The following is a 57671-nucleotide window of genomic DNA, read 5'->3' on the forward strand; positions in this document are numbered from 1 at the left end:
CGCACGACGGAGACGACCATCGAGAGGTTGCGGCGGAGGCCGTTGCCGACCTCCGACCAGATGAGCCCGAATCTCATTTCGTGGGTCCCACATTCTGTTCGCCGTCACGGTCGGACGCGTCGCGCAGTCCGCTCAGGTCGAGGTTGGCGGTGAAGTTCAGGTGGTCAGGGAGGTTCTCCTCCCCGCCGCTCGCCGGCACGGTTGCCGGAACCGGGGCGGGCACCGCCTGTACCGGAGCCGATACCGGCTGGACCGGCCCGGTCGCACCGCCCACGGTGACCGGCCCCGTGGGGTTCGAAACCGGCGTGTGCGGTCGCGTCATCGGCTCCGCGGCCGACGGTGCGGCCGCGGCGGCCGCGACGGGGACCGCAGGCGCAACCGGCGCCGAAACGACGCCGGTCGACGTCTCCACGGGGATGGCGAGTCCCTCCGCCGTCGGTCGCGGCAGCGGGATCGACGTGGTGACGCCGTAACCGCCGTGACGCTCGTCGCGCACGATCTGGCCGCCGACAAGCTCGATCACACGCTGTTTCATCTGGTCGACGATCGCCGCTTCGTGCGTGGCCATCAGCACCGTGGTGCCTCCGGCGTTGATCTGCGCCAGCACCGACATGATCCCGGCACTGGTGGCCGGGTCCAGGTTTCCGGTGGGCTCGTCGGCGAGGAGGATCTGCGGCTTGTTGACCACGGCGCGCGCGATCGCGACGCGCTGCTGCTCACCGCCGGAGAGCTCGTGCGGGAGGCGCTGGGCCTTTCCATCGAGTCCGACCATCTTCAGCACGTCAGGCACGGCCTCCTGGATGAAGCCGCGGGATTTGCCGATCACCTGCAGCGTGAACGCCACGTTCTGGAAGACGGTCTTGTTCGGCAGCAGCCGGAAGTCCTGGAAGACGACGCCGATGTTACGGCGGAAGTACGGCACCTTGCGGGAGGAGATCGACCCCAGATCCTGCCCGAGGACGTGGATCGCGCCCTTCGTCGGCCGCTCCTCCTTGAGGATCAGCCGGAGGCAGCTCGACTTGCCCGAGCCGGACGCGCCGACGAGGAAGACGAACTCGCCGCGGAGCACTTCCAGGTTGATGCCGTTGAGCGCCGGGCGCGAGGTGCCCGAGTACTGCTTGGATACGTGTTCGAACCGGATCATGACTGTTAGAGACTAAGCAACACTTACACGATCCACAGTAGCGACATGCCCACGCGCCGCAAGCCTGACAGTCGCCGCAACGCGGGCTATGAGCGGGTGACGCCGGGTCGTCGGTGCGCAGCCGTCACTCGTCGTCCTTGGAGCCCGCCCGCCACCGGATGCCCGCGGCGATGAACCCGTCGAGGTCGCCGTCGAACACCGACGCCGGGTTTCCCGACTCGTAGCCGGTGCGCAGGTCTTTGACCAGTTGCTGGCCGTAGAGGAAGTACGAGCGCATCTGGTCGCCCCAGCTCGCCGTGATGGTGCCGGCGAGTTCCTTCTTCTTGGCGGCCTCCTCCTCTTTCTGGAGCAGGAGCAGTCGCGTCTGCAGCACGCGCATCGCAGCCGCTCGGTTCTGGATCTGCGACTTCTCGTTCTGCATGGAGACGACGATGCCCGTGGGAAGGTGGGTGATGCGCACGGCGGAGTCGGTCGTGTTGACCGACTGGCCACCGGGGCCGGAGGAGCGGAACACGTCGACGCGGATGTCGCCTTCGGGCACCTCGACCGCCGTCGCCTCCTCCATCAGCGGGATGACCTCGACCGCGGCGAACGACGTCTGGCGCTTGTCGGCGGAACCGAACGGGCTGATGCGGGCGAGCCGGTGCGTGCCGGCCTCCACCGAGAGCGTGCCGAACGCGTAGGGGGCGTCGACCTCGAAGGTCGCGGACTTGATGCCCGCACCCTCCGCGTAGGAGGTGTCCATGACCTTGACCGGGTACTTGTGCTGCTCCGCCCAGCGCAGGTACATGCGCATCAGCATCTCGGCGAAGTCGGTGGCGTCGTCGCCGCCCGCGCCGGAGCGGATGGTGACGATCGCGGCGCGCTCGTCGTACTCGCCACTCAGCAGGGTCTGCACCTCTAGGTCGCCCAGCGTCTTCTGCAGTGCCTCCAGCTCGGTGCGCGCCTCGGCGGCGGACTCCTCGTCGTCGCCCTCGTTGGCGAGCTCGACGAGCACCTCGAGGTCGTCGAGACGACGCTCGACCGAGGTGATGCGGCCGAGCTCCGCCTGCCGGTGGCTCAGAGCGCTGGTCACCTTCTGCGCGTTCGCCGTGTCGTCCCAGAGGTCGGGCGCTCCGGCCCGCTCGCTGAGGTCGGCGATGTCGGCGCGGAGCTTCTCCACGTTCACGACGGCGACGATGTCGGCGAGAGTCGAGCGGAGGTCCGCGATCTGCGGGGAGAGGTCAAGTTCGATCATGGCGTCCTCCAGCCTACCGGCCGGGGCGCACCGGCCCGACAGTTGTACTGTGTTAAGCAAATGACTTCCGACGAGCGCCCGTTCTCCTTCCGCTCCGTCGCACTCGCGGCTTTCCTCCCCACCCTGCTGTTCTCGATCGGCGAGGGCGCGATCATTCCGATCATTCCTATCGCCGCGGGCAATCTCGGAGCCTCCCTGGCGATGGCCGGCTTCATCGCTTCGATGCTGATGCTGGGCGAGGTCGCCGGCGACATCCCGAGCGGCTGGGTGGTCTCGCGCGTCGGCGAGCGCGCCGCGATGATCGGCGCCGCGGCGGTCGCGGTCGCCGGCGTCGTCGTCTGCCTGCTCGCGCCGAACTACTGGGTGCTCATGGTCGGCATCTTCGTGGTCGGCCTCGCCACGGCCGTGTTCGCCCTCGCCCGGCACGCGTTCATGACCACCTACGTCCCTGCCCGGTACCGGGCGCGGGCGCTGTCGACGCTCGGCGGTATCTTCCGCGCCGGCTGGTTCGTCGGCCCGCTCGTCGCGTCCGGCGTGATCGCGCTGACCGGATCGACCCAGTCGGTCTTCTGGATCTTCATCATCAGCTGCCTCGGGTCGGTCGTGGTTCTGCTGGTGCTTCCCGATCCCGAACGCATGTTCGGCCCGGCGCCGACCTCCCCCGGCCACGACGGCGAACCGCTGACGGCTGGCGAGGAGGACGCGGACGAGCGGACCCGCGGACTGTTCTCGACGATCTGGGCGTTCCGCGGCGTACTGGCCCGGATGGGCTCCGGCATCTCCCTCGTGGCGGCCGTCCGTTCCGCGCGGACCGTCCTGCTTCCGCTGTGGGCGGTCTCGATCGGGCTCAGCGAGTCGAACACCGCCCTGATCATCGGCATCGCCGGCGCCGTCGATTTCGCGCTGTTCTACGCGAGCGGTCAGCTCATGGACCGGTTCGGCCGGATGTGGAGCGTCGTGCCGTCCATGATCGGACTGGGCATCGGCTTCCTCGTCCTGTCGTTCAGCCACGACCTCCCCGCCAACGTGGCCTGGTACATCGGTGTCTCGCTGTTCCTGGCGTTCGCGAACGGCATCGGGTCGGGCATCATCATGACGCTCGGCGCGGATCTCGCGCCGAAGGAGAACCCGGCCGCCTTCCTCGGCGCGTGGCGGTTCACGGGCGACGCAGGCCAGGCCGTCGCGCCGCTCGTCGTCTCGCTGCTGACCGCACTGGTGTCGATCGCCTTCGCGAGCGGGGTCATGGGCCTGCTCGGACTCGTGGGTGCAGGCCTGCTCGCACGCTTCATCCCGCGCTACATCCCACGGCGGCCTCGGGCCGTCGACGGCCTGCCGGAATAGCAGCGCCTGCGGTACCGTTCGGTTCGTATGCAAACGCATCGAGCAGGAGGACGGGCATGGCCGCACGGCTGGAGATCGGGATCGACACGTTCGGCGACGTGACGCCGGGCGACGACGGCGCCCCGCTGTCGCACGCACAGGTGCTGCGCAACGTGGTGGCGGAGGGCGTGGCGGCCGACCAGGCCGGCCTCGACTTCATCGGGGTCGGCGAGCACCACCGGCGCGACTTCTCGGTGTCGGCTCCGGAGGTCGTGCTCGCGGCGATCGCCGGGCAGACCGAGCGCATCCACCTCGGCTCGGCGGTGACGGTGCTGAGCTCGGACGACCCCGTGCGCGTCTTCGAGCGGTTCGCCACCCTCGACGGCGTCTCGAACGGCCGCGCGGAGGTCATCCTCGGCCGTGGCTCGTTCATCGAGTCGTTCCCGCTGTTCGGCTTCGATCTCGCGCAGTACGAGGAGCTCTTCGACGAGAAGCTCGACCTCTTCGCCGCCCTGCGCGAGCAGGAGCCCGTCACCTGGAGCGGCACCCTGCGTCCGCCGCTGACCGACCAGTCCGTCTTCCCTCCCGTCGAGCACGGGCTGCTCAAGACATGGATCGGCGTCGGCGGCAGCCCCGAGTCGGTCGTGCGCGCCGCCCGTTACGGGCTCCCGCTGATGGTCGCCATCATCGGCGGCGGACCGATGCGGTTCCAGCCGCTCACCGAGCTGTACCGGAAGGCCCTGGAGCAGTTCGGCAACGACACCGCCCTCCCGATCGGCGTGCACTCCCCCGGCTTCGTCGCCGAGACCGACCAGGAGGCCAAGGACGTGCTCTGGCCGCACTGGGAGGCCATGACGAACCGGATCGGCCGCGAGCGCGGCTGGCCGCCCGCCACCCGCGCTCGCTTCGAGCACGAGGCGGCGGAGGACGGCGCACTCGTCGTCGGCTCGCCCGAGACCGTCGCGCAGAAGATCGCCTACGCAGCGCGCGGCCTGGGCCTGACGCGCTTCGACGTGAAGCTGAGCAACGGGACGCTCGGGCACGATCACATCCTGCGGGCGATCGACCTCCTCGGCCGCGAGGTGGCCCCGCGCGTGGATGAGCTATTGTCGTAGCCGCGCGGCGGTTCGCCACTGCGCGACGCGGGAGTGGTGAAACTGGCAGACACGCAGGATTTAGGTTCCTGTGCTTCACGGCGTGAGGGTTCGAGTCCCTTCTCCCGCACCGCACCGTCCATCCCTGGGATGAGCACGGCCGCCGTCCAGTGGAACCACAGGGTGATCTTCGGCCGCGCAGCCGGGATTCGCACTCTTTGTGCAGGTTCCGCCCACTAAACTCGGCGTGAATCCGTCACCGAAAACCCTGGAGACACGTGATCCACCACGCCGGCCTCATCCCCTGGCTCGACCCGCACACGATCATCTCGGCAGCGGGCCCCTGGGCACTCCTCGTCGTCTGCGGCATCGTCTTCGCCGAGACGGGTCTGCTGGTCGGCTTCCTTCTCCCGGGCGACACCCTGCTGGTCATCTCCGGCCTCCTCACCCACACCTCCCTCGTCTTCGGGGTCGACGTCTGGTGGGTGTGCCTCGCGATCGCCTTCGCGGCGTTCCTCGGCGGGGAGGTCGGGTACCTGATCGGGCACAAGGCCGGACCAACCGTGTTCGAACGCAAAGAGACCGGTCTGTTCAGCATGGAGAACGTGCGGCGCACCAACGCGTTCTTCGACCGGTTCGGCGCGCTCGCGGTCATCCTCGCCCGCTTCGTGCCGATCGTGCGCACCTTCGCCCCCGTCGCGGCCGGCGTCGGCCACATGAACTACAAGAAGTACTCTCTCTACAACGCCATCGGCGCCCTGATCTGGGGCGCGGGCCTCACGCTCTTCGGCTACGTGATCGGCTACATCCCACCGGTCGCGAACTTCGTCTCGAACTACATCGACGTCATCCTCATCGGCGCGGTCGTCCTCACGCTCATCCCGACGCTCTTCCACTACTTCCAGTCGCTGCGCAAGGCGAAGAAGAAGCGCCTCGAATCAGCGGGCGCCGAGGCTGCCGAGCCTCGTCCGACGCCCGACATCTAGGGTCGCCGCGTCAGCGGTGCAACTCGTCCTCGTGGTCGGCGTGCTCTGCCGGCTCGAGCTGGAACGTGGAGTGCTCCACGTCGAAGTGCTTCGACAGGCAGCCCGACAGTTCGTCCAACAGCGTCCCCGTGGCGCCTGAGCGGAACACCCCCGGCTCCACCACCACGTGCGCCGTGAACACCGGCGCTCCGGAGGTGATCGCCCAGACGTGCACATCGTGCACGGCGACGACGCCCTTGGTCGCCAGGATGTGATCACGGATCTCCGCGACGTCCGTGTCGGCCGGCGCCGCCTCGCTGAGCACGCGCACCACGTCGCGCAGCAGCAGAACGGCGCGCGGCACGATGAATGCGGCGATCAGAAGGGACGCGATCGCGTCCGCGGCCTGGAATCCGGTCACCATGATCACCACTGCGGCCACGATGACGGTCGCCGACCCGATCAGGTCGCCGAACACCTCCAAGTACGCGCCGCGCATGTTGATGGAGTGACCGGCGGACGGCCGGAGCAGCAGCAGCGCGCCGAGGTTGGCGACGAGGCCGATGGCGGCGACGATCAACATCGTCCCCGACTGCACCTCCGCCTCGCCCGACACGAGCCGCCCGATGGCGCCGATCGTGACGAAGACCGCCACCACCACGAGAATGAGCCCGTTGATCAGCGCCCCGAACACTTCGGCGCGCCGGAACCCGAACGTCTGCCGGTCGGTCGCGGGACGTGCGGCCACGATCGTGGCCATCAACGCCACCACCAGCCCGGTCAGGTCGCTGAGCATGTGGCCGGCGTCGGCCAGCAGTGACAGCGATCCGCTCAGCCAGGCGCCGACGGCCTCCACGACGAGCACCGCGGCGACGATCCCGATGGCGATCAGGAGTCGGTTGCGGTTGGCGGAGTGCCCGTGGTCATGACTCATGGTTCTTCTACGGTATGTCGAAGTCGCGCGCGGCCGCCAGCGATCCGGCTAGATGGGAATGAGTGCCGTTCTCATGCTCACCGGCCGCCTCGATCACGCCGGTTCAGCCGGCCGCGACCAGCTTCTTCAGCGCCGGCACGATCGCGGTGAATGCGCGCGAACGATGGCTCTCGGCGTTCTTCACGTCGGGTCCCAGCTCGGCCGTGGTGGCGTCGTATCCCTCCGGCACGAAGATCGGGTCGTACCCGTGACCGTGCGAGCCCCGGGCCTCCCGTGCGATGTGTCCCGGCCAGCGCCCCTCGACCACGGTCGTGGCGCCCTCCGGCGTCACGAGCGCCAGCGTCGCCGTGAAGTGTGCACCTCGGGTGCCGTCAGGGAGGTCGGCGAGCTGGTCCAGCAGGAGGCCCAGGTTGGCCTGCGCGTCGCCGTGACGGCCCGCCCAGCGTGCCGAGAAGATGCCCGGGGCTCCGCCCATGGCGTCCACACAGATGCCGGAGTCGTCCGCGAGCGCCGGGAGGCCGGTGTGCGAAGCGGCGGCGCGCGCCTTGATCAGCGCGTTCTCGGCGAAGGTCACGCCGTCCTCCACCGGCTCGGGGCCGTCGTAGCCGACGATCTCGAGGCCGGGTACGGCGTCACCGAGAATCTGCTGGAACTCCAGCGCCTTGTGCCGGTTGTGCGTGGCGAGGACGACGCGGACCATTATCCCTCGATGCCGAGCGCGTCGGAGGCGAGAGCTGCGCGCTGGATCTCGGCCAGCTGCGACGTGCCACCGACAGCGAGATCGAGCAGCGAGTCGAGCTCCCGGCGGTCGAACGGCGCGCCTTCGGCCGTGCCCTGCACCTCGACGAAGAGGCCGCGGCCGGTCACGACGACGTTCATGTCGGTCTCGGCCCGCACGTCCTCCACATACGCCAGATCGAGCATCGGCTCACCGTCGATGATGCCGACGGAGACCGCGGAGACCGAGTCGATGAGCGGCGTGGCCTTCTGGCCGATGAACCGGTGCTCACGGCCCCACTCGAGCGCGTCGGCGAGCGCGACGTAGGCGCCGGTGATGGCCGCGGTGCGGGTGCCGCCGTCGGCCTGGAGCACGTCGCAGTCGATCACGATGGTGTTCTCGCCGAGGGCCTTCATGTCGACGACTGCGCGGAGGCTTCGGCCGATCAGGCGGCTGATCTCGTGCGTCCGGCCGCCGATCCTGCCCTTGACCGACTCGCGGTCCATGCGCTCGTTCGTGGAGCGCGGCAGCATCGCGTACTCGGCGGTCACCCAGCCGCGGCCCTTGCCGGCCATCCAGCGCGGCACGCCGTTGGTGAACGACGCCGTGCACAGCACGCGCGTGTTGCCGAACGAGATCAGCGCGGAGCCTTCGGCCTGACGGCTCCAGCCGCGCTCGATCGTCACGGGGCGCAGGCCGTCGGGTGTGCGGCCGTCGGCACGGGTGGTCTCGGTCACGGTTGTCTCCTCGAGGGTCGGTGATGGTCGTGGTCGGGCCGGCTGGCCGCGATCACTGCGGGAGTTCGATCACGCCGGTCTGCACCAGGTCGACCCGGTAGATCTCCGGGCCGATGAAGCGGTGCGCGAGGCGCAAGAAGTGGTCGGCGTCGAGGCCGGTCGCCTCGTAGCGGATGGTCGGCGGAGTGGACTCGCGTCGTTCGAGGCCGCCGCTCACCAGCGTGCGGTAGACGTCCTTCGCGGTCTCGGTGTCGCTCGATACGAGCGAGACGCCCTCGCCCATGACGTAGGAGATCGCGCCCTTCAGGAACGGGTAGTGGGTGCAGCCCAGCACGAGGGTGTCGACATCCGCGTCGCGAAGGGGCTGAAGGTAGTCGGCGGTGACCCGCAGCACCTCGTCGCCGCTGGTGATGCCGGCCTCCACGAACTCGACGAAGCGCGGGCACGCCTGCGTGAACAACCGGAGCGACGGTGCTGCGGCGAAGGCGTCCTCGTACGCGCGCGACGAGATCGTTCCCGCGGTGCCGATCACACCGACCCGGCCCGTGCGGGTGGCGGACACCGCACGGCGGACCGCGGGCTGGATGACCTCGATCACCGGCACCGAATACCGCTCCCTGGCATCGCGCAGCATGGCCGAGGAGGCCGTGTTGCAGGCGATGACCAGCAGTTTCACGCCCTGGTCGACCAGGAAGTCGAGGACCTCCAGCGAGTAGCGGCGCACGTCCGCGATGGACTTCGGGCCGTATGGCGAGTGCGCGGTGTCTCCGACGTAGAGCAGCGACTCGTTCGGGAGCTGATCGCGGATCGCACGGGCGACGGTGAGCCCGCCGACCCCGGAGTCGAAGATCCCAATCGGCGCATCCGTCACAGCATCCAAGCCTACCCGCCCACGCGCGAAGCTAAGGTGGAGCCGTGACCGAGTCCTCCGCGCTCCTGACCGACCGTTACGAGCTCACGATGCTCGACGCCGCCCTCCTGAAGGGCACGCACGACCGCGAGTGCGTCTTCGAGGCGTTCACCCGGCACCTCCCCACGGGGCGGAGGTACGGGATCCTGGCCGGAACGGGCCGGCTGCTCGAGCTCATCGACCGGTTCCGCTTCGGCGACGCGGAACTGGAGTACCTGCGCGACAACCGGGTCGTGCGCCAGGAGACGCTGGACTGGCTGGCCGACTACCGGTTCTCCGGCACGATCCGCGGCTACCGCGAGGGCGAGGTGTTCTTCCCCGGCTCCCCGTTCCTGATCGTCGACGCGCCGTTCGCCGAGGGTGTGATCCTGGAGACGCTCATCCTCAGCGTGTTCAACTACGACTCGGCCGTCGCCTCTGCCGCGGCACGGATGGTCACCGCCGCCGCGGGTCGGCCGCTCGCCGAGATGGGCTCACGCCGCGCGAATGAGCGCAGCGCCGTGGCGGCCGCCCGAGCGGCCTACGTCGCCGGCTTCGGGGCGACGTCGAATCTCGAGGCCGGCCGCACCTGGGGCGTACCAACGATGGGGACGGCCGCTCACGCCTTCACGCTGCTCCACGATGACGAGGAGGACGCCTTCCGCGCGCAGGTCGCCGCGATGGGACCGGGGACGACGCTGCTCGTCGACACCTTCGACGTCGAGCGCGCCATCGAGACCGCGGTGCGGGTCGCCGGCCCCGAGCTCGGGGCGATCCGGCTCGACTCGGGCGACCTCCCGAAGCTCGTGCGCCAGGTGCGCGAACAGCTCGACCGACTCGGTGCGACGAATACGCGCATCACTGTGACGAACGACCTGGACGAATTCACGATCGCCGCGCTCTCCTCCTCCCCCGTCGACAGCTACGGTGTCGGCACCTCCGTCGTGACCGGCTCGGGCTCACCGGCCTCCGGGATGGTCTACAAGCTGGTCGCGCACCGCGACGACGCCGGCGAGTGGGTGGCGGTGGCCAAGAAGTCCGACGGCAAGCCGAGCATCGGGGGGCGCAAGCACCCGATTCGTCGTCTGGACGCCTCCGGACGCGCCGTCGCCGAAGTGGTGCACATCGTGGAGGCCGGCGACACGCCCGACGACACCGGGCGCGACCTGCTCGTGCCGCTGATCACCGACGGTGAGATCCACCGCGAGCACCTCGGACCCGAGGGGACGAAGCGGGCACGCGAGCACCGCGAGACCGCGATGCGGGAGCTGCCCGATCAGGCATTCCGGCTCGGTCGCGGCGACCCGGTGCTGCCGACGGTCTTCGCCTGAGGCCGTTGCGGCCTCGCGCGATCACTCGTCGCGCAGCTTCTCGTAGATCTCTTTGCAGGTCGGGCAGACCGGGAACTTCTCCGGGTCGCGACCGGGAGTCCACATCTTGCCGCACAGTGCCTTGACCGGCTTGCCGGTCATCGCCGACTCGAGGATCTGTTCCTTCTTGACGTAGTGCGAGAAGCGCTCGTGATCGCCCGGCTCGGAGATCTGCGGGGTCTCCTGGAGCTCGCGTTCCAGCGTGCTGAGGCCGCCGCCTCCCGGCTCACCGCCCGGTTCGAGGATGCTCGCGTCGTTCATCGTCCCAGTCTAAACGCGTGCGGGCGGCGAGGAGCCGGCGGGCGGACCTCAGTCGTTGCGGTTGGCGAACGCCATCAGCTCCGGGCCGCGCCTGTCGAACAGGCGCGAGCCGGCCCAGACGCCGCCTCCGAACGCGGCGAAGCCGACCAGCACCGACACCACGGGCGAGACACCCAGCCAGAACGGGTTCACCGTCAGGCCGAGCGCCAGGAACACGATGGCCGGCGAAGCGAGGATCACGATGGCGAAGAAGCTCAGCGCCTGTGCGAGCGCCGACGACGCTCCGGAGGTCTGCGGCTGCGTGAACGCGCTGTCCCCCGGCTTTGTCGCCGGGTAGGGGAAGAGCACCGAGAACATGCTCGACAGACCCAGGCCGATGACCAGGATGGAGCCGCACAGCGCCGCGATCGCGGGCAGCACGGCCCAGTCGCCGAAGACCGCTGCGGTGACCACCGACCCGACGGCGATCACCGGGATGCCGACGAGGACCGGCGGAAACATCCTCCCGAGGCGGTCCGCGAACCCTCGCGTGCCGGAAACCAGGTGCAGCCAGATCGCCGTGCTGTCGAACGCGACGTCGTTGTGGATCGTCCAGCCGAGGAACAGGCACACCAGCGGCAATGGCACGAGTGCGGCGAGGTGCAGGGGGTTCCCGCCCAGCGTGAGCGCCACGATGACGCAGACCGGGATCACCGGGATCGTGACGAGGGCCACCCAGTAGCGCGCGTCACGCCCCCAGTAGGTCATCGACCGCGCCGCGATCGCCGCCGTCGGGCCTCCAGGCAGCCGTCCGAACCAGCCGAGGCCGTGGTGCTCGCGCGTATGGGTCTCCCGCTCGGGCGCGACCACGACGAGCGTGACCAGGGCACGCCAGACGAGCCAGAGCACGCCGACGGTCGCGACGGCGATGAGGAACTGCACGAAGGCCACTCCCCCGGCGCCGTCCGCTGCGGCACCCGGCATGCTCCAGACAGCGCCCAGCGGCGTCCACTGCAGCCAGCCGGCGAAGGAGCTCAGGGCACCGAGCCCGTCGCGGCCCCAGTCGACGGTCAGCAGCAGGGCCAGCACCGGAGCGATCAGCACCAGCACGAGGATCGCCACGACTCCACCCGCCTCCTTGGACCTCCGTGGCGAGACGAACAACGACGCGATCGCCGTGGAGATCCGCGAGGCGAGTACGCACGTCGGCACGACGATAATTGCCGACAGCACCGCCAGGAGTGCGGCCCCGGGGTCGCGCGACCAGGTGATCACCGTCGCGAGCGCGCAGACGAACAGCACGATGGCCGGGATGCCGATCAGGCCGGACAGTCCGAGGGCAAGGGCGAGCCGGCGGTCGGGGATGCCGAACAGAGCGAACTTCCGCGGGTCGAGCGTGTCGTCGATCCCGAAAACCAGCGGCAGCAGCAGGAACCCGGCTACGACGATCGAGCCGATCACTACCAGCACGCTGTGCACGTCGGCGACGATCGGTGCGACGCGGGCCGCCACCAGAGCGCCGATGACCAGCACGACCGTCACGACGCCATACGCGACTCCCAGCGCCAGGCCGAAGACCTGCCAGGGGCTGCGCCGGAAGGCGTTGCCCATCAGGCGGAGTTTCAGTCCGAGAAGCTGTGCAACCACTCCATGCCTTCCGCTGCCTTGCGCCCGCCCGCGAGCTCCACGAACCGCTCCTCGAGCGTCTGCTCGCCGCGGACCTCGTCGATGGTGCCGGCGGCGAGGACCTTGCCGCGCACGATGATGGCGACGCTGTCGCAGACGCGCTGGATCATGTCCATGCCATGACTGGACAGCACGACGGTGCCGCCGGCGGCCGTGTAGCGCTGCAGGATGTCGATGACGTTGGCGGCGGAGACCGGGTCGACGGATTCGAAAGGCTCGTCGAGCACGAGCAGCCGGGGCGAGTGGATCATGGCAGCGGCCAGGGCGATCTTCTTCGTCATGCCCGCCGAGTAGTCGGCCACCAGCCGGTCGAGGGCGTCCTCGATGCCGAAGGCGACGGCGAGGTCGGCCGTGCGCGTGCGCACCGTCTTCGCCGACAGTCCGCGCAGCGTTCCGGCGTAGTGGAGGAACTGGGCGCCGGTGAGCCGGTCGAAGAGGCGCAGCTTGTCGGGGAGCACACCGATCACGTGCTTCGCGCGGACCGGCTCGGTCCACACGTCGACGCCGTGCACCACGATGCGGCCCTCGTCGGGGCGCAGGAGGCCGGTGATCATCGACAGAGTGGTAGTCTTGCCGGCGCCGTTCGGGCCGACGATGCCGTAGAACGACCCCTCGCGCACATCGAGCGAGATGTCGTCGACGGCGACGGTCGCGCCGTAATGCTTGCTGAGCCCATGGACGGTGAGCACGCTCGGGCGCGCATCGACGACAGGCACAGGGGCCACAGGAGGCTGGACGGCGGGCGGCCGCTCCGTGCCGGATGCGCCGCCTCCTGCGGGGGTCGTCTTGGGGGTCCGGGGCTTGGCCGGCGTGGCTCGCTTGCGCGGTGTCGGGGTCCGCGTGCTCGACGCCGCCGCGGCGGCGGCCGTCTTCGGCTGCGTCCGCTTTCGCGCGGGTCGCGCAGCAGGCGGCGCCTGCTCGATCCCGCTCTCCGTGGCCTCCGCCATCGACTCCCCCTCGTCATCCCCCCGCGGTTCGGGCACGTCGCTCTGCGGCTCGACAGGGCCGGGTTCTACGCGCTCGGAACTCACCACGCCACCGTACCAAGACAGTCGAGGTTGCGTACCCCCCGCCCGGTCTTCGGGGGACATCCGGACGCCTAGGAATCACCTGTGAGGAACATAACGACCCCACAACAACAACCGTCAACCCCTGCCCCCGGACGAGGGCCGCCGGTATTCTGGCGGAGGCATGAAGGCGTGTCGATTCACGTAACGCGCGAATGAACTCCCGGAGAACGATCCCGGGAGGAGCGGTCCCGGCGCCGGATGCCACCGCTCGCTGCAAACACACCGAAGTTTTCGCGCAGACTCAAGGAGAAGATTGTGACGACCCAGGTAGTGATCCTCGCAGCAGGCATGGGCAGCCGACTCGGGCGGAGCCTTCCGAAGCCGCTGACCGAGCTGAGCGACGGCCGCACCATCATGCAGCAGCAGTTCGACAACATCCACGCGGCCTTCGGCAAAGACGTCACGGTCACGATCGTCGTCGGCTACAAGCTCGAGCACATCATCGAAGCGTTCCCGGACGCCGAGTTCGTCTACAACGAGCAGTACGACCAGACCAACACCTCCAAGAGCCTCATGCGCGCCCTGCAGGCTTCGGGCCCCGGCGGCGTGCTCTGGATGAACGGCGACGTCGTCTTCGACCCGGCCGTGCTCGTCCGCGCCGCGGCCACGGTCGCCCGCGACCAGACCTTCGTGACCGTCAACACCTCGTCGGTCGCCGACGAGGAGGTCAAGTACACGACCGGCCCCGAGGGCTACATCCACGAGCTGTCCAAGACCGTCAAGGGCGGCCTCGGCGAAGCGGTCGGCATCAACTACGTCTCGAGCGCCGACAAGCCGGCCCTGCTGCGTCAGTTGCAGCGCGTCGCCGACCAGGACTACTTCGAGCGCGGCATCGAGCTGGCCATCGGCCAGGACCGCATGCTCGTCGAGCCGGTCGACATCTCCGACCTGTACGCCGTCGAGGTGGACTTCCAGGAGGACCTGGAGCGCGCGAACCTGTTCGTCTAGTCGACAGGTCGTAGAGTCGCCTGGGCGGCGTGATGCGAACACGCAGCCTGCGATCAATACGATGGGTTCCCGTGACCAGTACCTCAGTCGACGTGCGCCCCGCGCAGCGGACGCGCTTCGCGCGCTACCGCCACTCCCTGTGGCTGCTGACGCGCCGCGATCTCCGCGTCCGCTACTCGACCAGCGCGCTCGGCTACCTGTGGTCGATCCTCGACCCGCTCGTGATGAGCGCGATCTACTGGTTCGTCTTCACGGTCATCTTCCATCGCAGCGTCGGTGAGAACCCCTACATCGTCTTCCTGCTCGCGGCCCTGCTGCCGTGGATGTGGTTCAACGGTGCCGTTTCCGACAGCACCAGGGCGTTCATCCGCGAGGCGAAACTCATCCGCTCGACGATGATCCCCCGAACGATCTGGGTGAACCGCATCGTGGCCTCCAAGGGCATCGAGTTCCTCCTGTCGCTGCCGGTGCTGGCGATCTTCGCCATCGCGACCGGGGCGAAGGTCGACGTGTACATCCTGCTGTTCCCGCTCGCGATCCTCATCCAGATCGTGTTGACGGTCGGCGTGGGGCTGATCGTCGCTCCCCTGGTGGTCTTCTTCCGCGACCTCGAACGGGCGGTCAAGCTCGCGCTCCGGTTCCTCTTCTACGCGTCGCCCATCATCTACAGCGCACGCGACCTGCCCGGCGGCTGCGGCGCCGGCGTCGCGGCCAAGCACTGCGCCGCGTACGTCGCCGCGCACCCCGGCGCGCAGACGGAGACGCTGTTCTCCCTCCACTTCTGGTCGGCGTTCAACCCGCTCACCGGCATCTTCAGCCTGTACCGCTCCGCGTTCTTCCCGGAGGAGCTGGACTGGTATCTGGTGATCGTGGCGGCACTGATGTCCGTGATCCTGCTCGGCGTCGGCTGGCTGGTGTTCAAGCGCTTCGAGCGCGACATCCTGAAGGAGATCTAGGTGGCGCCCGTCATCGATGTCACCGGCCTCGGCGTGCGGTTCAAGCGCAACCGCGGAGCCCGACGGTCGTTCAAGGATCTGTTCGGCTCCCGCCAGCGCCGCTCGCGGCCGGACGACTTCTGGCCGCTCCGGAACGTCACGTTCCGCGTCGAGCGCGGCGAGGCGATCGGGGTGGTCGGGCGCAACGGCCAGGGCAAATCGACGCTTCTGAAACTCGTCGCCGGCGTGCTGCTCCCCGACGAGGGCACGGTGCGGGTCACGGAGGGCGTCGCCCCGCTGATCGAGATCACCGGCGGGTTCGTCGACGACCTCACCGTCCGCGACAACGTGTTCCTGACCGCCGGTTTGCATGGAATGACCAAGGCGCAGATCGACTCCCGTTTCGACGAGATCATCGAGTTCGCTGAGATCGGCGACTTCGTGGACACCCCGTACAAGCACCTCTCCAGCGGCATGAAAGTGCGCATCGCCTTCTCGGTGATCGCGCAGTTGGAAGAGCCGGTGCTGCTCGTCGATGAGGTCCTGGCAGTCGGTGACCGGTCGTTCCGGGAGAAGTGCTACGCGAAGATCGAAGAGCTGCTGGCCGGCGGGCGCACGATGTTCTTCGTCTCGCACAACGAGAAGGACCTGCGCCGGTTCTGCGCGAGGGGCCTCTATCTCGACAAGGGTGCCCTGGTCCTGGACGGGCCGATCGAGGAGGTCCTCGATCTTTACAACAAGGATTACGGCAGCTAGCGAATACCAGGTCAGAGCCTCTTTTCTGCATCGAGGAAAGTCCTCCACAGAAAGAATCTCGGCGAGTTGTCCCCGGAAAGGGTCTCTAGGCCCGATTTCGTGGTTCGAGCGTCGGAGGGGGTGGCTAACTTTGCCGCATGAAACACCTTCGGAACCTTCGCAGCCCCCTCCCCCCGCTCCGTCCCCGTCGCTTCGCCTACCGGGTGCCCTGGGCCGTCGACCGCAGCGGCGCGCCACACTTCCGGCTCGTCAACACCAGCTCCGACGAACTGCGCGGCGTCACAGTGAGCATCGCAGGCAGCGCCTCGTTACGAGTGAGCTCCCCCTCGTCGGTGCGGCCGGGCGAAGCGGTGCGCGCGAGTCTGCACGGCGGCGACCCTGCGCGCGACACGCTCCTCGTCGTGCGCTGGTTCCCGCCTGACGGCCGGGAGTACCTCTGGCAGGTGAGCTTCTGACGTGCCGGCCGCCGGCCGCGCGGGAGCGGCCGGCGTCGGCGGTGCCAGTATTTTCCGACGTCTCGGCCTCAGGCACTCGCACCGACGTGTCGACTGCTCTGGCTCTGGAATGCACAACCGGATAGTCATGATTCATGAAACACTCGACGTCTCCTGCAGCGACGCGCTTCGGCGAAAGGGTACGGAGGGCGCGGATCGCGCTGGGCCTCAGCCAGGAGAACGTCGCCGAGCTCGCCCAGATGCACGTGACCAACTACGGCAAGATCGAGCGCGGCATCGCCAATCCCAATCTGGTGACCATCCTCCGGATCGCCAGTGTCCTCGGCGTGGACGTGGCGACCCTCACGGCGGGTCTCGGCCGCGACGACCTCCCCGCCGGGCTGGAGATACTCCCGGCAGAGGATTTCCTGCGGGAACGCAACCGGAGGCGATGACCACCTGTGAAGCAGCCCCGGCGACCTGGAGCCGCTCGCCGAGAGGCCTACACTCGGTAAAGATGGCCAAGCGACCCCAGCCCCTCGTGTCCCCGACCGGCGGACCGCCCCGCGGCGGTGACACGCCTCGCGCCGTCGACACGACCCTCGACCGCTTCCTCGGGATCCAGCGGCCCGTCGTGCTCGCGCATCTGCGCAGCCTGCGCCGGCGGCACCCGTACGCCTCCGCCGCCGAACTGGCCACGATCCTCGAGCGACGGTACCTCGCCGCAGTGACCACGGGAGGCGCGGCGGTCGGAGCGACCGCGGTCATCCCCGCCATCGGCACCGGGATCACGCTGGCGCTGTCCGGGCTCGAGACCGCCGGTTTCCTCGAGGCGACGGCCCTCTATGCGCAGTCGCTCAGCGAGCTTCACGGAATCGCCGTCGACGACCCCGCGCGCGCCCGCGCGTTGGTGCTCACCATGATGCTCGGTCGAGAGGGCTCCGACCTGGTGCGTCAGCTGGCGGGTCAGGTCACGGGCGCAGGGGTGACGCGCACAGCCTATTGGGGCGAGCTGGTCACGACCACCCTCCCGTCGATGGTCGTCGGCCCTCTCGTCGACCGCCTCCGCGGCGTCTTCATCCGGCAGTTCGCGGTGCGTGGCGGCGCCTCCATCGTGGCCCGCGCGATCCCGTTCGGGATCGGCGCGGTCATCGGCGGCACCGGCAACAACATCCTGGGTCGACGGGTCGTCGCGAACTCGCGGCTGGCGTTCGGCCCGGCGCCGTTCGTGATCCCGGAGGCGCTCACGCCAACCGAGGGACCGGGCGCCCTCCACCGGCTCGGCAGCAGCACCGGCCGCCGCGTGGTCCGAGCCGGGACGGCCCTGGGCGCTCTGCCGGGGAGGATCGTCCGGCGTGACCGGTCCGGGCGGCCGGAAGGCGGTCCGGCCGCGATCGAAGGCCCCGCGGCCCCCGCAGCGCCAGAGAGCTAGACGATGGGCGGCCGTCCGGCGATGGCCATCCGCCCCACCGTGCGCCAGCGGATGGGCCTGCGCTCCCCGGGGTCGCTGGCCCAGCCCTCACGCCAGCCCCCGAACCAGGCGCTCAGCACCGCCGGCTTGCGGAACCACCGCAGCAGCTGAATGCCTGTCCACGAGGCGACGTACACGGGCACGAGCACCGCGGGGAGGTTGCGGCGGGCCAGCCACACCCGGTTGCGGGCGTTCAGACGGTAGTAATACGAGTGCCGCGTCGGCGAGACGGCTGGATGCTCCGCGACGAGATCTCCCGCGTACCAGACCCGCTTCCCCTGGTCCCAGACCCGCCACGCGAGTTCGATGCCCTCGTGCGCGTAGAAGAACGGGTCCGCCCAGCCCCCAGCCTGCTCGAACACGTGGCGCGGCAGGACGATCACGGCCTCCAGAACCGAGAAGACCGCCGACGAGCGTTCGGGCTCGCCCTTGCGGATCCGCGGGATCCAGCGTCGCGGAGAGGGCTTGCCGTCGCGGGCGCGGAGCCGCGGCTGGATCATGCCGATGGACGGGTCGTCGCGCAACAGGGTGATCGCATCGCGGAGGAAGCTCGGCGACGGGATGTCCGCGTCGTCGTCGAGGAACAGCAGGTACTCCCCCGCTACCAGCGGGACGCCTCGATTGCGCCCGGCCGGGATGCCGAGGTTCTCGGGCAGCGCGAGCGTGCGCACGCCGGCCGGAAGCGCAGGCTCGGCGGTGGCCGGGTCCCAGCCGTTGCCGACGACGACCACGTCGGTGGCCACCCCCTGCTGGCGGACGACCGACTCCACACCGCGCACGAGATCGTCCGGCCGGGTGCCCTGCGTGAGCACCACGACGCCGACCGTCGGGTCAGCCACGGACCCGCTTGGAGGTCATGATCGCGACGAAGTGGCCGATGGCCGCCAGAATCGCCAGCGGCACCAGCACCGAGAGCAGGATGCGGTCGGCGAGCGTCGCCCCGATGAAGAGACCGACGATCGAGAACAGGAAGATCAGGATCGTCAGTTCTACCGAGTGGTAGAGGCGGTGGAACGGTACGAACCGGGCGGCCTTGCGCAGCCGGGCGACCACGCCGTGCGTGGGCGCGTACGCGGCCTGGGTGTCGGCCAGCTTGGGCAGGCCCGCATTGGCGCGCGCCACGCGCACCATGTCGTTGAGCGCCTTGTTGAGCACGATGACCAGGGCGAGCAGCGTGCCGAGGTTGGTCCACAGGAAGTCCTGCGGCGCCTCGAACGGATACCCTGCCGCGCGCACGCCCAGCGCGATCGCGATGAGCGTCTCGGTCGTGTAGTGGCCGACGTTGTCGAGGAAGATGCCGGCAGGAGACGACGTCTTGCGCCAGCGCGCGACCTCGCCGTCGCAGCAGTCGACGAGCATCTGGAGCTGGCCGAGCACCAGGGCGAGGGCCGCGCCACCGATGCCGGGGATCAGCAGGCTGGCCGCCGTCGCCCAGCCGGTCAGGATCATCAGGCCGGTGACGCCGTTGGCCGAGATGGAAGTCTTCAGCAGGAACCAGGTGAGGTACGGCGACAGGTTGCGCAGGTACAGCGACGCCGTCCAGTGCTCCGCGTTGCGGCGCCCGCGCACCTCTGGCGGCTGCGCGACCGCCTTGAGCTCTGCGATCGACGTCGGCCGCGCTCCGTGCGCTGCGGGTCCGGCTGCTGACATGCCTACCTTCCGGTGTGTGCGGTGATGTTCCTGGTGAGGGAGAGATATCCGAGGATGAACCCGATCCCCCAGCTGAAATGGATGCACGGCAAGACTACGAGAAACCAGAGGAACGACGAAAAGCCGTCGCGGCGACCCCAGACCAGCGCCGACGCGACGACGATGAGCAGGTAGACGACCGGGATGGCGAACGCCCACAGCAGCCACGGGCTCGCCCCGAGCAGCGCTTGCAGCACGCCGCCGAGGCCGAGCAGGACGCCGAGGGCGACGCCGAGCACCATCACCGGCGGCGCGAAGTAGCGCAGGCCGTTGGCGGCCGGGAACCGCCGTGCCAGCTCGCCGCGCCAGATGCCCGTGGAGAAGAACTGACGCGCCAGCCGGTAGAGGTTCGGCCGCGGCCGGTAGACCACGCGCAGCCTCGGAGTGAACCAGACGGTACCGCCGGCCTGCCGGATGCGGCGGTTCAGCTCCCAGTCTTGCCCGCGCTTGATCTCCTCGTCGAAGAGCCCGACCTCCAGGAGGCGGTCGCGATCGAAGACTCCGAGATACACCGTCTCGGCCGGGCCGGCCGCCCCTCCTACATGCAGCTTGGTGCCGCCGAGGCCGACGCGGCTGCCGTATGCGCGCGCCACGGCCCGCTCGAACGGGGACGTTCCCTGAGCATCCATCAGGCCGCCGACATTGTCGGCGCCGGTCTCGAGGATGGTCTCGACGGCGATGCGCGCATAGTCGGCCGGGAGGACGCTGTGGGCGTCGACGCGGATCACGATCGGGTACTGCGACTCGCGGATGGCGAGGTTCAGGCCGGCAGGCGTGGAGCCGACCACGTTGTCGACGACTCGGATGCGCGCGTCGACGGAGGCCAGCTCTGCGACGAGCTCGGTGGTGCCGTCGATGCTCGGGCCCAGTGCGATGGTGACCTCGAAGGGCCCGGTGTAATCCTGGGCGAGGAGGCTGTCCACAGCGGCCCGCACATGGGTCGCCTCGTTGAGGACGGGCATGACGTAGGACACACCAGGGAGGGTGTTCACGCTGTCGTCCGGCATCTGATCCATTCGTCGTTCGGGCCTGGCCGAGCTTATCAGCCGGGAATGGCAGTGCCCCGGGCGCGGCGCCGGGAGCCGAGACGGCGGAAGGCCGCCCCGCACTGCGGGACGGCCTCCTGGTGCCGGGCGCTCAGTTGGCGGGGAGCGAGCCGAGCGTCACACTCGTGGTCTTGCTCTGACCGTCGCGGATGTAGGTGACATCGGCCTTGGCGCCGGCGGCCAGGGCACGGACCTGCGCGGTCAGGTCGGTTGCGTCGGTGATCGGCAGGCCGTTGAAGTTGACGATGATGTCGCCCTTCTGGAGACCGGCGCTCGCGGCGGCACCGCCGGAGACAACGGACGAGATCGCCGCGCCGACCGTCTTCGCGTTGTTGGCACTGCTGGCGTCGCCGACCGAGGCACCGAGGAGCCCGTGGGTCGCGGCGCCGCTCTTGATGAGCTCTTCGGAGATACGCTTGGCGACGTTCGACGGGATCGAGAAGCCGACGCCGATGCTGCCGGACTGGGCGCCGCTCGAGCTGCTGCCGCCGGCGCTCGCGATGGCGACGTTGATGCCGATCAGCTGGCCCTTGCTGTCGAGCAGCGCACCGCCCGAGTTGCCCGGGTTGATCGAGGCGTCCGTCTGGATGACCGGGAGCGAGATCGTGCCCTGAGTCGAGCCCTGCTGCTGCTGCGAGCCTCCACCCTGGTTGGGGAAGTCGAAGTTGAACGGGTTCTGCGAGCTGCCGCCGCCGCTGCCGTCGCTGCCGTCGCTCGACTTGGGCGCCGCGGAGGACGCGATGCTGATCGAGCGGTTGAGGGCGCTGACGATGCCGTCCGTCACGGTGCCGGAGAGGCCGAGCGGCGCGCCGATGGCGACGGTGGTGTCGCCGACGTTGAGCTTGCTCGAGTCGCCCCACGTGATCGGGGTCATCCCGCTCGCGCCGTCGAGCTTGATCACCGCGAGGTCGGTCGTCGGGTCGGTACCGACGATCTTGGCGGTGTAGATCTTGCCGTCGTTGTCGGTGACGCTGATGCTCACGTCGGAGGCGGCGCCGTCGAGGGTGACGACGTGCGTGTTGGTGAGGATGTAGCCGTCGGACGAGAGGACGACGCCCGAGCCTGTGCCACCCTCGCTGGAGGCGGTGACCGAGATGGTGACGACGCTCGGCGAGGCCTTGGCCGCGACCGCGGTGACGGTCGTGGCGTTGTTGGCGTCGTTGACGGTGATGTTCTGCGGACCGGACACCGTCTTGATGGTGGCGTTGTTGCCGGTGGCGGAGTACAGGCCGATTCCGGCGCCGGCGCCGGCGACACCGCCGATGAGCGCGCCGATGGCGAGCGTCGCGATGATCAGACCAGTGTTGCGCTTGCGGGCCGGCTTCTCGGCGGTCGCCGTGCCGGGCGCGGTCGCGTAGGGAGGCTGCTGACCGGCGTGCTGCTGGGCGTAGGGAGCCTGCGCATAGGCCGGCTGGCCGAACGAGCCGTTCCCGTAGTTCGGCTGCGGGGCAGCGGGCTGGCCGTAGGGCGGCTGGGGGCCGACGGGCTGGGTGGGCTGCGTCTGGTGGGCCGGCTGCGGCTGGTGCGCGGCCTGCTGCGGGACGCCGGGCTGCGGAACCGTGGGCTGCTGTGCCGTGGGCTGCTGTGCCGTGGGCTGCTCAGCGGTGGGCTGGTTTCCGGCAGGGGCTGCGTTCTGCGCCGCCGGAGCGGTCCAGCCGTGGTCGGCGGCCGGGGCCTGCGGCTGTGCCGGGGCCTGCGGCTGTGCGGGGGCCTGCGGCTGTGCGGGCGCCTGCGCCTCTGCAGGGGCCTGCGGCTGGGCTGCGGTCGGCGCCTCGGCGGGCGCGGGAGCGGACTGCGCTGCGCCGCCATCCACGACCGCTTCGGTCTCGGCGTCGTTCTGGTTCTTCGCGGGGTCCGGCGTGATCGGGGTGTCGGTCATGGTGTGGTGCTCCTTCCAAGCACTAGACAGCTTGGGATGCCAACCTGAGCGTTCTATTTGCGGGTCCTGTGGGCGACCTTCCGCCTCCCGATGACTCTCCATAACGTACCGAATGCAAGCGTTGTGAGGGAGGCCCGTGCCTGCCATAGCCTGAGATCCGCAGCAACGACGGGAGGCGACGATGACGGTATCCGGAGCGTGGCGGGCGGCCGCCCGCGGGGCGGGACTGCTGGGAGCGGACGGCGCGGTGCGTCCGACGATCTTCGCCGAGATGAGCGCACTCGCCGTGCGCACCGGCGCGATCAACCTCGGGCAGGGCTTCCCCGACGAGGACGGCCCCGGCGAGGTGCTCGACGCCGCGGTCGCGGCCATCCGCGAGGGCGCCAACCAGTACCCGCCGGGGATCGGCATCCCGCTGCTGCGTCAGGCCGTCGCCGACCACCAGCGGCGGTTCTACGGGCTGGTGGTCGACCCGGACCGCGAGGTGCTCGTGACGGCGGGCGCCACCGAGGCCATCGCTGCGACGCTGCTCGCCCTTCTGGAGCCCGGCGACGAAGTGGTCACGTTCGAGCCCTTCTACGACGAGTACGGCGCGGTGATCGCGCTGGCCGGCGGCGTGCACAAGACGGTTCCGCTAGAGCCGCCGGCGTTCCGTCCCGATCTCGACCGGCTTCGCAGCGCCGTCACCGACCAGACGCGCGTCATCCTGGTGAACACGCCGCACAACCCGACAGGCGCCGTGCTCGACCGAGAGACGCTGCAGACCGTCGTCGAGCTCGCCGAGCGTCACGACGCGATCATCGTCACCGACGAGGTCTACGAGCACCTCACCTTCGGCCCCCGCCACATCCCGATCGCCACACTCGACGGCGCGCGCAAGCGGACGGTGACCATCTCGTCAGGCGGCAAGACCTTCAACACGACCGGTTGGAAGGTGGGCTGGCTCACCGCGCCCGCGGACCTCGTGACGGCGATCCTGGCGGTGAAGCAGTTCCTGACCTATGTGAACGGAGCGCCCTTCCAGCCGGCGATGGCCGCGGGGCTCGCACTGCCGGACGCGTTCTTCACCGGCATCGCCACCGCGCTCGCCCACAAACGCGACGTGCTCTCGGCCGGCTTGCGGGCCGCGGGGTTCGACGTGTTCCCCAGCGACGGGACCTATTTCGTCGTCGCCGATGCGGCACCGCTCGGGTACCCCGATGCGGTCGAGTTCTGCCGCCGGCTGCCCGAGCTGGCGGGCGTCGTCGCCGTGCCGCTGGCGGCCTTCTGCCGCGACGACTACGCCGCCCGCACGGCGTCGCTGGTGCGGTTCGCCTTCTGCAAGCGAGTGGAGGTCCTCGAGGAGGCGGCGGCGCGCCTCGCCGCCCTGCGGCCTTGAGTCGGAGGAGCCTGGCGGCGGGTCAGTCGTTCGGCTCCACCCGGTAGCGCCGCAGCTGCAGCGCAGGGTTGCGCCTGCGCACCTCCGCGACGCGTTCCGCCGACGCCTCGGCTACTGCGACGCCTGTCGTCTCGCCCAGGCCCGCGAGCGTCACGCCCATCGGATCGACGATCACGCTGTCGCCCACGCCGATCGGCGGGGTGTGGTCGGCGGCCGCGACATAGAGCGTGTTCTCGATGGCGCGCGCGGCCAGCAGCGTCGACCAGTGGTGCTCCTTGAGAGGGCCGCGCACCCACTCCGCCGGTACCGCGACCAGGTCGGCGCCGGCATCGGCGAGCCGGCGGGTGACCTCCGGGAAGCGCAGGTCGTAACAGGTCTGCATCCCGACTCGGAGGCCGTCGACGTCGAACACCTCCGGCAGCGCGAGGTCGCCGGGCACCACCCAGTCCGACTCTGTCGAACCGAACGCATCGTACAGGTGCTGCTTGCGGTAGACGGCCAGTGTCGCCCCGTCCGGGCCGACGGCGACCAGGGTGTTGGCGAACTTGTCGTGGATCCCGGTCTGCTCGACCAACCCGGCTATCACGAACACACTGTGCTCGCGCGCCGTCGCGGCCAGCGACTGCACGAACTCGCCGTCGAGCGGCTCGGCGTTGCGCGCGAAGGACGGCCCGAGCGGGTCCGTGAAGTACGACGCGTACTCGGGGAAGACCACCAGGCGGGCTCCACGGGCCGCGGCGACGGCGATCAGGGCGGCGACCAGGTCGCGGTTGTGCACACGATCGTCGCCCGGGGTGAACTGGGCGACCGCGACCCCGATCGAGCTCACGAGGCGGCCTCCGCGCCGGGCACCGCCTCGGCCACCGGTGCAGGGGTCTCGATCGGGAGGTGGAGGCTGATCGACGTTCCGACGCCCTCCTCGCTCGCGATGTCGAGCCGGCCGCCGTGCGCCGTGACGATCGCCTTGGTGATCGTGAGGCCGAGGCCGACGCCGGGCACGGCGTTGCGGGTGGCCGTCGACGCGCGGAAGAACCGCTGGGAGAGCTGGCTCAGCTCGACGGCCGGGATGCCGATGCCGGTGTCGGTGACCGCCACCACCGCCTCATCGCCGTCGCGACGCAGCGAGACCGTCACGCTGCCGCCCGACGGGGTGAACTTGAGCGCGTTGGAGACCAGGTTGTCGACCGCCTGCCCGAGCCGGACGGTGTCGCCGCGCACCTCGACTGGCTCGTCGGGCACCTCCATGACGAGGGCGACGCCGGCGGCGCCCGCGCCGGGCCTCGCCGACTCGACCGAGGCCGAGACGACGGAGCGCAGTTCCGCGTCCTTGATGTCGATCGGGAACCTCCCCGATTCGACCTGCGCCGTGAAGAGGAGGTCGCCGACCAGGCGGAGCAGGCGGTGCGCGTTGCGCTCGGCGACGCCGAGGTATTGCAGCTGCTCGTCTGAGAGGGGCGCCTCGTCGTCGTCGCGCATCAGCTCGAGGTAGCCGAGGATCGAGCTGAGCGGTGTGCGCAGCTCGTGTGAGATCAGCCCGACGAACTCGTCCTTCAGCCGCGCGAACTCGCGGGCCTGGGTCATGTCGGTGGCCACGAAGATGAAGCCGACCCGGTGACCGTTCTCGTCGATCCGCGGGGTGGCAGCGACCTGGACGGGCACATGCTTGCCGTCCGCGCGCACATACGTCCAGTCGCGCACGTCCGCGTAGCCGGCGCGCACGGTGTCGACGAGGGCCGAGAAGTCGTCCACGCTGGTGACCGTGGTGAAGCGCGCGTCCATGTCGCGCAGCCGGTCCTCCAGCTCGCTCACGAGGTGGAACTCGATGACCCGCCTGTCGTGGCCGACTACCTGCTTCTCGGTCAGGCCGAGCATCTTCTCGGCGCCGGGATTCCAGACGTCGATCACGCCGTCGAGGTCGGTGCCGATCACGGACTGCTCGGTGACGGCGTTCCAGATGCTCTGGATGAGCCGGTTGGCGGTCTTCAGGCGCGCCTCGTTGAGCACCAGCTCATCCTGGGTGCGCTGCGCCTGCTCCAGCAGCTCCTCGCGCTGGGCGGCGACGGCGCGGGAGGCCGCCAACTGCACGCGGGACCGGTGGGCGATTTCGTTCACCACAGCGGCGACGATCAGGTAGATGACCGGCGAGAAGAAGGCGCGGAGGACGTCCGCGGCACTCGTCGCCGCATGGTCGATCAGGATCGGGCCGAGGAGCACGACGAAGATGCCGAGGGCGGCGATGACGATGTTGCGCCGACCCTCCTCCGTGGCGATCCACACGAACGGGAGCAGCAGGATCACGCCGATGGACGACGTCGAGCCCCCCGTCCCGATGCGCATCAGCCCGATCGCCATCATCGCCACCAGCGGCACCGCGATCGCCCACCGTGCGTCGAGCCGCGCCCACGGCACGAGCACGGAGAGCAGGAGTGCTCCGATCATCACGAGACTCGCGCCGACGATGAAGAGCGGGAGGTGCGCCGTCACGACACCGGGGATGAAGGTCAGCCCCAGCGCGATGGCGAAGCCGACGAGCGTCGGCACGAGCTTGAGGAAGACGGAGGGCGAGTCCAGCGGGATCCGTCCCAGCCAGCGATCGACGGTCATGCGGGCTCTCCCAGGCCGAGCATCGAGCGGATGCGCTCGGAGAGCGCCCGCGGGCTGAACGGTTTGATGATGAAGCTGTCGGACCGGTCGGCGACGACGCCGTGATCGGTGAGCAGCTGCACGGAGGCGGACACCATCAGGATGAGCGTGTCCTTGGTCGCGTCGTCGCCGCGGATCGCCTCTGCGACCTCCACGCCGTTGAGCCCGGGCATCGAGATGTCGAGGACGGCGAGGTCGATCCCGCCCCCGATGACCGCGTCGAGCGCGGAACGGCCGTTGTCGACCGCGGCGACGATCTCGACACCGGCGCGGCCTGCCGCGATGACCATCAGGTGGCGGATGTCGTCGTCGTCGTCCGCGATGACGATGCGCTTGGCGTCGGTCACGAGAAGAACACCAGCCGCACGACGACCACGGCGGCGATGACGACGAGCGCGATGCCTCCGTAGAGCGGCAGACGCAGCTCCCACCGCCGGTTGCTGTCGATCTCGCGCTGCAGCTCCTCGCGCTGCACGCGGGTCAGGTCGACGGGGCTCATCGGCGCTCCTCCCGTTCGGCGGCCTCCACGGCGTCGAGCACGGCGGTCACGCGGTCGTAGCGGCCCACATCGGCCGCGTCGTGACTGTCGGTGGACGCAACGATACGCGCTCCGGCGTCCCGGAGGGCCAACACGGCATCGGGTCCCGGGCACGCCCATTTCTCGTTCACCTCGACGATTGTGCCCGTCGCCGCAGCGGCGGACGCCCAGGCGGCGAGACGATCCGCTCCGAGCTGCTCCTCTGCGAGTCCCACCTTGGGGAGGATCGAGAACCAGTGCGCCAGCTGCGCGTGCCTGGTCCTCTCCATCGCCCGGATGCTCGCCTCGATCAGCAGATCCAGCGCGTCGTCGGCCGCAAGACCGTCGGCGATCCGGCGACGCGTCTCCTCGGGCGACCACGGCCCGTCGGTGCCGGGGAACTGATGGTCGCCGATGACGACGGCGTCGACACCGCCCGCGCCGACACGGAGGCCGGGCGGAGTATCGACCGCGCCGGACGCGTCCAGCAGCTTCGCCTCCACACCGGTGAGCACGGTGAGTCCGTCGGGCACGGGCTCGGCCGCGACCGCCGCGAGGAACTCGGGCACCCAGGTGGTGGACGCGCGCACATGGTCGGTCAGGCGCACGCGGGCGAGGGTCGCCGCCGACGCGGCCGCGATGTTCTCCGCGAGCGTGCTCCTGGCGTCGTCCGAGAAGGTCGAGTGCACATGGAAGTCGCCGCGCAGCAGCGCGTGCAGACGATCGGTCACTCCTCCGGTCCCTCCGAGTGGGCCGCATTCTCGGAGACGAGCACGTCGGCCGGGTCGAGGAAGACGTCTTCGAGGAAGCGCACGTTGGCGAGCTCCGCGAAGTCGACGGAGGAGGGCACGGGGCGCCCGAGCACGAGGTCGAGGAGCAGCGAGGGCATGTCGACACCGGCGGCGATCGTCAACGGCATCGCGCCGGGAAAACGCGGGTTGACCTCCAGCAGCGCAGGCACGCCATCGCTGCTGTAGCGGAGCTGGACGTTGGCGACGCCGGTCAGACCGATGGCCCGGGCGACGTCGGCGGCGGTCTGCGACAGCTCCTCTCTGCGCACCGTGCGACCCGCGATCGAGACACCGGAATCGACGCGCTCGCGGGAGCGCGGCACGGCCGCGATCACGGCGCCGTCGAGGCCCGCGAGCACGTCGACCGAGAACTCCTCGCCCGGCAGGTTCTCCTGGATGAGGATGCTCCGGTCCTCCCCCAGCGCCTCCAGGGCGGCACGGTCGGCGATCAAGCGCACACCTCGCGACCCCGCGCCGCTGCGCGGCTTGATGATCACCGGGAAGACCCACTCGGCGCCGACGCCGTCGCGGTCGAGCAGGCGCGTCTCGGGGATGCGCGCCTTGCCGTCGACGGCCTGCGCCAGGCGGTACTTGTCGAGGCAGGTCACCAGAGTCTCGTGGCTGGGCGCCGCCAGCGCCGTGCCCGCGGCGGAGAGCTCGTCGCGCCGGGCGGCGAGGCCGGGCAGCTCCACGTCGACCGTGGAGAACAGCACGTCGATGCCGTCGGCCGCGCACATCGCGATCACATCGTCGACGAACGTCGGCGCGCGCCCGGGCGGGACGATCCGCCTGGCCGACTCCGGCACCAGGTACAGGCCGCTCGCCCAACCGTCCATGTCGGCGGCGAACACCTCCACGTCGTCGCGGTCGAGCAGCGAGCGGATGACGGCGATGCCGGCCGGGCCTCCTGCGCCCGTGACGAGCACGCGGGTGAGGGATGCGGTCATTCCTGGTTCCTTCGGATTCGGGCGTCGGTCTGGATGGCGGAGGCGGGAACGGAGATGTCCGCGGTGTCGCGCATCACCTCCAGCGGCTCGCAGTTGGTGCCGCCCCCGAACCGCGACCAGTAGCGCGCGGTGGCGAGCACGAAGTCGTGGTCGAGATACGCGCGCAGCTCGGTCTGCGAACGGAAGCAGTCGATGAGGCGCAGCTTGGCCTCGGTGAAGCCGTCGATCGGCACGAACCGGGTAGGGCGGAAGTCGATCGTCGCCGACGGACTCTGGAAGCAGCACACCGTGCGGACATTGCGCGTGGCGACATTGACGGCCGCGTGCACCGCCCGGTGGTCCTGGTGCCGGTCGTGCGCCGAGTGCGTGTAGACGATGTCCGGTCGCACCTCGGCGACGACGCGCTCGATGATGCTCACGGTCGGGTCGGCGGCCGAGATGCGGGTGTCTTCGAGGTCTTCGAGGAAGAGCCGGGCGCCGAGCAGCTCGGCCGCGGCGAGGGACTCGTGCTGACGGTCGTCGGCGTCGCCTCCGCGCGCCCCGCGCGAGAGCGTCAGGATGACGACCTGGTTGCCGGCGTCGCGGTGCGCGGAGAGGATGCCGCCGACGCCGATCTCGACGTCGTCGGGATGCGCGCCGATCGCGAGGACCACCTGCTGCTGGTTCGCGGCCCGCTTGGTGCGCCCCTCCTCCGCGAGCCGGTTCACGATGGCGACGAGCTCGGAGGAAGCGATCGGCTTGGTGAGGAACTCGTCGGCCTGCGCGCGCAGCGCGGAGACCGCGTAGTCGACCGACACGTGCGCCGTCATGACCACGACGGGCAGGCCTGGGTGGCGGCTGCGCACCTCCCGCAGGAGGTCGATGCCGGAGATCCCCGGCATCTCGATGTCGGTGATGACGACGTCCGGGTCGAACGAGGCGATCGTGTCGAGTGCGATGGAGGGATCGGTGACGGCGACGACCTGCGCGTCCGCACGCTTCTCGAGCACGGTCTTCATGTAGAAGGCCACGTCGGGATCGTCCTCGATCACGCACACGCGGTACTTCTGGGCCGAATTCGCCATACGCATCTCCTGGGTCCTGCGTCGACTCTAGTGGGACGAGCGGTCTAGGTACCCCGGACGCGCCCGGGCCGACAGCGGATTTCACACCGCCCTCGGGCCGTGCTAGAGTCATTTCTTGTGCCGCGGGGTGGAGCAGCTCGGTAGCTCGCTGGGCTCATAACCCAGAGGTCGTAGGTTCAAATCCTGCCCCCGCAACCAGATGGCCCGGACTTGAGGAGAAATCCCCAGGTCCGGGCCGATTTTTGTTCAGGCTGGCTTTTGGCCTCTTTCCGGATCATGGCAGCGGAGGATGATGGACGAGGCCCTCGACGGCGCACGCATCGCCGCAGTCTGGGAGGAGCATCCCACCTGGGCCCTGCTGCGCAGTTACAACGGTCGCTGGGTCCTCCCCCTCTTCTCACGCCATCTCGAGTACGCGGACGGGACGGTCTCGGCCGACTGGTTCCACCAGAAGGTCGCCGACGCGCTCGAGGAGCTCGACGACGATCGCGAGCCGGCCGAACCGGAGACGACGCGCACCTCCCCCGCCGAGTACTGCCGCAGCTGGGTCGACAGCCGCTGGCTGGTCCGAACCCGGGCGGGCGCCGGTGAAGGTCGCGCACGCTATCGCCTCTCGCAGTACTCGCTGCAGGCGCTGCGGATCGTCCGCGAGCTGGCCGAGCCCGACAGCGCGGTCTCGGAGGCGCGGTTCGCGAGCATCGCTCACGCCGTCCACCAGTTGGCGGCGCTGACCGATCCCACTCCCGAGTCGCAGCTCGACCGCCTCGACCGGGAAATCGCCGAGCTGCAGCGACGCAGGGACGAGATCGCGCGGCACGGCGCGTCGGTGGCGGCACCGGAGGCCGTCTCGCGCCAGGTGCGCGAGGTGCTGCGGCTGACGGCGACACTGCCGGAGGACTTCCGCCAGCTCGGCGCGATGGTGGAGCAGCGTCACCGCGACGTCGCCAGGGCGGCATCATCGCAGACCGTCGGAAAGGGCGCGCTCGTCGACCGGTTCCTGCGTGACAACGACCTGCTCGAGCAGACGCCGGAGGGGCGCGCCTACCGCGGGTTCGCCGCCATGCTGTCCTCCCGCGAGCTGGAGGGGATGCGCTCCGACATCGAGCGCGTCCTCGCGCGGCCCGGCGAGATCACCGACCTGACCGAGCGCCAGCGCGCACAGCTGGAGACGTTGATAACCTCCCTGCTCGCCGAGGAGCAGAGCGTGCAGGAGACCTACGTCCGCTGGACGTCGTCGTTGCGACGTTTCCTCAGCCGCAGCGGCTCGGACCGGCACGCGCGCCTGCTCGCGCTCGCGGCCCGAGCGATGGACGCCGGAGCGCTCTGGACGGAGCGTCGCCCGGGGCCCGCGCTGGTCGACGGCGATCTGCTCGGCATCGGCGGCTGGGACCTCGTGGACGTGACTCAGGCACAGCTCTGGCGCGACCGCGGGCGTCCGGAGGTCGGCGTCGCGATCACCGAGAACGACGATCCGCTGCCCGACGACGAACGCGAGGCGCTCCGGCTCGCCGTAGCGACCAGCACGGCCGCAGTGCGCGAGACCATCGATTCCCTGCTCGCCGAGGCGGAGACGGTGACCGGCGCCGACGTCTACTCGGCGACGCCCGCGGAGTACCGCCGGCTCGGTCTCGCGGTCAGCCTGATCGAGCTCGGCGCCGAGAACGGAGCCGTGGCGGAGGGCGTACAGACCGTGCCGCTCGACATCACGGCCGGCGCACGCGAAGTGACCATGCCGCTCCTCGTCTTCGGACGGGACGCGGCCGACCAGGAGGCGGACGGACGATGAGCGCCACGGAGACGACGACGGCGAGCCGAGACGAGGCGCAGACCACCGGTTCTGACGCCTTCGGGGACGGGCTGGCGGGCGACGCACTCCCCCGCGAGGCACGCATCGCGCTCATCACGCTGCTGACCAGCCGGTTCATCACGCGGGCCAAGCATCCCGAAGCGTGGCGCGGTCTGCTCGACCACGAGGAGGACGTCCGCGCACGGCTCGACGAGCTGTTCCTGACGCTGCACCTCGACCTCGCGCACGAGGTGGCCTTCAAGCGTCAGAACGGCGAGGACGGCGTCCCCGTGCTGCTGCGCCGCGAGAAGCCGCTGTCTCGCGACGCGTCCCTCCTGCTTGTGCTGCTCCGCCAGGAGCACGCCTACGCCGACGCGCAGGACGAGCCCGTCACGGTGACCCGCGACCACGTGGCCGAGTTCCTCAGCCGCTTCCAGGGAGACTCCTCGCACGACGAGGTGCGGGTCGACCGCAGGATCCGTGCCGCGATCGCGGCGCTCGACCGGCTCGAGCTGCTGACCCCCACCCCGGAGGATCCCGACGTGTACGTGGTCTCCCCCGCGGTGGTGCCGCTGATCGGCGCCGACGAGCTGCTGCACCTGGAGCGGACGTTCCTCACCGCCGCCGGTGAGGACGCGCCCGACGACGACGCGTCCGCTGAGCACGACGACACCACCCCCGAGGAGGCCGGCGAGTGAACGATCTGCCCGAAGACGACGGCCTGCTCCGCCGCGGCCAGTTCCGCATCGAGCTCGTCCAGCTGCTGAACTGGGGAGGCTACGACGGCCTCCACCGGATGCCCGTCGGCCGCGGAGGCATCGCCATCCTCGGTCCGACCGGTCGCGGCAAGTCGACAGTGCTCGACGCCATGTCGGCGGTCATCATGCCCAACCCGCAGGAGTTCAACCGCGCGGCACGCGACGACTCCCGGCAGCGCTCGGAGCGCACGGTGTACAGCTACGCGCGCGGCAAGACCGACGAGGTGAAGGACGCCGGTTCCGACACGACGACGACCCACTTCCTCCGGCCCCTCGGCACCGCCTTCCCGAGCGGGGCCGCGATCACCTGGCGCACCGAGCTCGGCGAGACCGTCACCGCCGCACGGCTCGCCTGGATCGGACCGGACACCTCGACGCAGGACGAGGTCACGACCGCGACGGTCTACCTCCTGGCGCACGGGGAGTTCCCGCTCGGCCGCCTCAACGAGCTCGTGCAGGAGCCGGGCAGCTCCTCGCCGCTGACGCGCGCGTCGCTCGGCCGGCTGGTGCATCCCGAGCGCGACCTGGTGACCTCATCGCAGCCGGAGCTGCGGGTGCGGCTCTGCGAGGAGCTCGGCATCGGCGGCAGCGACGAGTCGCAGCTGAAGGCGCTCACCCTGTTGCGCCGCGCCCAGGCATCGAAGGGTGTCTTCTCGATCGACGAGCTGTTCAAGTCCTTCGTTCTCACCGAGCCGCGCGCCCTGTCGCGCTGGGAGACGACCCTCAGCAGCTACCGGGAGGCCTCCGCCCTCTACGACGTCTTCGAGACCACGCGTCGCAAGCTGGAGGTCCTGGCCGACGTCCCGGCCCGTGCCGAGCAGCTCACCGCCGCCGCCGACGACGCCACCGGCAAGCGGAGGCTGTTGACCCCGGCCGACGGCGAGAGCGACCCGCGCCTGCGCGTCTGGCTGGCGGAGCACGTCCGCGACTGGGTCTCGGGGCAGGTGGACGCCGTCCGCGAGCGCAAGCGCGAGCAGGAATCGCTGCGCCGCGCGGCCGAATCAGACGAGCGGGCGGCGCATCGCGCCCAGCAGGACGCCCAGTCGCGGCTGGCCGCGCTCGGCGGGGACCCGTCCGTCGCTCTGCGGCGCGAGCTCGAGCTGGCCGAACGGATCCTCGGAGCTCAGGCGCGGGAGCGGGCGTCGGCCGACGCCCTCTTCGGCCGGGCCGGGCTGGAGGCTCCGGACTCCGCCGAGCAGCTTGCCCTGGCGCAGGCGCAGGCCGAGGCCGCGCTGGCGGCCCTCGTGGCCGACGACGAGCAGAAGGCCGAGCGCTACGAGCTCGCCGGCCGCGTCGACGCGGCCAAGAAGGCGATCGCCGCCGTCTCGGCCGAGAAGCGGTCGTACGAGCAGCGCCGGAGCAACGTGCCTGCCGATGCGGACGAACGCCGCCGCCGGATCGCGGCGGGTGCCGGGCTCCCCGCCGAGAGCCTCCCGTATGCGGGCGAGCTGTTCGAGGTCGCGCCAGGCCGTCGCGACTGGAGCCGCGCCGTCGAGACAGTGCTCGGCGAGACCGCCACCCACTTGATCGTGGACGAGCGCAGCTTCGCGGCCGTCCGCCGGTTCGTCAACGACGGCGACATGCGCGGCCGGGTGGTCCTGGTCCCCGCGACCGCCGAGCGCGCGCCCGAGCTCGACCCGATCGACCGGACCGTTCCCGCCCTGCTGCACTTCGACGAGGCCAGCCCGTACTGGGGCTGGCTGCACGACGAGCTGGTGCGCGACCGCAGCGTCCTGTGCGTCGAGTCGCCGGAGGATCTCGACGCACCCCGTCCGGCCGGCGCCTCCGGCGCGGTGACCCGGGCGGGGATGCGGTCCGCCGCGCGCGGCCGCGTCATCAAGGACGACCGCCGCAGCGCCTCCTGGATCGGGCTCGACAACACGCCGCGCATCGAGGAGCTGGCGGCCCGGCTCGCCGAGCTGGAGGCCGAGCTCAGCGCCGCCCGCGCCGCGTCGGACAGCGCGGAGGCCGCGCACAGCGAAGCGCGGACGCGCGCCGAGGCGCTCGGCGCCGTGCGGGCGATCCAGTGGGAGGCGATCGAGCTCGCACCCCACGAGTCGCGCGTCGCGCAGCTCACCGAGCAGCTCGACCGGGTCTCCGTCGAGCACCCGGAGGCGACGGCGCTGCAGGACGAAGCCGACCGCCACGACCGGGAGCGCCTCGACGCCGCCAAGCGCGGAGCAGCGCTGCAGGCGCGGCTGGAGGAGCTCGAGTCCGAGCACGCCGACCTCAACGACATCGAGGACAGCGTGGCCGATGCGCTGGAGCGGAACAGTCCGCTGACTCCGGAGGAGCGATTCCTGCTCGGCACCCTCCCGTTCGCCGCGCCGAAGCAGTCCTCCGACGTCGACCGCCGCTACGCGGAGGCGCACGCCGTGCTGCGCGACCAGATCGAGACGCACCAGCAGAACGTCGAGCACCTCGCGGAGCTGCTGGTGGTCACCTTCGAACGCTATCGCGATCTGGACCCGTCGACCGAGATCGACGCCACCATCGAGAGTCTGCCCGCGGTGCTCGCCATCCACCGGGTGCTCGTCGACGACGACCTGCCGCGGTCGAAGGCCGATTGGCTCGTCAAGGCGGGCGCGAGCATGGGCGACAGCCTCCGCGCCCTGCTCACCCAGATCGAGGAGGACGGCCACGCCATCCGGCGGGGCGTGCGGCCGATCTCGAACGCGCTGCGCGGCATCGAGTTCCGGGAGGGGTCGACGCTCGACATCGAGCCGCGTCCCGTCTCGAACAGCGACCTCCACGAATTCACGCGCACTCTGCGCAAGCACACCGCTGGTGCGGCCGGCGCAGCGGGCGCCGACCGTCGGGACGCCGCCGCGATCGAGCGCGACTTCCTCGAGCTCCGCCGCGACCTGGCCCGGCTGGAGGAGCGCTCCCGCGCCGGTGAGGCCTGGCGCCGGCGCGTGCTGGATGCGCGCGAGCACTACCAGTTCCGGGCCATCGAGACGCGCGCCGACGGCACGCAGATCGTCCACGAGGGCGTCGCGGGCAAGTCGGGAGGCGAAGGGCAGGAGCTCATCGCGTTCGTGCTCGGCGCGGCGCTGCGCTACCGCCTCGGAGACGGCACCGACGCCACCCCGACCTACGCCCCCATCGTGCTCGACGAAGGCTTCGTGAAGGCCGACAACGAATACACGGGCCGCGCTCTGGCGGCGTTCCGCGGCCTGGGATTCCAGCTCATCGTCGGCGCGCCGCGCGACAAGGTCAATGCGTTCGAGGAGCACGTCGAGTCGGTCGCCTACATCACCGGCGACCCCGCCCGGCCCGGCTTCTCGCGCATCTACTCGCTGAGCATCCGGGAGGCGCTGGAGGGCGAACGCCTGGGTGCCCTGGTCGACTGAGCGTCAGTCGAAGGTCACCTCGTCGAGTTCCGGCACCTCCACGCCGGCGGCGACGAGCTCGAGCGTGACGCGCTCGACGATGTCGGCCGCCGGCTCGCCGTCGTCGTAGGTCGTGTGGGCGCCGGCGGGCACGACCACGTCGAAACCGCGCTCGAGCGCTCCGACCGCGGTGGCCTGCACGCAGTACTCGCTCTGCAGCCCGGCGACGACGACCGTGTCGACGCCCATCGCCCGCAGCACGTCGGCGAGGGCGGGGTTGGACTCGAACGCATTCGGCGCGTCCTTGCGCACGATGGGCTCGCCCGGCAGCGGCGTGAAGACGAGCTCCCAGCCGGGAGTGCCCGGCTCGTCCGGGTCGCCGACGGTTCCGTCGTTCTTGACGTGGATGATCGCCGCGTCGGCGTCCCGGGCGGCATCGAGCAGCCCCGAGAGCAGGTCGCGGAACTCCGCGGCCCCCGAGACCGCGCCCGGACCTTCCAGCATGTTCCGCTGCACATCGACGAGGATGAGGCCATATCCCATGCGGTCCATCATGCGCCGCATTCGCTAGGGTCGTAAACCGGGGGTCTCGAGGAGGACTGTGGCAGACGAACACGGCAAGGCGACGCAGTCCGCCGTGCGCGAGCGCAACCTCACCACAGCGCTCCAGCTGGTGCTCTCCGGCGATGGCCTCGCCACGCGCGCGGCCATCGCGCGCCGGACCGGCCTGACCTCCGCCACCGTGTCCTCCCTGCTCGCCGGGCTCATCGCCGACGGCCTCGTCATCGAGGGCCGGCTGGCCGAGAGCACCGGCGGCAAGCGAGCGACGACACTGCGCGTCGACGCGGAGCACAACGTCCTCCTGTCGGTGATCGTGCAGCCGGGACTGGTCCGTGGAGCGGTCGTGGATCTTCTCGGCGACGTCGTCACGACAGTGGCGCATCGCACGACGGCCACCGCGACACTCGATGACGTCCGCACCGTCGTCCGCAGGCTGGCCGGGGTCACGACCGCCCGGGTCGCGGCCGTCGGCATCCAGGTGCCCGGCATCGCCGACGGCGACCTGATCCGCGAGAGCGTCCAGCTCGGCTGGATCGACGTCGACCTGGGACGGGAGCTCGCCGGCATCGTGTCCGCGCCGGTGCGGCTCGTCAACGATGCCGACGCCGAGGCGATCGCCGACTACTCGCTGTCCGACGAGTTCGGAGCCAACCAGCTGTTCGTCTCGCTCAGCACCGGCGTGGGCGCCGCGGTGATCGTTGACGGCGTCGTGCTGACCGGCGCCTCGCACCGCGCCGGTGAGATCGGGCACGTGCCCGTGCTGTTCGGCGACGACGCACCCGTGTGCGCGTGCGGCAACCGCGGCTGCCTCGAGGAGGTCGTCTCGGTCACCAGCCTCCTCGGCCTGCCGCACGGCGCCGACCTGGAGGCCGTCGATGTCACCGCGCTCGCGGCGCTCCCCGAGTCGCGTGAGCGTGTCGCCACCGGGGCGAGGGCGCTCGCGCGCGCCCTGCTCATGGTCGGCGCGGCCCTCGACGTTCCGAACATCGTGCTCGGCGGCGCCGCGCCGAAGCTCGGGGCCGACTTCATCGGGCATGTGCGGGCGGAGGCCGCTCGGCACCCGGTCAGGGCGGCGATGCCGCTCAGCTTCCGCTACGCCAAGACCGCTTTGGAGCAGCCGTTCCGCGGCGCCGCGCAGTACGCCCTCCAGTCCACGCTCGGCGTCAGCTGGGCGCGCTGAGCAGCGCGAGCAGTTCCGACCCGCGCTGCCGGTCGTGGCCGAACGTCTCGAGGTCGGCGTAGCCGTCGCGGGCAACATGGACGGTGACCGGCGACGGCGCGACCTCCACCACCAGCACCTGCGCGCACGCCGCCCGCACCGCGTCGACGACGGCACGCTGCCAGGGCGCGATCACGATGTCCGCGCCGATGACGACGACCGGGGTCCCCGTCGCGAGCACCAGATCGGGGGCGTCAGACGGGGCCACGTCGATCACGGGGTTGCGCGACCAGTGGGCGGCCACCGCCGACCCGGTCTCGCTCCAGGCCTCCGCGAGCGTATACCAGCGCGGCACACCCAGGCGTTCATTGCTCGCGCTCGCGAGCCGGACCACCGTGCACCGACCGCGGAAGTCGCTCAGGCGGGCGAGCACCCCGGGCCCGAAGCGGAACGGCTTCGCCACGATCTGCTCGCGGACGACGGGTTCGACGACCAGAGTCATCAGGACACCCCGAGCTGGGCGGAGAGCACCATGATGACGCACCCGCGCAGCACGATGTCCCTGCCCTGGCTGGTCATGCGGAGAGTGACGTCCGAGTGGAATCCAGCCATCGTGCGGTTGCGGAGCGTCGCGCCCAAGGCGTCGATCAGTACACCGGCGAGGAGCTCCTCCGGGCCGCTCAGCACGACCTCCGAAAGGTTCAGAGCACCGACGATGGGCGCGAGGGCGACCCCGAGCCGCTGTCCCGCCTCGCGGAGCACCGGTTCAACGGGACGGCCGGCGAGGGCCTCGGCCGCGACCTTCGACTCGAGACGCGGGACCGCGAGCCACGCCTCCAGGCACTTCTCGCGATCGTAGGGCCCCTCTGAGCCGTCGTCGGTTCCGACCATCACCTGGCCGATCTCCCCCGCGGCGAATCGGCTGCCGAAGACCAGAGCGCCGGCGACGAGCAATCCGGAACCGACGCCGTGGCCGACCTTGACGAGCATCATGTCGCCGTGCGCGTCGGCGAAGCCGTGCTCCGCCAGCACGGCGACATTGGCGTCGTTCGCGACGAATACGGGAAGGCCGGTGCGCTCGGCGAGCCTGCGTTGCAGCGGCTCGTCCGTCCAGCCCAGGTTCGGAGCAGCGACGACTGTGCCCGACGCATCCACGATGCCGGGAGACCCGATGCCGATGCCGAGGATCGGCGCCGTCGCGGCCTCCACGAGCTCGTCGACCAGTGCGAGCACTTTCGCAGTGGCGTCCTCGCCGCGGCTTCCGGCGAGGGTCAGCTCGGTGGACCGCAGAACCTGGCCGTCCATGTCGAGGACGGCGCCGCGGAACACGGCGTGCTCACTGAGGTCCACACCGATGATCTGGCTGGCCGACCGATCGACGTCCAGGAGAACGGCGGGCTTGCCCGGTCGGGCATCGTCGCGCTGTCCGAGCTCGATCACGAGACCTTCGGCGATCAGCTCGCCGACGAGGTCGGAGATGGTGACCCGCGTGAGCCCGGTCTCCCTGGCCAGGTCGGCCCTACTCGCCTGCCCGTCGCGGTAGAGCGACTGCAGCACGAGCGACCGGTTGTGGTTGCGGGCGTGCTCGGGGAGCACCTTCGTGCGCGGGCGTAGGGCGCGGCCAGGGACCAGGGGGCCATCCGTCCGGGCGGGACGGGGGTCCGTGGAACCGGAGCGATGCGCTTCGTCGACGAGCATGTTTGTTAGTAAAGTAGACAATCAAAGTTCGCGCAAGAGCTTTCGCGCTGAATATGCCCTCGATTGGAGAAACCGCAGACTCCCACGCCCTGACTTTGTACGATGCCTGAACATACGCAGAGCGGCCCGCACCCGATCGGTGCAGGCCGCTCAGCCGGATTCGGCGGTGGCTCCCGACAGCTACTTCGAGCCGGAGCTCGTGCCGGTCCCCTCCGCTGCGATCGCGTTCTGGAGCGCCTGCTGCAGGCGGGCGTCCGCGGCGCCGTACGCCGCCCAGTCACCGGCCTTCAGCGCGGCCTCGCGATCCGACAACGCCTGCTTGGCCTGCTGGAGGGCCTGCTGCAGCGCCGGGTTGTTCTGGCCGGAGGTCGACCCCGAACCGGAGCCGGTGCCGCTGCCTGTTCCGGTGCCGTTGCCCGTTCCGGTTCCACCTGTTCCGCCGGTTCCGCCTCCCCCGGTCGTCGGGACGTTGTTGTCACCGGCACTCGCTCCGGAATCGCCGCCGAACAGCGAATCCAGCGCCTGATCGAGCGTGTCTTCGAAGGCGATCTTGTCACCGAACGCGACCAGCACCTTCTGCAGAATCGGATAGCTCGTCTCACCGGTCGACTTCACATAGACGGGCTGCACGTAGAGCAGGCCGCCTCCGACCGGCAGTGTCAGCAGGTTGCCGTTGATGACGTCGGTCTTGCCCTGTCTCAGCAGGTTCAGCTCCTGGGACACGGTCGGGTCGGAGTTGAAGTTGTTCTGCACCTGTCCGGGCCCGGGGATGGTGTCGCTCGACGGCAGAGACAGGAGTCTGAGTTTGCCGTAGCCCGACGCGACCTTGCCCTTCGACGAACCGGCATCCGCGTCCACCGCCAAGTAGCCCTTGAGCACCGACCTGCTCGACTCGCTGGACGCTTGCGGTATGAACGTCGAGTACAGCGAGAACGACGGCTTCTCCTGTCCCGGCATCTGCATCGTCAGGTAGTACGGCGGCTGCAGAGTCGGATCCGACGGCGACGAGGTCGGATCGTTCGGTGTCGTCCACGCGTCGTCGCGGGAATAGAACGACCCGGCGTCGGTGACGTGGTACTGGCCGAGCACCGCGCGCTGCACCTTGAACAGGTCGGACGGGTAGCGCACGTGGCTCAGCAGCTGCGCGCTCATGTCGCTGATCGGCTTGACCGTGGTCGGGAAGATCTTCTGCCAGGTCTGCAGCACCGGGTCCTTGGCGTCCCACGCGTAGAGCTTCACTGAACCGTCGTAGGCGTCGACGGTGGCCTTGACCGAATTGCGGATGTAGTTGATGTTGTCGAAGGCGTAGGCCGGCTTCGGCGTCTCGGTGTCCGCGATCGAGTCGCTCAGGCTCCCGACATGCGAGTACGGGTACTGGTCACTCGTCGTGTAACCGTCGATGACCCACTTGATGCGGCCGTCGATCACCGCCGGGTAGGCCTGCGAGTCGAGGGTCAGGTAAGGCGCCACCTTCTGGACGCGCTTGATCGGGTCGCGGTCGTAGAGGATCTGCGAGTCGCTGTTGACCGCGTCGGACAGGACGATCTGCTCGTCCTGGAACTTCAAGGCGTAGACCAGGCGCTTGAAGATGTTGTCGAGCTTCGGTCCGCCGTTGCCCGAGAACGTGGTGTAGGTCTGTTGCGCGTTGTCGCTGCCCCCGGGGTAGTCGAGCTCGACGGACTTGGTACCCTTCGGCGCACCGACGATCGAGTAGGTCGGCGATTGCTGGCCGAAGTAGACCCGCGGCTCGTAGGTGCCTAGGGTGCCGGTGGTGGGGATGCCCGACTCGAGGAACACGGGCTGGCCGTCGCTGGAGCGCTGGTTGCCGTACGCGGCGACCATGCCGTAGCCGTGGGTGTACACGATGGTGTCGTTGAACCAACTCCTGCTCGTGAGGCCCGACTGGTTGAGCTCGCGCACGGAGACCACCGCGTCCTGCTCGTTGCCGTTGATCCTGTAGCGGTCGACGTTGAGGTTGCGCGGGAACGAGTAGTACTGGCGGAACTGCTGCAGCTGCTGGAAGGAAGGGCTGATCACCGCCGGGTCCATGATGCGGATCTGCGCGGTGGTCTGGGCATCCTGACGCAGCGCCCCGGCCTGAGCGTTCGTCGTCGCGTCGTACGGGATCACCTGGATGTCGCTGAGCGCGTACGCATCTCGCGTGGCATCGATGGAGTCTTGGATGTATGGCGTCTCGAGGGTCTTCTGACTCGGGTCGACCTGGAAGCGCTGGACGATCCAGGGGTAGATCGCACCGACGACCAGGGCCGCCACGATGAGCAGCGCGGTGCCAACCACGGGGAAGCGCCAGCGGCCGGTGAAGGCGGTGAGGACGAAGAGGATGGCGACGAAGATGGCCGCGCCTGCCAGCACCGCCCTGCCCGGGATGGACGCGTTCACGTCGGTGTACGCGGCACCGTTGATCATGTCGTTGACGTTGGAGTCGGTCACCGCCGCGTAGCGGTCGAGCCAGATGCTGACGCCCTGCAGCAGCAGGTAGAGAGCGGCGATGACCGCGATCTGGACGCGCGCGGCCCGGGAGATGCGCACCTCGCGGCCGCTGAAGCGGATGGAGCCGTAGAGGTAGCAGGTGGCGAGCGTCGCCAGCAGCGAGATGAGCACGACCGCCGACGCGAAGGCGACGGCGCTGCGGTAGAACGGCAGCGCGAACACGTAGAAGCCGATGTCGAGGTGGAACAGCGGGTCGGACTTGCCGAACGACGTGCCGTTCAGCCACATGGCGGCCGCCTGCCAGCGGCTCGCCGACGAGACGCCGGCGAAGATGCCGAACACGACAGGGATGCCGTACATCGCGAGCCGGCGCAGCGGCTCGATCACCTGCTGGTAGCGATCGAGCTGCGTGTTCAGCTTGGCGTACACGGGTCGCAGCCGGTAAGCGAGCTGGATGGACAGCCACAGCGGGAGGGCCATCGCGAAGAACCCGATGAAGAACATGGCGGCGCCGGCGAACCACTGGGTGGTGAGCACGTTGAGGAACCCGAGCTGCTGGTACCACAGCACGTCGGCGTAGAGGCCCGCGAAGACGAAGAACAGGATCACCAGCGCCACGATCACGCCCAGCGTGATCCAGATGGCCGCCCGGCGGCGCCCCGGGGGTCGAACTGCAGTGGTTGAACTCACGTGTGGCCCTCTTGCTCTCCGTGGGGTGACTCAGAGAACCATCCTAGGTGGCCGTCGCTTGGAGATTGCTGCGGCCCTGCGGTGAGGACGGCGAACGCCGGGTGAACGGCCCCGGACCGGAAAGCTGCCGGTCAGGACGCCGGGCAGGTCGGGAGGCCGGACGTGCCGGCCCCGCTGCTGACGGCCTTCAGCACGGCGAGCGAGTCGGCGAGCGTCTTCACGGCGAAGACGTGCAGACCCGACGGGATGTGGCCGGTGACCTCGTCGCAGTTCGAGGCGGGCGCGAGGAAGTAGCTCGCGCCCCCGGTGTCTCGCGCCGCGAACATCTTCTGGCGGATGCCGCCGATCGCGCCGATCGTCCCGGCGTTGTCGATGGTTCCGGTGCCGGCGACCTTCTTGCCGCCGTTGAGCTTGTCCGGGGTCAGCTTGTCGATGATCCCGAGGGCGAACATCTGGCCCGCGCTCGGACCTCCGACGTTGTTCAGCTGGATGTTCACGTCGAACGGGAACTTGTAGTCCATCCCCGCGCCGATGCCCAGGACGACCTGGCCCCGCGTCTCCTCCGGCGTGATCGCGACGGTCGAGGCGGCGCCGTCGCGCACGATACCGAGCTGGGCGGCGTTGCCCGTTCCGTTCGCCGACACCGCCCTGCGGAGCTCGGCGATGCTGGTGACTGCCTTGCCGTTCACACTCGCGATCTCGTCCCCGGTCTTCAGGACCTTCGCCGCCGGCGAGTTCGGGATGAGCTGCTTGACCTCGACGTTCTGCGGGAACTGATATCCCAGCTCGTTGAGCGCCGCGGCGATGGCGTCCTGCTGCGAGTCGACCATGAGGGCGGCGTTCGCGGCGTTGGACTGCTCGGTCGTCGTACCGGGAGGGAAGACGGCGTCGATCGGCTGCACCGCGCGGCTCGGGTCGAACCAGGCGCGGATGATGTCGAACCAGCTCGGGCGCTGGTCGGGATTGCCTACGACCGACACGGTCAGGAGGTCGAGCGACCCCGACGTGGGGTACGTGGTCTGGGCGGGGATGGTGATCAGCTGCTTGGCGTCGGCGGACGGCTCCGACCCGACCGCCTGATCTGTGCCCAGTGTGTTGTAAACGGGCCCCGGCTGCTCGATCACGAACGGTGCGGGAACGAGCGCGAGGACGAGCGCGAGCACCACGGCGACGCCGACCGCGACCCAGCCCGCGACGACCCGGCGGGAGGGAGCCACCCGCTCGCGTTCGGCCGGCGGCTCGGAGTGGTCGTCGGTGAACAGCGTCACGTGCAGTCCCTTCGGTCGTGTTCGCCACGGGCGCACAGCACACGGCGCAGCCCGAGCCGATTCTCACCCGGCTCACGACGATCACGGGCTAGCGTAGATCCCAAGCCTGGAAAGCCGTAATCAACGGCGGAAACCATTCGAGACGAGGGGCGCACCATGGCCGACGATCCGAACAAGGAACCGGACGACGAGTTCCGGGACATGCTCCGCGAGTTCCTGTCGGGCGACTCCTCGATCGACCCGAGCCAGCTCGCCGGTGCCGCGGGCCTCCCCAACGATCCGGCCGCCATCCAGCAGCTGCTCGGCCAGCTTCAGAACGCCCTCATGAACCCCGGAGGCGGCATCAACTGGGATCTGGCGTCGCAGCAGGCGCGCACGCTCGCCGGCGAGGGCGCGCACGCGGTCACCCCGGCCGAGCGCTCGGCGCTCGACCAGGCTTTCAATGTCGCGGCTCTCTGGCTCGACCAGGCGACGACCGTCGCCGGGCTGTCGACGCCGCCCGAACTGATCGGGCGCGCCGAATGGGCGCGTCAGACGATGCCGCTGTGGACCCAGCTGGCCGAGCCGGTCGCCCTCAGCATCTCCGACGCGCTCACCCGGGTGCTCACCGAGCAGGCGCCGGAAGAGATGCAGGGCATGATCCAGAACGCCGGCCAGGTCATGCGATCGGTCGGCGGCGCCCTGTTCGCCATGCAACTGGGCCAGGTCGTCGGGCAGCTGTCGAAGGAGGTCGTCTCGGGAGGCGACATCGGCATCCCGCTGCTCGCCGACGGCGCGGCGGCCCTCATCCCCCAGAACGTGGCCGAGTTCGGCGACGGGCTCGACATCCCACTCGACCAGGTGCAGCTGTACCTGGCCGTCCGGGAGCTCGCCCACGCGCGCCTGTTCCGGCACGCCAAGTGGCTGCGCCTGCAGCTCATCACGCAGATCACGGCGTTCGCCCGCGGCATCACGATCGACACCGACCGCCTGGAGTCGCTGGCGGAGAGCTTCGACCCGGCCAACCCGGAGGAGTTGCGCGAGGCGATGGTGTCCGGCGCGCTCATCCCGCCCAAGACGGAGGAGCAGCAGGAGGCCCTCGGGCGCTTGGAGACCGTGCTCGCGCTCGTCGAGGGTTGGGTAGACGTCGTCACCGCCGGCGCCACCCGGCTGCTCCCCAAGGCCGACGCGATCGCCGAGACCGTACGGCGGCGGCGTGCTGCGGGAGGCCCGGCCGAGTCGGCGTTCGCCACCCTCGTCGGACTCGAGCTGCGTCCGCGCCGGCTCCGCGACGCCGCCGCGATGTGGCAGGCCGTCACCGACGCCGTCGGCCAGGAGGCCCGCGATCACCTGTGGTCGCACCCCGACCTCCTCCCCCAGGCGGCGGATCTCGACGACCCGTCCGCGTTGGTGGCCCGGCTCACCGCCGCGGCCTCCGGGCAGGAGCCGGAGCGCGACGAGTTCGACCAGGCGCTCGAGGACCTGCTCCGGGGCGACGGGGAGCGACCGACCGAGGACTGAGCAGGGGCCGTCTCCTCGGTCGCCTGTGGACGAGGCGCCTTCATCGCCCTCGTCTGTGGATAACTCGGAACGGGTGCCCTGCTCCCGGCAGGATGGCCGGATGGTCTACCAGCTCGATCCCGCAGTCCCCCGCGTGTGGCGCTCGCCGCACGCCCTCCAGTTCGGCGTGGAGCGTCCGCGCCTCGTGCTGGATCCGCTCGACGCCGCCGGCGAACGGATGGTCTCCGCCCTGGCCGGAGGCGTCGCGCTCGGCGCCCTCCGGCTCATCGCGCGCAGCGCGGGCGCCGATCCCGGCAGAGCCGACGCCCTCCTCGAACAGCTGGCGCCGGTTCTGACGCAGGCCGCGGGCGATCGTGATGCCGCCGCTCGCGAGGCGATCGTCGTGCTCGACGGCGCCGGCCCGACGGCGGCGCGCATCCTCACCCTACTGCGGGAGGCTGGAATCGACGCCCGCAGCGGCCTCGCAGCAGACGACCCCGCGGTCGACAGCGCTGCGGCAGCGATCGTGGTCGCGTCGTTCGCGGTCGCGCCGCACCGCCATCAGCGGTGGCTGCGTCGCGACATCCCGCACCTCGCCGTCGTCTTCGGCGACGCGGGCGCCACCGTCGGCCCGCTGGTACGGCCCGGCGAGACGGCGTGCCTACGCTGCCTCGACCTGCACCGGCGCGATACCGACCCGGCGTGGCCGGCCCTCGCGGCGCAGCTGCACACGCGTCCGGCGCCCGGCGAGTCGGAGCTCGTGTGCGGGGCTGTGGCCTCCGTCGCGGCGTCCGCCGTGCTCTCCGCGCTCGTCGCCCGTCCGCGGACGCCTCAGAGTCTCTCGTCGAGCACCACGGCGACGGCCTCCCGCTATGACGCCGCCACCGCCCGGTGGACGGAGTTCGGCTACGACCCGCATCCCGAGTGCGGGTGCCTCACTCCCCTGACGCTGCCGCTCGCGTCGACGCACGCGGAGCCGCCAGCTCGGCGAGGAACCGCGACGGCTGACGCGACATCGGCCGGCCCGGCTGGTTGCCGCGCTGCGCCCAGCTCAGCCGAAGCCGATGACGCGCGCGCGTGATCCCCACGTAGAGCAACCGGCGCTCCTCGTCGACCTGCTCGAACGTCGTCGCGTAGCTGATCGGCACGAGGCCCTCCGAGAGACCCACGAGGTGAACCGAATCCCACTCCAGCCCCTTGGCCGCGTGCAGTGTCGCGAGCGTGACGGCCGACAGCGTCGGCTCATGCTGGCCGGCCTGCCGCGCAAGCAGCTCGTCGGTGAACCGCCGGAAGGTCGCGCCCTCGGGCATCTCGTCGACGAGGCCCATGATCGCGTTGAGCGACTCCCAGCGCTCGCGCACGGCGCCCCGTCCCTCAGGGGGCCGCACAGACCAACCGAGCGTGCGCAGCACGTCGCTCACCGACTTGAACAGCGGCTCGGCGGTCGCGGCCACGCTCGCGGCGCGCAGTGTCATGACCGCCTGGCGCACCTCCGGGAGGTCGAAGAAGCGCTTCGAGCCGCGCAGCTGATAGCTGATGCCGAGGTCGCCGAGCGCCTGCTCGAGGGCCGCGGCCTGCACATTGACGCGGTAGAGCACCGCGATGCTCTCCGGTTTGGCGCCGGCCGCAAGCTCTTGCGCGATCCGCTCGGCGACGGCGCGCGCCTCCGCGCGGTCGTCCTCGAAGGCCTGGGGAGGCGGCACCTCGTCACCCGGGCGCGTCTCGTGGACCGCGTGCAGGGTCAGTGCCCCCGACCGCCCCCGCATCAGGCGGTTCGCAGTGTCGATGACCGGCGGAGCCGAACGGTAGTTCTGTTCCAGCCGAACGACGGTCGAGCCGGGGTGCTCGCGTTCGAAATCGAGCAGATACTCGCTGCGCGCACCCGCGAAGGAGTAGATCGTCTGGCTCGCGTCGCCCACCACGCAGAGATCGCGGCGGGTGCCGAGCCAGAGCCCGAGCAGCTGATGCTGCAATGGCGAGACGTCCTGGTACTCGTCGACGACGAAGTAGCGGTACTGCTCGCGCACCTGCATCGCCACCGACGGCTCGGTCTCGATCATGCCGGCGCACACGAGCAGTACGTCCTCGAAGTCGATCTGCTTGCGTTCGTCCTTGAGCTCCTCGTAGGTGCGGTGGACGTCGACGAGCTTCTCCACAGTGAGCGCGCCCGGCAGCGGGCGGGAGGCCAGTGCGGCTGCGTACTCGTCCAGGCCGAGGCCGGAGACTTTACGCCACTCGATCTCGGCCGCGACGTCACGCAGGGTCGCGGTGTCCACCCGCAGTCCCAGCTTCTCGGCGGCGTGGCCGAGCACGCGGCCCTTGCCGTCGAGCACACTCGGGAGCTGGCCGCCGACGACGTGCGGCCAGAAGTAGTTGAGCTGCGCCAGCGCGGCCGAGTGGAACGTCCGGGCAGAGACGCCTCCCGCCCCGAGCTGCCGCAGGCGTCCGCGCAACTCCGCCGCCGCACGGTTGGTGAAGGTCAGCGCCATCACCCGGTTCGGCGTGAAGGCGCCGGAGGCGACGCCGTAGGCGATCCGGTGCGTGATCGCCCGCGTCTTGCCCGTGCCGGCGCCGGCGAGCACGCACACCGGGCCGAAGAGCGCCTCGGCGGCCACCCGCTGCTGCGCGTCGAGACCGGCCAGCAGCGCCTCGGGACCGGAACCGCCCGGCTCCGCGGTCGCGGAGCGGTCAGCGCTCACGGAGCGACCGGCGGCTCGTCGAGCGAACCGCCGTACCAGTCTTCGATGAGGGCGCGCGCGATCGACGACCGCCCGGGCAGGATGACCTGCTCGCGCGCCTCCCACAATTCGCCACGACTGAACCAGCGCAGGTCGAGGATCTCCTCGCCGTCGGGCGTCAACGCGGCCGCGGGCTGGTCATCGGCCAGTCGGGCGGACATCCCGACCATGACGGAGGCCGGGAACGGCCACGGTTGCGACCCCTTGTAACGGGCATCGACGACCCGCACACCTGCCTCCTCGAAGATCTCGCGCTCGACGGCGGACTCGAACGACTCTCCCGGCTCCACGAAACCCGCGAGCAGCGAGTAGCGGGAGTGCTCCCACATCGCGTTCGAACCGAGCAGCAGCCGGTCGTCGGCGTCGAGGACCGTGACGATGACTGCAGGATCGGTGCGCGGGAACACTTCGGAGCCGTCTTCGAAGCAGCGCCGCACCCATCCCGCCTGCTCGACGACCGTGGGAGTGCCGCAGCGCGGGCAGTGGGTGTGCGAGGCGTGCCAGTTCGCGATCGCGAGCGCCTCGGTGAAGAGACCGGCGTCGCGGTCGCTGAGGGCCGTGGCCACGGTGCGGAGGTTGCCCCAGCGCGCTTCGTCCGGCTCCAGTTCAGCCGCGGCGGCGTCGGTGAGCACTTCGAGCACGATGGCGGACCCGGCGGCCTCCCCCGGCGCGTCGACCAGCGTGCGACCGAGGTAGACGCGAAGGAGGGCAGCGGTCACCCGCTCGACCGGCAGGAGGTCGAGGGCGGCGGGGCCGGCGTCCGGGGCGCTCCAGCCGTCGGCCGAGGGAGTCGCGGCGGGAACGCTTTCGGGCGTCAGCAGGGCGCGGCCCTTCCACAGCGCGAGGATGCGCGTCGTCGGCTCCTGCCACAGCTCGTCGAACAGCGCGGGCCGGGAACGGGCGGCGTGATCGCGGTCGACCGCGTGGCGCGAGAGCGGGAGTGCGGCGAGCGGCAGCGCGGACGTCGGAGCGGGCGACATCGAGATCCCTTCGGGGACGGAGCGGAGGTGCAAGGCGTGGCGGAACTGCCCACGCGCGGAAGTCCATTTAGCCTAGGTCCATGGCCAGATCCCCTCTCACTCTAGCCGCGCTGGCCAGCTCGGCCGTGCCCGACCTCACCGTCACCGGAACCCGGCGCCACTCCGCAGACGGAGCGGGCGAGTTCGACTCCGCCGTGCTCACCGCCGCCGACGGAAGCGCCCGCATCGTGCGTGTCCCGCTCACGCAGGCTGCCGAGACGGAGCAGAGCTCCGACCTGGTCGCTCTGCGCGCGCTCACGACCGGCATCCGCAGCCGGCTGCCGTTCGACGTTCCCACCTACCTCGGCCAGACGCCGGTCGGCGGCACCCGCGCGATCGTCTACGACTTCCTCCCCGGCGAGCACATCGCGGTGGAGGACGTCCCACCCGGAGACGGACTGGCCGGGTCGATCGGCCACGCCATCGCGGCCATCCACACGCTCCCCACCAGCTTCGTGGGCGAGGCCGGCCTCCCTGTGCTCTCGGCCGCCGAGTGCCTGTCCTCGACCGCGGCGCTCATCGAGTCGGCCGCTTCGACCGGCAAGCTGCCGGCCGCTCTGCGCGAGCGCTGGCGCGACGCCGTCGCGGACCACTCGATCTGGCAGTTCCAGCCCACGGTCATCAACGGCGCTCTGTCGGCGGACTCGTTCCTCGTCGACGGCGAGACGGTCGGCGCCGTCCTCGGCTGGTCCGCGCTACGGGTCGGCGACCCGGCCCGTGACCTGCACTGGCTGCTGGCGATGAACCCCGAGGCCACCGACGGCGCGCTCATCGCGTACGCCTCCACTCGTCAGGTCGCCACCGACCGCCAGTTCACGCAACGCGCGATGCTGTATGCCGAGCTGGAGGTCGCCCGCTGGCTGCTGCACGGTCGCGAACTCCGCGATCAGAGCATCGTCGACGACGCGGTGCAGATGCTCGACGGGCTGGTGGACCGCGTCCACAGCAACGCGGTCACGCCGCTGTCGACCGCGACCGGCCCGATCATGGCGATCGACGACGTGGAGGCCATGCTCGACCGGACCCCCGGCGACCGCGCCTCCGTCCGTCCGGGAGGCATGCGCCCGGTCGACGACTCCCAGGCCGGCTGACTCCATCCCCTTCTCGCAGTCGAGGGGCGGCCGCGAGCGCGGGGCGCGTCAGCGGGTCGCGGACGACCACAGGTCCGCGAGCTCGGACTCCGAGTACAGGCGGCGCGGGCGGATGACGCGGTCGTCGGCCACGAAGTAGAAGACCGCGTCGATCCGGGCGGGATCGATGCCCGTGTGGCGGGCGTACGCGAGACGGTACAGCGCGAGCTGGAGCTGTTTGCGTTCCAGGTCGTCGTCGTCCCGCGGCGCCTTGCCGGTCTTCCAGTCCACGATCTGGACGTCGTGCTCGCCGTCGCCCTCCACCGCGTACACGGCGTCGAGCTTGCACACCACGACCTGTCCGGCCAGCGTCACATGAATCTCCAGCTCGACCTCCTGCGGCGCCTTGGAGGCCCACTCGCTCGACGCGAACGTCGCCTGCAGCTCCGTCAGCGCCTCGGCGCCGAGCAACTCGCCCGCCGGGTCGTCCAGCTCGGTCGCTGCCGAGTCGAGCTCATCAGACGCACCCCCGGGGACGCCATAGCGCTCCTCCACCCAGCGGTGGAACAGCGTGCCGAGCCGGGTCTGCCGATAGGGCCGCTCGGGCATCGGTCGCCGCAACTGCGCCGCCACACCGGCCGGATCGCTCACGAAGTCCTTGAACCGCGACGCCGGGATGCGCGTCGGCAGCTCGACGAGCCCGTCTTCGGCCTCGCGGCGGGCACGCTCGGCCAGCAGCAGGTCGACATCCAGGGCGTACACCCCTCCGTCGCCCGGGCCCCGCTCCCGGGCGGAGCGCACGGCCTCCGCCGCGGCCTCCACCCGGTTGCGTCGCGGGCCGAGCGGGTCGAGCGGCCACAGCACTGCGCGCGACTCAGGCGCGAGCGGGTTCTCGTCGGGCTCGTCGCAGGGCGGGAACGCGTCGGCGGGCAGGAGCCCCGCCTGCTGCAGTTCGAGCAGATACGCGCCAGGACCACGCGGGCGCGACTGCGTCGACCAGTACGAGCCGCTCAGCAGGAGGCTCTCGCGCGCCCGCGTCACGGCTACGTAGATCAGGCGCCGCTGCTCGTCGAGGTGACGGCTGACGTTGGCGGCCTCGAACGTGGAGATCGCCTCGTCGACCTGCTTCTGATCCTCCGCAGTGCGCCACGGCAGCACGGGCAGCTCAGCCGAGTCGCCACGGAACTCGTTGGGCAGCTGGCCGAACGTCAGCCAGCCGCGCTTGCTCTGCGGCGGCCCCGGCAGCTCGCCGTCGACCAGTCGCGGCACTGCGACGATGTCCCACTCGAGGCCCTTGGCACCGTGGATCGTGAGGATCTGCACCGTGCCCGGCTCGGCGTCGTCGCTGCGCGGCGCGAGGTTGTCGCGCTGTTCGGCCTCGGCCAGCCAGGCGAGAAAGGAGCCCAGCGTCGCGCGGTCGTCGCTGGCGAGGTAAGAGGCGACCTGCTCCGCGAAGGCGTCGAGGGAGGCCTGGCCGAGCTGCGCCGACTCGTTCGCCGCCACCTCGATGTCGAGCCGCAGCTCCTGCTGCACGAGCGTGACCAGGTCGAGGAGGTCGAGACCCGCCCGCGAACGCAGCTGGTCGAGCTGCCGCCCCGCCGCGCGCAGGCGCTCCAGCCCCACGGCGCTGAACGCCGACAGCTGACCGTGACCGTCCGGCGCCTCGACGACGAAATCGAGCGCGTCGACCAGGGAGGCCGATTCCTCCGCCACCACCGAGCCCCGCAGTCGTTCGCGGACCTCCGGGTCGAGGGTCTGGAAGCGATGGTCGCGGGCCGCGAGCCAGCTCGCGACCCGGCGCAGTGCAGCGATGTCGCGCGGGCCCACCCGCCAGCGCGCCCCGGTCAGCAGCCGGATCAGCTCGGAGCCGGCCGTCGGGTCGTGCATGACCCGCAGTGCGCTCACCAGGTCGGCGACCACCGGCTGCTCCAGGAGGCCGCCGAGACCGAGCACGTGGTACGGGACGCCCCGCTCGGCGAGCGCGCCGGTGAACGCGTCGATCTTCTTGATCGACCGGCAGAGAAGGGCGGCGGACGGCGGCAAACCGGTGCCATCGCGCTGGGTCAGCCCGGCGCGCAGCCATTCGGCGATCGCCGCGGCCTCGTCCTCGACGGTCTGCTCGAAGACGTGGTCGAGCTCTCCGGCGACCGCGCCCGGGCGCGGCTGCAGCAGTTCGACGTGCACCGGCGATCCGGCCGAGAGCGGCGCGACGAGCGCGTTCGCAGCGTCGAGCACGCGCGTCGGATTGCGCCAGCTGGTGCTCAGCGCGTAGGACGCCGCACCGTCTCTGCTGCCGGCGAAGTCAAGGGGGAACCGGCCGAGGTTGGCGGCGCTCGCACCGCGCCAGCCGTAGATCGACTGGTGCGGGTCGCCGACAGCCATCACGGCCTGCCCCGCGAACAGCGCGGCGAGGAGGCGGGTCTGCACGACCGAGGTGTCTTGGTACTCGTCGAGGAGCACGACGCGATATCGGCGGCGGTAGTCGTCGACAACGGACGGGATCCGCTCGCAGACCGACAGCGCGAGGGCGACCTGGTCGGAGTACTCGACGAACCCGCGGCGGCGCTTTTCGTCTGCGAACCGCTCGGCGAGGTCGAGCAGCGGAGGCAGGGAGCCCACCGCTGCGACGGCCGTCCGCACCGAGGCGTACGCGTCTTTCACCCGGCCGCTGCCGGTCGGGAGTTCGAGCAGCCGGCCGAAGCCCTCGACCATGCGGTGCACGTCGCGCGCGTCGGCCACGTTCTCGCTCAGTGCCCTGCTGAGCTCGAGCACTGCGGTGGTGACCGCGTCGACGCTCTTGTCGAGTTCGACCAGCCGGTCGTCCGAGCTCGCGACGACCGTGCGGCGTGCCAGCTGCCAGGCCGACGCCTCGCTCAGCACGGCCGACTCGGGCTCGCGCCCGATGAGCAGCGCGTTCTCGCGGAAGATGGCGTTGGCGAAGGCGTTGTAGGTGGCGATCTCAGGGGCGTCGAACGGATCGAAGACCACATCGGTGAGCCCTGAGGCGGCGAGCTGCTCGATGCGGCGCCGCACGCGCTCGGCGAGCTCTCCCGCCGCCTTGCGCGTGAACGTCAGCCCGAGGATCTCCGGCACCTGCACGAGCCCGTTGGCGAGCAGCCAGACCACCCGGTTCGCCATCGTCTCGGTCTTGCCGCTGCCGGCGCCTGCGACCACGATCGCGGGCGCGAGCGGAGCCTCGATCACCGCCTCCTGCTGCGGAGTGGGGCGCGGAAGGCCCAGCGCCTCGGCGATCTCCGCCGCACTCAGCCGTCGGGCCGGGCGGGCGGGCTCCGGCTCGGTGGAGGCCGCGGCGAACGCCAGCTCGACGAGGTCGAGGCCCGGCTGCTCGTCGGCGAGGTCGAGGAGTCCGTCGTCGTTCACTTCTGCCGCCCCTTCAGGCGCTGCCGCCCTTTCACGCGCTGACCGCCGGAACCAGGTGGATGCGATACCCGTACGCGGCGTGCGGGTCCCGGTCGCCGAGGTCGACCACGCCCGCGAAGGTCGCGCCGGCCATGCCCTCCGCGGCGGCGGCGACGCGCTCCTCCAACCGGCGCAGCGCCTCCTCGTCGACGCGTTCCTGCACGACCTCCCGGTAAGCCTTGCCGCGGACGCCTTTGGCGACGAAGAGCAGCTTGGCGCCTCCGGGAGGCCGCTCGCCGGCCTCGACGGCGCCGTGCTCCAATGCGAGCTGGTACGCGCCGAGCTGGGCGTGGGAGGCCGTCTCGGCGGCACTCGGAACGCTCCTGCCCGTCTTCAGGTCGACGATCACGACGGCGCCGTCGGGTGTCTCCTCGACCCGGTCGATCTTGCCGCTGATCCGCGCGCGCCCGAGGTCGAGCTCGAAGGCGCCCTCGGAGCCGAGCAGACGGCCTCCGGCGCGCCGGAAGTCACGCAGGTACTCCGAGACGCCCGCGACCAGTCCACGCGTGCGGCGGCGTTCGCGCTCCTCGATCCACGGCGACTCGAACTGCAGCTGGGTCCAGCGACGCTCGATGCCGGCCCACAGCGCGTCCACGTCGGTCTCGACGCTGTCGTCGCCCGCCGCGCTCGCCTCCTCCAGCACGGCGTGCACCACCGTTCCGATGCCGGCCGCAAGCCCGCTCGGCGACGCGGCCATCTCATCGACGAACCACACCAACGGCGACTTCTCGAACGTGCCGAGGCGCGACGGAGACACCTTCACCACGGCCTCGGCGTCGTCGAGGTCCACCAGCGGCTCGGTCGTCGACGGCTCCACGAGCCCGTACCAGTCTGCGGGATCCGCGCCCTCGACACCGGCGTCCGCCAGGCGCGCCAGGGCGTCGGCGGCGTCGGGCGACCCGGTCGTCACCAGCCGGCGGCGCAACCGGCCGACCATGCCGCGCAGCGAGAGCGGGTGGATGCCGGGGTCGTCGTCGTCGACGGCGAGCTCGGCGGCCAGCCGCAGGAACGGCGACGGCTGCTCGTCGTCGTTGGCGGTCGCGGTCAGCAGCACCTGCCTGCGCGCACGGGAGACGGCGAGGGCGAACATCCGCAGCTCGTCTCCGAGCACCTCCGCTCGCTCGTCGGCGCTCTCAGGGACGCGCCCGGCGAGGGCGTCGTCGAGCTCCTGCGGGTGCAGGAGCGAACCGCGCAGCCGCAGGTTGGGCCACACGCTCTCCTGGAGGCCGGCGACCGCGACCACCTCGAACTCGCGACCCACCGTGGCACTCGGCGTGCAGACGAGGACGGCGTCGCCGGTGGTGCGCGCTGCGAGCGTGTCCTCCGGCACCTCGGCGCCGAGCAGCTCGATGACGAAGTCGGCGGCGGGCCGCTCGGGCGACCGTTCGACGAAGCGCCGGGCGGCGGTGAACAGCGCCACGACGCCGTCGAGGTGCCGGTCGGCCTCGTCTGCGACGATGCCCGAGCGCTCCGACTGCTCCAGCCAGCGCGCGGAGAGGCCGCTGCGCTCCCAGGCGTGCCAGAGCAGCTCCTCGACCGTCGCCCCGGCCGCGGCCTTCTCTCGGCAGCCGCGCAGCGTCTCGGCGAGCCGCGTCGCGCGCCGGGCGGGCGACGAGTCGATGGTCGCGAAGTGGGCGGGAGTGGCGAGAGCCTCCACCAGGAGGTCGTCGCCCGGCCGGTTGCCATCGCCGGCGAGCTCCTCCTGGCGCAGCGCGAGGCGCAGCCGCCGCAGGCTGACCGCGTCGAGCCCGCCGAACGGACCGAGCAGCAGCTCGGTCGCGACCTCCGGAGTCAGCGGCTCGGCGCCCAGCGCGACACCCGCGATCGTGACGAGCTGGCGCGCCGCGTAATCGTCGCGCAGCGGCCGGCCCGCGATGCTGGTGGTCGTCGGGACCTCGGCGACGGCCAGCGATCGAGCGAGGCCGGGAATGTGCGCGCCCGACCGCACGACGACGGCCATGCTGCTCCACGGCACGCCGTCGATGAGCCGGCGCTCGCGCAGCAGACGGGCCAGGCGGGCCGCCTCGGCGGGCGCGGACGACGCGCGCACGACGACGACCTCGGGTCCGGCGTCCTCCGCCGGCTGCCGCGCAGGCGCCGCGACCCGGTGCACACCCGCCGCCGCGGCGCCGATGCGGTCGGTGACGCGGGAGGTCAGCTGGCGCAGCACGGGTGTCTGCCGATGGGCGGTGCCCAGCACGACGCGGGTGACGGGCACGCCGAGGCGTGTGCCGAGCTGGCCGAGGGCGGACACCTCCGCTCCGCGGAAAGTGGTGGAGGCGACGTCGGGGTCGCCGAACGCGATCACCGCGATGCCGCGAGCGGCGACGGCCCGCAGGAGCGCGATCGTGGCGACCGTGGCCTCCTGGAGATCGTCGACGAAAAGTGCACGCAACCCGTCGAGCGAGCTGCCCCCGCGCACGACCGGCACGGCGGAGGCGATCAGCTCCGCGGAGTCGACGTAGCCGCCCCGGAAGCTGTCGAGCACCGTCTGGTATTCGGCGATGAACCGGGAGGCCGCCCGCCACTCGTCTCGCCCGGTGATGGCGCCGAGCTCGGCCAGGCGCGCCGGCGACACGCCGCGCTCCGCGCAACGGCCGATGAGTTCGCGGAGCTCGGTTCGGAAGCCGCGCAGGATGCGCACCTCGGGGCCGAGCGAGGCCGGCCAGACCGGCCCTGTGCCGTCTTCGAGGTGCCCGCTCAGCAGCTCGGCGATGATCTGGTCCTGGTCGCCTCCGGTCAGCAGTCGCGGCGGCTCCCAGCCGTTCCGCTTCGCCTGCTCGCCCACCAGCTGGAACGCGAGCGACGTGACCGTGCGCGCCAGCGGGCCGGGCGTGGGCACGCCCAGCCGCAGCGCGATGCCGTCGCGCAGGGCCGTCGCCGAGGCCCGCGACGCGCTCAGCGCCAGCACCTCGGAAGCCTCGTAGCCGCGCTCGTGCACGCGCTCGGCCATCGCCTCCACGAGAACGGAGGTCTTGCCGGTGCCCGGCGCGCCGAGCACCGCAGCCGACACACCGTCGGGGAGCTCGAGGACCTCCTGCTGCGCCGGGTCGAGAGCGAGGACCCGGTCGGCATCGTCGATGCGCGGTCGGAAACCTCGGGCTGTCATGTCCTTCACGGTATCGGCGTCCGCCGACAGAGAACGCGACCGGGCCCCGCGAGCCGTGTGCCGTAGTCTGAACTCGCAACCGCCGGTCTGATTCGAAAGGCACAATCCCGTGGAGATCCGCATCGGAATCGTCAACGCCCCCCGAGAGCTCAGCTTCGAGTCGGCCCAGTCGGCCGAGGAGCTCACCGAGCAGATCCAGGCCGGCCTCACCAGCGGCACCGGCATCCTCAGGCTCGCTGACGACAAGGGCCGCGTCTACATCGTGCCCACCGCCGGCATCGCGTACGTGGAGGTCGGCACCGAGGAGTCGCGCCGCATCGGCTTCGTCGGCTAGATTCCCGACCGTGGAACTGCTCTTCGTCGCGCTCGCCGGCGCCATCCTCGGCCTCGGCGCCCGGTACCTCCTGCCCCACCGTCACACGCACGGCTCCGTGCTCATCCCGGCACTCGGGGTGAGCGCAACATGCGTCCTCTGGGTCGCCCTCACCTGGGCCGGCCTCAAGTGGAACGGCGGCTGGATCTGGTGGATCACCCTGCTCGGCACCGCGGCGATCGTCGTGGTGGCCGACCTCGTCATCGGGCGGGTGCGCACGAGCCACGACGAGAAGCTCCTGCACACGCTCGCCCGGGGCGCCGTCGCCCGCTGACCGCGCCGTAATGGCAACGGAGGAGATCCTCCGCGCCGTCAGGCCGTCAGGCCCAGCGCATCCATCCGGCGCGTGTGAGCTGCGATCAGCTCGGTGAAGATCGGCTCGATGCGCTCGTCGTCCGCCGCACGATTGCCCGACAGGTGGAGGGCCGAGCGAGCGACGAGCAGCGTGTCGCCCACCAGCCGGCGGCCCCACATGGCCAGTCGGGATCCGAGCTGCGGGTCGGCCTCGATCTCGCCGCGCAGCACCTGCAGCAGACCTTCCTGGCCGGAGTCCGAGCCGAGCAACTGGGCCACGCGCGGCCCGACATCGCCGGGCAGGCCGGCCGCCAGCCGGATGAAGAAGTCGTCGAGCAGGCCGCCCGTCATCAGCGCGGCGAGCAGGGTCTCCCGCCAGTCGGCGCCGATCAGCAGGGCACGGAAGCCCTCGATCTCGTCGGCGAACGGCCGCATGACCGCGGAGGGCTCGTCGCCGCGCCGGCGGATCTCGGCCACGATGCCCTGGTGCTTCGACAGCGCCAGGCCCGCGGCGACCGCGACGGCTTCCTTCGCGCGCAACGCGTCGACGCTCTTCGCCCCCGG

At 70.6% G+C, this 57671-nt stretch carries 49 protein-coding genes, 2 tRNA genes and 1 pseudogene (1 of these 52 only partly in view); 22 read left to right on the top strand and 30 right to left on the bottom strand.

From position 1 onward, the window contains the following. Positions 1-73: 73 nt before the first annotated feature. Both ftsE and prfB read right to left on the bottom strand, forming a co-directional pair. Positions 74-1144: a cell division ATP-binding protein FtsE gene (gene ftsE, locus AC0HS0_RS14455; RefSeq protein WP_472964741.1), complete on the bottom strand. Its 1071-nt coding sequence runs from the start codon at positions 1142-1144 to the stop codon at positions 74-76. Between the two features lie 124 nt (positions 1145-1268). Further along, positions 1269-2381 (bottom strand): peptide chain release factor 2, encoded by a 1113-nt coding sequence (gene prfB, locus AC0HS0_RS14460; protein ID WP_472964742.1) that lies wholly within the window; start codon positions 2379-2381, stop codon positions 1269-1271. Positions 2382-2441: 60 nt separating this feature from the next. Between prfB and AC0HS0_RS14465 the strand changes: the two genes are divergently transcribed. From AC0HS0_RS14465 to AC0HS0_RS14480, 4 genes are all read left to right on the top strand, one after another. After that, a complete protein-coding gene (locus AC0HS0_RS14465; protein WP_472964743.1) occupies positions 2442-3722 on the top strand; it encodes an MFS transporter in 1281 nt (426 codons plus the stop codon). A 56-nt stretch (positions 3723-3778) separates the two neighbouring features. Then, positions 3779-4816 carry an LLM class flavin-dependent oxidoreductase gene (locus tag AC0HS0_RS14470; RefSeq protein WP_472964744.1) on the top strand — a complete coding sequence of 346 codons (1038 nt, stop codon included), beginning with the start codon at positions 3779-3781 and terminating at the stop codon, positions 4814-4816. Between the two features lie 27 nt (positions 4817-4843). Then, positions 4844-4925: transfer RNA gene (locus tag AC0HS0_RS14475), tRNA-Leu, on the top strand. A gap of 148 nt (positions 4926-5073) precedes the next feature. After that, positions 5074-5781, top strand: coding sequence for a DedA family protein (locus tag AC0HS0_RS14480; RefSeq protein ID WP_472964745.1), 708 nt, complete (start codon positions 5074-5076; stop codon positions 5779-5781). Positions 5782-5791: 10 nt separating this feature from the next. Here AC0HS0_RS14480 and AC0HS0_RS14485 read toward each other — a convergent pair whose 3' ends face one another. The 4 genes from AC0HS0_RS14485 to murI all read right to left on the bottom strand — a co-directional run bounded on the left by AC0HS0_RS14485 (position 5792) and on the right by murI (position 9020). Beyond that, positions 5792-6694: a cation diffusion facilitator family transporter gene (locus AC0HS0_RS14485; protein ID WP_472964746.1), complete on the bottom strand. Its 903-nt coding sequence runs from the start codon at positions 6692-6694 to the stop codon at positions 5792-5794. A gap of 103 nt (positions 6695-6797) precedes the next feature. After that, on the bottom strand, positions 6798-7394 hold the full coding sequence (rdgB, locus tag AC0HS0_RS14490; protein ID WP_472964747.1) for an RdgB/HAM1 family non-canonical purine NTP pyrophosphatase: 597 nt from the start codon (positions 7392-7394) through the stop codon (positions 6798-6800). Further along, the gene (gene rph / locus AC0HS0_RS14495) at positions 7394-8149 is read right to left on the bottom strand and encodes a ribonuclease PH (protein ID WP_472964748.1); all 756 of its coding nucleotides are present in this window, start codon (positions 8147-8149) and stop codon (positions 7394-7396) included. The genes rdgB and rph overlap by 1 nt, the downstream gene beginning before the upstream one ends. A gap of 52 nt (positions 8150-8201) precedes the next feature. Continuing rightward, positions 8202-9020, bottom strand: a complete 819-nt coding sequence (gene murI, locus AC0HS0_RS14500) for a glutamate racemase (protein ID WP_472964749.1) — start codon at positions 9018-9020, stop codon at positions 8202-8204. 44 nt (positions 9021-9064) lie between these two features. Between murI and AC0HS0_RS14505 the strand changes: the two genes are divergently transcribed. Beyond that, the gene (locus AC0HS0_RS14505) at positions 9065-10369 is read left to right on the top strand and encodes a nicotinate phosphoribosyltransferase (protein WP_472964750.1); all 1305 of its coding nucleotides are present in this window, start codon (positions 9065-9067) and stop codon (positions 10367-10369) included. Between the two features lie 21 nt (positions 10370-10390). Here the strand turns inward: AC0HS0_RS14505 and AC0HS0_RS14510 are convergent, their stop codons facing one another. From AC0HS0_RS14510 to AC0HS0_RS14520, 3 genes are read right to left on the bottom strand one after another with little or no spacing between them, the layout of a single operon-like run. Continuing rightward, positions 10391-10669, bottom strand: coding sequence for a DUF3039 domain-containing protein (locus tag AC0HS0_RS14510; RefSeq protein ID WP_472964751.1), 279 nt, complete (start codon positions 10667-10669; stop codon positions 10391-10393). A 48-nt stretch (positions 10670-10717) separates the two neighbouring features. Further along, positions 10718-12259, bottom strand: coding sequence for a hypothetical protein (locus AC0HS0_RS14515; protein WP_472964752.1), 1542 nt, complete (start codon positions 12257-12259; stop codon positions 10718-10720). 11 nt (positions 12260-12270) lie between these two features. Continuing rightward, positions 12271-13281: an ABC transporter ATP-binding protein gene (locus tag AC0HS0_RS14520; protein ID WP_472965002.1), complete on the bottom strand. Its 1011-nt coding sequence runs from the start codon at positions 13279-13281 to the stop codon at positions 12271-12273. 378 nt (positions 13282-13659) lie between these two features. Here AC0HS0_RS14520 and AC0HS0_RS14525 point away from each other — a divergent pair, with 378 nt between their 5' ends. From AC0HS0_RS14525 to AC0HS0_RS14550, 6 genes are all read left to right on the top strand, one after another. Further along, positions 13660-14352 (top strand): phosphocholine cytidylyltransferase family protein, encoded by a 693-nt coding sequence (locus AC0HS0_RS14525; RefSeq protein WP_055919558.1) that lies wholly within the window; start codon positions 13660-13662, stop codon positions 14350-14352. A 71-nt stretch (positions 14353-14423) separates the two neighbouring features. After that, a complete protein-coding gene (locus AC0HS0_RS14530; protein WP_472964753.1) occupies positions 14424-15308 on the top strand; it encodes an ABC transporter permease in 885 nt (294 codons plus the stop codon). After that, the gene (locus tag AC0HS0_RS14535) at positions 15309-16043 is read left to right on the top strand and encodes an ABC transporter ATP-binding protein (RefSeq protein ID WP_472964754.1); all 735 of its coding nucleotides are present in this window, start codon (positions 15309-15311) and stop codon (positions 16041-16043) included. It abuts the gene before it with no gap. A gap of 137 nt (positions 16044-16180) precedes the next feature. Further along, positions 16181-16498, top strand: coding sequence for a hypothetical protein (locus tag AC0HS0_RS14540; protein WP_472964755.1), 318 nt, complete (start codon positions 16181-16183; stop codon positions 16496-16498). Between the two features lie 134 nt (positions 16499-16632). Further along, positions 16633-16932 carry a helix-turn-helix domain-containing protein gene (locus tag AC0HS0_RS14545; RefSeq protein ID WP_472964756.1) on the top strand — a complete coding sequence of 100 codons (300 nt, stop codon included), beginning with the start codon at positions 16633-16635 and terminating at the stop codon, positions 16930-16932. 62 nt (positions 16933-16994) lie between these two features. Then, positions 16995-17909: a hypothetical protein gene (locus AC0HS0_RS14550; protein ID WP_472964757.1), complete on the top strand. Its 915-nt coding sequence runs from the start codon at positions 16995-16997 to the stop codon at positions 17907-17909. On the opposite strand, the gene AC0HS0_RS14555 is transcribed toward AC0HS0_RS14550, so the two are convergent. The 4 genes from AC0HS0_RS14555 to AC0HS0_RS14570 all read right to left on the bottom strand — a co-directional run bounded on the left by AC0HS0_RS14555 (position 17906) and on the right by AC0HS0_RS14570 (position 22562). Continuing rightward, positions 17906-18787 (bottom strand): glycosyltransferase family 2 protein, encoded by an 882-nt coding sequence (locus AC0HS0_RS14555; protein ID WP_472964758.1) that lies wholly within the window; start codon positions 18785-18787, stop codon positions 17906-17908. The genes AC0HS0_RS14550 and AC0HS0_RS14555 overlap by 4 nt on opposite strands. Then, on the bottom strand, positions 18780-19598 hold the full coding sequence (locus AC0HS0_RS14560) for a CDP-alcohol phosphatidyltransferase family protein (RefSeq protein WP_472964759.1): 819 nt from the start codon (positions 19596-19598) through the stop codon (positions 18780-18782). The genes AC0HS0_RS14555 and AC0HS0_RS14560 overlap by 8 nt, the downstream gene beginning before the upstream one ends. A 2-nt stretch (positions 19599-19600) precedes the next feature. Further along, positions 19601-20644 (bottom strand): glycosyltransferase family 2 protein, encoded by a 1044-nt coding sequence (locus AC0HS0_RS14565; RefSeq protein ID WP_472964760.1) that lies wholly within the window; start codon positions 20642-20644, stop codon positions 19601-19603. Between the two features lie 130 nt (positions 20645-20774). Next, on the bottom strand, positions 20775-22562 hold the full coding sequence (locus AC0HS0_RS14570) for a S1C family serine protease (protein ID WP_472964761.1): 1788 nt from the start codon (positions 22560-22562) through the stop codon (positions 20775-20777). 181 nt (positions 22563-22743) lie between these two features. Here AC0HS0_RS14570 and AC0HS0_RS14575 point away from each other — a divergent pair, with 181 nt between their 5' ends. Continuing rightward, positions 22744-23940, top strand: coding sequence for a pyridoxal phosphate-dependent aminotransferase (locus AC0HS0_RS14575; RefSeq protein ID WP_472964762.1), 1197 nt, complete (start codon positions 22744-22746; stop codon positions 23938-23940). Between the two features lie 22 nt (positions 23941-23962). Here AC0HS0_RS14575 and AC0HS0_RS14580 read toward each other — a convergent pair whose 3' ends face one another. From AC0HS0_RS14580 to AC0HS0_RS14610, 7 genes are read right to left on the bottom strand one after another with little or no spacing between them, the layout of a single operon-like run. Further along, positions 23963-24769 carry a carbon-nitrogen hydrolase family protein gene (locus AC0HS0_RS14580; RefSeq protein ID WP_472964763.1) on the bottom strand — a complete coding sequence of 269 codons (807 nt, stop codon included), beginning with the start codon at positions 24767-24769 and terminating at the stop codon, positions 23963-23965. Further along, positions 24766-26544, bottom strand: a complete 1779-nt coding sequence (locus tag AC0HS0_RS14585) for a sensor histidine kinase (protein WP_472964764.1) — start codon at positions 26542-26544, stop codon at positions 24766-24768. Before AC0HS0_RS14585 ends, AC0HS0_RS14580 begins: the two co-directional genes overlap by 4 nt. Further along, entirely contained in the window at positions 26541-26930 is a 390-nt protein-coding gene (locus AC0HS0_RS14590; RefSeq protein WP_472964765.1) for a response regulator, read from the bottom strand. Before AC0HS0_RS14590 ends, AC0HS0_RS14585 begins: the two co-directional genes overlap by 4 nt. Then, positions 26927-27082: a hypothetical protein gene (locus tag AC0HS0_RS14595; RefSeq protein WP_472964766.1), complete on the bottom strand. Its 156-nt coding sequence runs from the start codon at positions 27080-27082 to the stop codon at positions 26927-26929. Before AC0HS0_RS14595 ends, AC0HS0_RS14590 begins: the two co-directional genes overlap by 4 nt. Continuing rightward, a complete protein-coding gene (locus AC0HS0_RS14600) occupies positions 27079-27831 on the bottom strand; it encodes a PHP domain-containing protein (protein ID WP_472964767.1) in 753 nt (250 codons plus the stop codon). The genes AC0HS0_RS14595 and AC0HS0_RS14600 overlap by 4 nt, the downstream gene beginning before the upstream one ends. After that, the gene (locus tag AC0HS0_RS14605) at positions 27828-28838 is read right to left on the bottom strand and encodes an ATP-grasp domain-containing protein (protein ID WP_472964768.1); all 1011 of its coding nucleotides are present in this window, start codon (positions 28836-28838) and stop codon (positions 27828-27830) included. The genes AC0HS0_RS14600 and AC0HS0_RS14605 overlap by 4 nt, the downstream gene beginning before the upstream one ends. Further along, positions 28835-29902 carry a PIG-L deacetylase family protein gene (locus AC0HS0_RS14610; RefSeq protein WP_472964769.1) on the bottom strand — a complete coding sequence of 356 codons (1068 nt, stop codon included), beginning with the start codon at positions 29900-29902 and terminating at the stop codon, positions 28835-28837. The genes AC0HS0_RS14605 and AC0HS0_RS14610 overlap by 4 nt, the downstream gene beginning before the upstream one ends. A gap of 121 nt (positions 29903-30023) precedes the next feature. Here AC0HS0_RS14610 and AC0HS0_RS14615 point away from each other — a divergent pair. From AC0HS0_RS14615 to AC0HS0_RS14630, 4 genes are all read left to right on the top strand, one after another. Continuing rightward, positions 30024-30100: transfer RNA gene (locus AC0HS0_RS14615), tRNA-Met, on the top strand. Positions 30101-30191: 91 nt separating this feature from the next. Beyond that, the gene (locus tag AC0HS0_RS14620) at positions 30192-31688 is read left to right on the top strand and encodes a DUF3375 family protein (protein ID WP_472964770.1); all 1497 of its coding nucleotides are present in this window, start codon (positions 30192-30194) and stop codon (positions 31686-31688) included. Beyond that, on the top strand, positions 31685-32386 hold the full coding sequence (locus AC0HS0_RS14625) for a DUF4194 domain-containing protein (protein WP_472964771.1): 702 nt from the start codon (positions 31685-31687) through the stop codon (positions 32384-32386). The genes AC0HS0_RS14620 and AC0HS0_RS14625 overlap by 4 nt, the downstream gene beginning before the upstream one ends. Continuing rightward, the gene (locus tag AC0HS0_RS14630) at positions 32383-35799 is read left to right on the top strand and encodes an ATP-binding protein (RefSeq protein WP_472964772.1); all 3417 of its coding nucleotides are present in this window, start codon (positions 32383-32385) and stop codon (positions 35797-35799) included. Before AC0HS0_RS14625 ends, AC0HS0_RS14630 begins: the two co-directional genes overlap by 4 nt. A gap of 3 nt (positions 35800-35802) precedes the next feature. Here AC0HS0_RS14630 and AC0HS0_RS14635 read toward each other — a convergent pair whose 3' ends face one another. Beyond that, a complete protein-coding gene (locus tag AC0HS0_RS14635) occupies positions 35803-36321 on the bottom strand; it encodes an isochorismatase family protein (protein ID WP_472964773.1) in 519 nt (172 codons plus the stop codon). A gap of 58 nt (positions 36322-36379) precedes the next feature. Here AC0HS0_RS14635 and AC0HS0_RS14640 point away from each other — a divergent pair, with 58 nt between their 5' ends. Beyond that, entirely contained in the window at positions 36380-37519 is a 1140-nt protein-coding gene (locus tag AC0HS0_RS14640; RefSeq protein ID WP_472964774.1) for an ROK family transcriptional regulator, read from the top strand. Here the strand turns inward: AC0HS0_RS14640 and AC0HS0_RS14645 are convergent. The 4 genes from AC0HS0_RS14645 to AC0HS0_RS14660 form a co-directional block, all read right to left on the bottom strand. Then, a complete protein-coding gene (locus AC0HS0_RS14645; protein ID WP_472964775.1) occupies positions 37503-38000 on the bottom strand; it encodes a hypothetical protein in 498 nt (165 codons plus the stop codon). The genes AC0HS0_RS14640 and AC0HS0_RS14645 overlap by 17 nt on opposite strands. Continuing rightward, positions 38000-39196: an ROK family transcriptional regulator gene (locus AC0HS0_RS14650; protein WP_472964776.1), complete on the bottom strand. Its 1197-nt coding sequence runs from the start codon at positions 39194-39196 to the stop codon at positions 38000-38002. The genes AC0HS0_RS14645 and AC0HS0_RS14650 overlap by 1 nt, the downstream gene beginning before the upstream one ends. Positions 39197-39376: 180 nt before the next feature. Further along, positions 39377-42337, bottom strand: a complete 2961-nt coding sequence (locus AC0HS0_RS14655; protein WP_472964777.1) for a UPF0182 family membrane protein — start codon at positions 42335-42337, stop codon at positions 39377-39379. A gap of 131 nt (positions 42338-42468) precedes the next feature. Next, the gene (locus tag AC0HS0_RS14660; RefSeq protein WP_472964778.1) at positions 42469-43605 is read right to left on the bottom strand and encodes a YlbL family protein; all 1137 of its coding nucleotides are present in this window, start codon (positions 43603-43605) and stop codon (positions 42469-42471) included. Between the two features lie 156 nt (positions 43606-43761). Between AC0HS0_RS14660 and AC0HS0_RS14665 the strand changes: the two genes are divergently transcribed. Beyond that, the gene (locus AC0HS0_RS14665; RefSeq protein WP_472964779.1) at positions 43762-45105 is read left to right on the top strand and encodes a zinc-dependent metalloprotease; all 1344 of its coding nucleotides are present in this window, start codon (positions 43762-43764) and stop codon (positions 45103-45105) included. A 217-nt stretch (positions 45106-45322) separates the two neighbouring features. Next, positions 45323-46012: pseudogene (locus AC0HS0_RS14670) on the top strand (TOMM precursor leader peptide-binding protein); the annotation flags it as partial. Between the two features lie 7 nt (positions 46013-46019). Here the strand turns inward: AC0HS0_RS14670 and AC0HS0_RS14675 are convergent. Both AC0HS0_RS14675 and nudC read right to left on the bottom strand, forming a co-directional pair. After that, positions 46020-47783, bottom strand: coding sequence for an ATP-dependent helicase (locus tag AC0HS0_RS14675; RefSeq protein WP_472964780.1), 1764 nt, complete (start codon positions 47781-47783; stop codon positions 46020-46022). After that, positions 47780-48802, bottom strand: coding sequence for an NAD(+) diphosphatase (gene nudC / locus AC0HS0_RS14680; RefSeq protein ID WP_472964781.1), 1023 nt, complete (start codon positions 48800-48802; stop codon positions 47780-47782). The genes AC0HS0_RS14675 and nudC overlap by 4 nt, the downstream gene beginning before the upstream one ends. Positions 48803-48882: 80 nt before the next feature. Here nudC and AC0HS0_RS14685 point away from each other — a divergent pair, with 80 nt between their 5' ends. Beyond that, positions 48883-49932, top strand: a complete 1050-nt coding sequence (locus AC0HS0_RS14685) for a phosphotransferase (RefSeq protein WP_472964782.1) — start codon at positions 48883-48885, stop codon at positions 49930-49932. 48 nt (positions 49933-49980) lie between these two features. Here the strand turns inward: AC0HS0_RS14685 and AC0HS0_RS14690 are convergent, their stop codons facing one another. Together AC0HS0_RS14690 and AC0HS0_RS14695 are read right to left on the bottom strand one after the other, a co-directional pair. Next, positions 49981-53292 carry an ATP-dependent DNA helicase gene (locus AC0HS0_RS14690; RefSeq protein ID WP_472964784.1) on the bottom strand — a complete coding sequence of 1104 codons (3312 nt, stop codon included), beginning with the start codon at positions 53290-53292 and terminating at the stop codon, positions 49981-49983. Between the two features lie 31 nt (positions 53293-53323). Next, positions 53324-56440, bottom strand: coding sequence for an ATP-dependent helicase (locus AC0HS0_RS14695; RefSeq protein ID WP_472964786.1), 3117 nt, complete (start codon positions 56438-56440; stop codon positions 53324-53326). Positions 56441-56549: 109 nt separating this feature from the next. Between AC0HS0_RS14695 and AC0HS0_RS14700 the strand changes: the two genes are divergently transcribed. Next, positions 56550-56774: a DUF3107 domain-containing protein gene (locus tag AC0HS0_RS14700; protein ID WP_472964787.1), complete on the top strand. Its 225-nt coding sequence runs from the start codon at positions 56550-56552 to the stop codon at positions 56772-56774. 10 nt (positions 56775-56784) lie between these two features. Beyond that, positions 56785-57087: a hypothetical protein gene (locus AC0HS0_RS14705; protein WP_472964788.1), complete on the top strand. Its 303-nt coding sequence runs from the start codon at positions 56785-56787 to the stop codon at positions 57085-57087. Between the two features lie 38 nt (positions 57088-57125). On the opposite strand, the gene AC0HS0_RS14710 is transcribed toward AC0HS0_RS14705, so the two are convergent. Then, positions 57126-57671 carry the 3' portion of a ferritin-like fold-containing protein gene (locus tag AC0HS0_RS14710; RefSeq protein WP_472964790.1) on the bottom strand. Its footprint extends 195 nt past the window's final position, so only the last 546 of its 741 coding nucleotides appear in the window; its start codon lies off the right edge, out of view; it ends in the stop codon at positions 57126-57128.

It is taken from the genome of Leifsonia sp. PARNA 1/14, assembly GCF_055720965.1.

Coding starts and splice junctions, on each gene's coding strand:
- prfB (WP_472964742.1), bottom strand. CDS start 2,381: ATGATCGAACTTGACCTCTCCCCGCAGATCGCGGACCTCCGCTCGACT.
- AC0HS0_RS14685 (WP_472964782.1), top strand. CDS start 48,883: ATGGCCAGATCCCCTCTCACTCTAGCCGCGCTGGCCAGCTCGGCCGTG.
- AC0HS0_RS14470 (WP_472964744.1), top strand. CDS start 3,779: ATGGCCGCACGGCTGGAGATCGGGATCGACACGTTCGGCGACGTGACG.
- AC0HS0_RS14560 (WP_472964759.1), bottom strand. CDS start 19,598: ATGTCAGCAGCCGGACCCGCAGCGCACGGAGCGCGGCCGACGTCGATC.
- AC0HS0_RS14585 (WP_472964764.1), bottom strand. CDS start 26,544: ATGACCGTCGATCGCTGGCTGGGACGGATCCCGCTGGACTCGCCCTCC.
- AC0HS0_RS14550 (WP_472964757.1), top strand. CDS start 16,995: ATGGCCAAGCGACCCCAGCCCCTCGTGTCCCCGACCGGCGGACCGCCC.
- AC0HS0_RS14620 (WP_472964770.1), top strand. CDS start 30,192: ATGATGGACGAGGCCCTCGACGGCGCACGCATCGCCGCAGTCTGGGAG.
- AC0HS0_RS14540 (WP_472964755.1), top strand. CDS start 16,181: ATGAAACACCTTCGGAACCTTCGCAGCCCCCTCCCCCCGCTCCGTCCC.
- AC0HS0_RS14515 (WP_472964752.1), bottom strand. CDS start 12,259: ATGGGCAACGCCTTCCGGCGCAGCCCCTGGCAGGTCTTCGGCCTGGCG.
- AC0HS0_RS14465 (WP_472964743.1), top strand. CDS start 2,442: ATGACTTCCGACGAGCGCCCGTTCTCCTTCCGCTCCGTCGCACTCGCG.
- ftsE (WP_472964741.1), bottom strand. CDS start 1,144: ATGATCCGGTTCGAACACGTATCCAAGCAGTACTCGGGCACCTCGCGC.
- AC0HS0_RS14665 (WP_472964779.1), top strand. CDS start 43,762: ATGGCCGACGATCCGAACAAGGAACCGGACGACGAGTTCCGGGACATG.
- AC0HS0_RS14545 (WP_472964756.1), top strand. CDS start 16,633: ATGAAACACTCGACGTCTCCTGCAGCGACGCGCTTCGGCGAAAGGGTA.
- AC0HS0_RS14510 (WP_472964751.1), bottom strand. CDS start 10,669: ATGAACGACGCGAGCATCCTCGAACCGGGCGGTGAGCCGGGAGGCGGC.
- AC0HS0_RS14570 (WP_472964761.1), bottom strand. CDS start 22,562: ATGACCGACACCCCGATCACGCCGGACCCCGCGAAGAACCAGAACGAC.
- AC0HS0_RS14595 (WP_472964766.1), bottom strand. CDS start 27,082: ATGAGCCCCGTCGACCTGACCCGCGTGCAGCGCGAGGAGCTGCAGCGC.
- AC0HS0_RS14520 (WP_472965002.1), bottom strand. CDS start 13,281: ATGGCGGAGGCCACGGAGAGCGGGATCGAGCAGGCGCCGCCTGCTGCG.
- AC0HS0_RS14485 (WP_472964746.1), bottom strand. CDS start 6,694: ATGAGTCATGACCACGGGCACTCCGCCAACCGCAACCGACTCCTGATC.
- AC0HS0_RS14695 (WP_472964786.1), bottom strand. CDS start 56,440: ATGACAGCCCGAGGTTTCCGACCGCGCATCGACGATGCCGACCGGGTC.
- AC0HS0_RS14635 (WP_472964773.1), bottom strand. CDS start 36,321: ATGGGATATGGCCTCATCCTCGTCGATGTGCAGCGGAACATGCTGGAA.
- AC0HS0_RS14565 (WP_472964760.1), bottom strand. CDS start 20,644: ATGCCGGACGACAGCGTGAACACCCTCCCTGGTGTGTCCTACGTCATG.
- AC0HS0_RS14605 (WP_472964768.1), bottom strand. CDS start 28,838: ATGACCGCATCCCTCACCCGCGTGCTCGTCACGGGCGCAGGAGGCCCG.
- AC0HS0_RS14625 (WP_472964771.1), top strand. CDS start 31,685: ATGAGCGCCACGGAGACGACGACGGCGAGCCGAGACGAGGCGCAGACC.
- AC0HS0_RS14575 (WP_472964762.1), top strand. CDS start 22,744: ATGACGGTATCCGGAGCGTGGCGGGCGGCCGCCCGCGGGGCGGGACTG.
- nudC (WP_472964781.1), bottom strand. CDS start 48,802: ATGTCGCCCGCTCCGACGTCCGCGCTGCCGCTCGCCGCACTCCCGCTC.
- AC0HS0_RS14645 (WP_472964775.1), bottom strand. CDS start 38,000: ATGACTCTGGTCGTCGAACCCGTCGTCCGCGAGCAGATCGTGGCGAAG.
- AC0HS0_RS14610 (WP_472964769.1), bottom strand. CDS start 29,902: ATGGCGAATTCGGCCCAGAAGTACCGCGTGTGCGTGATCGAGGACGAT.
- rdgB (WP_472964747.1), bottom strand. CDS start 7,394: ATGGTCCGCGTCGTCCTCGCCACGCACAACCGGCACAAGGCGCTGGAG.
- AC0HS0_RS14650 (WP_472964776.1), bottom strand. CDS start 39,196: ATGCTCGTCGACGAAGCGCATCGCTCCGGTTCCACGGACCCCCGTCCC.